The organism is Gordonia sp. IITR100 (assembly GCF_002009645.1).
Taxonomy (GTDB): domain Bacteria; phylum Actinomycetota; class Actinomycetes; order Mycobacteriales; family Mycobacteriaceae; genus Gordonia; species Gordonia hongkongensis.
Genome location: NZ_MVKV01000018.1, coordinates 1 through 57,671, shown reverse-complemented (window position 1 = coordinate 57,671; position 57,671 = coordinate 1). Strand labels below are relative to the sequence as shown.

Here is a 57,671-nt window from a genome sequence, read left to right as displayed (position 1 = left end):
CACGCGGTAGGCGACGCCGCGCAGCTTGAGGTCGAGCGGGCGCCCGCTCTCGTGCTGCACCTGCGGGCGGCCACCGGAGGCCGTCGACATCAGGCGCTGCCGTTCGACGAGTTCCTCTTCCTCGTAGGCGTCGATAGCGGCGGCGATGAGAGCGATGGCCGAGTGCCGGTTGGCGACGAGGCCGCCCTCGGCGCGCACGCGGTCGATCCAGCCGGTGTCCGCGCTGCCGTCGATCACCTGCGGCTGATCCAACAACTCGAGCACGAAGCTCTTGTTCGTCGCTCCGCCGGCGATGATGACGCGGGTCTCGCGGATCGCGCGGCGCAGACGGCCGAGCGCCTCGTCGCGATCGCGGCCGTAGGCGATGATCTTGGCGATCATCGAGTCGAAGTCGGCGGGGATGGTGTCGCCCTCGCTCACACCGGTGTCGACGCGGATACCCGGTCCCGCGGGCAGCTCGAGCAGGTCGATGCGGCCCGGTGCGGGCGCGAAGTCGCGGTCGGGATCCTCGGCGTTGAGGCGGGCTTCGATGGCGTGTCCGCGCTCGCTCGGCGCCGCACCCTCGAGCCGTCCGCCGGAGGCGACGTGCAGCTGCGCGCGCACCAGGTCGAAGCCGGTGGTCGCCTCGGTGATCGGGTGCTCCACCTGCAAACGGGTGTTGACCTCGAGGAACGCGAGGAGATTCTCGCCCGGGTGGTAGAGGAACTCGACGGTGGCCGCGCCCCGGTAACCCACGGCGACGGCGAGCCGCTCCGCCGAGGCCTTGAGCTCGGCGACCCGGTCCGCGGGGAGGACCGGCGACGCCGATTCCTCGATGATCTTCTGGTTGCGGCGCTGGACCGAGCAGTCACGCACGCCCAGGGCCCACGCGGTGCCCTGACCGTCGGCGATGACCTGGACCTCGACGTGACGCGCACCGGTCACGAGCCGTTCCAGGAACACCACGCCGCTGCCGAAGGCACGCTCGGCCTCCTCGCGGGTGCGGGTGTAGGCGTCGCGGAGATCGGCGTCGCTGGTGACCTTCCGGATGCCGCGGCCGCCACCGCCCGCGGTCGCCTTCAGCATCAACGGGTAGCCGATCTCGGCTGCCGCGGCCACCGCCTCGTCGAGGGTGTCCACACCGCCGCGGCTCCACGCCGCCACTGGGACGCCCACCTCTTCGGCGATCAGCTTGGCGCCGATCTTGTCGCCGAGCTTGCGCATCGCCTCGGCCGACGGCCCGACGAACGTGACGCCGATGCGGTCGCACAGTTCGGCGAACAGCGGGTCCTCGGCCACGAAGCCCCAGCCGACCCATGCCGCGTCGGCACCGGTCTCCAGCAGGGCGTGTTCGAGCACCTTCATGTTCAGGTACGGCCTCGATGCCGCCGGTCCGAGGTCGTAAGCGACGTCCGCTTCGCGCACGAACGTGGCGTTGCGATCCACATCGGTGTGCAGGGCGATGACCTCGATGGGCTGCCGGGTCTCTTCCGACAGGCCCCGAACGGCGTGGATGAGCCGCATCGCGGCCTCACCTCGGTTCACGATGGCGATACGAGAAAACAACACCGGCTCCATTCACGTCGTCGTCGTGCGGTTGAAGGTCCGCAGGTACGGTACAGCGCGCCGACCCAGCTCAGTGGCGATCCGGGACGCGCGGGGTGGTTCGACGGTGTGATTCTTACGAGTCAAATCGCTACGCGCGAGTACGGCGCGTCACGGGGGTGCGCGGAACCACGCGATTCGGACTGCGGACAAGTCCTCGCGCCGCGCTCGGTGCGATGTCGATGCGGCCCGTCTCGTGGCGGTCGTCGAGCGGCCCCGGTGGTTGATTCTCGTGACGTGGTCGGCCCGGAACAGCACCATCCGAGGTCGGCCGCCGGTCGTCGTTCAGATGTAGGCGGGTCCGCCTGTGGGTGTACCCGCCTACAGCGAGAAGACGACTTGACCTCGGCCCTCACCTAGATGATGATTTCGTCAGCTATGACGAACTTGGCCATAACGCAGGCCAGCCGGCCGCGGTTCTCGACTTAGGCGGGCAGATGACGGGACAGCGTGCTTCGTCGCCGACGGAAACTCATCGCGGGGCTCCGGTCGTTGATGTCGATCTGTACGGCGATGAGGCTGTCGACGATCCGCACGGGGTGTACCAGCGCGTCCGGGACGCTGGGCCGGTGGTGTGGCTTCCTCGCTATCGCGTGCTCGCGATCGGGCGGTTCGATGATGTTCGAATGGCGTTGCGCGACGACTCGTCGTTCCGCAGCGGGCGGGGTGTCGCGGCGAACCCCGTGGCCAACACTCTGGGGCACTACACGACGCTGGCCAGTGACGACGACACGCACATGACCCGTCGCATGATCCTGATGCAGTCGCTGACCTCGCGGGCCATTCGCCCGTCGCTACCTACGCTCGAGCGGGAGGCGGCTGCGGTCGTCGACAGGCTCCTGGCCCGCGAGAGCTTCGACGGGATAGCCGATTTCGCGACGCGCCTTCCTGTTCAGGCGGTGGCTGAATTGGTCGGGTGAAGGTGTCTCCGGAGCAGATGCTGACGTGGGGACGGGCCACGTTCGATGGCCTGGGTCCGACGAACCGGCGAGCACTCCGGTCTCTGCGTGGCTCGCTGGGCCTGTTTCTCTACACCGTGGCGATCGGACGTCGTCATGTGACACCCGATGGGTGGGCGGCGACCGTGCTCGATGCCGCCGACCGCGGCGAGATCAGCCGCATCGAGGCGAAGAACATGATCATCGACTTCGTCGCGCCGAGCCTGGACACCACGATCCTCTCGACCGGCCAGTTGCTGTGGAATCTGGGGACCAATCCCGAAGTCTGGCAACAGCTGCGGGCAGAACCGGAACTGATTCCGACCGCGGTGGTCGAAGCCGTACGGATGGCATCGCCGGTCCGGGTCTTCACCCGATCGGTGGCCGTTCCCACCCAGATCGGCGGAGTACGCCTGCGACCCCGGGACCGCGTCGCCGTGGTGTTCGCCGCAGCCAACAGCGACGAACGGCACTTCCATCACCCCGAGCGTTTCTCCCTGCTGCGGCGTGGCAGTAGCGTCGGATGGGGCCACGGTGTGCACACCTGTGTCGGTATGCAATTGGCCAAACTCGAGATGCAGACCTTGCTGCGGGCCATGGTCGAGCGAGTCGACACCATCGCCGTCAGGAACCCGGTGCCGTTGCGCAACAACTGTCTTCAGGGGTTCGAGAGCTTCCGCGCCTCTTTCGCCTGATGTTGTCTTCGTGCACGCGACCTGGCGTCCACGACGACCCGTCGACTGTCGCGATCAGTCCCAACTCGGTAGCGGTAGCGCGATGAGCGTGCGGACGTCGGCCTCGCGGACGCCCAGGGCCCGAAGGACGTGAGCCGCGACCGCGTCGGTTGCGACCGTGTCGTCACGCTCGGGTTGTTCGAGGAGGAGCAACGCCAGCGACAGAGTCGCCCCGGAGACCACGGTCAGCGCGAGGTCGACATCGGGGGCGACGAACCGTCCGCCGGCGACCGCGGCCTCGATGTCGCGTCGTGCCCGCGGAAGCAAACCGGCATCGGAGGCGGTCAGCATCGACAAGCCGTAGTTGACAACGACTTTGCTCAACTCCGGAAACCGGCGATGCAGACGTCCGGTCAGGCGAAAGCTCTGCGTGAAAGCCTCGGCCGGGTCGGCAATGCCGTCGGTGAAACCGTCGAGCAACTCGCCGTGATCGTCCACGATGGCCACCACCGCGGCCTCGAACAACTCGTCTTTGGTCGCGAAATGGTTGTAGAAGGACCCGTTGCCCACATCGGCGAGAGTGGTGATGTCGAGCACCGAGGCCGATGTCCGACCCTCGGCCAACAGCTGCTGGGCCGCGCGGATGAGTGACCGCCGCGTCTGCGCCTTACGTCGCTGGGCGCGTGTCGCCACGGCGGGGTCATCCTCGGCCATCGGCCACTCCTTTCCACAGGAGGCCCAATGGTCGCATACCCACCACTGACGAAAGCGTCAGAAGTACTTGACTGACGCATGCGTCGTATATGACGATATCGTCAATCAATGAGATCTGGAGTCGCGATGCCACTGCAGCACGACGTACACGAAGGTCTGCACGCCGACGAGGGGGCCCGGCCCGGCGAGCATCCCGGGCGACGCAGGCAACCGCTGGTGAAGGTCCGCGACATCGCCTGGCTGGAATTCGACAAGCCCGACCTGGCGCGTACCGCAGCCTTCGCCGTGGACTTCGGGTTCAGTCCGACGGTCCAGACGCCGCGCGAGCTTCACCTGCGTGGGGCGCTGGCGGGCTCTCCCTGCGTGATCGTGCGGCAGGCATCGCGAACGGCATTTACCGGTGTCGCGTTCCGCGCGAACGACGAGTCCGACCTCCACGTCCTCGCCGACGAGTGGGGACGTCCAGTGGAACCGCTCGGCGATCTCCTCGGAGGCTGTGCGGTGACGACGCGCGACCCGAGCGGATGTCGGGTGCGAGTGGTCGCCGGAGTCACCGAATGGCCGGCGATGCCACTGCAAACCGTGCGCGGATCCTTCAATTTCGAGCACGGCAAGACCCGCACCAACACCCCGCAACGTCCTCCGCGCGCTCCCGCGGTCGTCGAACGGCTCGGCCACGTGGTGTTGCAGTCCACGCGATATCTGGAGTCTCTCAACTGGTATCTGCACAACCTGGGCATGATCGTCAGCGACTTCCTCTACTACCCGGGACAGCGTGAACGCGGCCCGGTCATGAGTTTCATGCGTTGCGACCGGGGTCCGGAACCGGCAGACCATCACACGCTCGCCCTCACGCTGGGTCCGGCCGACCGGTATGTGCACTCGGCGTACCAGGTCTGTGACCTCGACGCCCTCGCAGCGGGCGGTGAGTACCTGACCGATCGCGGCTACGCCCACTCCTGGGGAGTCGGCCGCCACATTCAGGGCAGTCAGATCTTCGACTACTGGCGCGATCCCGACGGTTTCCTCGTCGAACACTTCACCGACGGCGACCACTTCGATCACACGGTCGCCACCGGTTGGGCACCGATGACCGCTTCGGGTCTCAACCAGTGGGGACCTCCGGCGACGGCCGACTTCCTCGGCGTGAAACCAGGTCGCGCGGCGCTACGCGAGTTCACCGCGATCCTGACGTCGCTGCGCGAGTCGGAGAACGAGTTCGATGTCCAACGCCTACTCGGCCTGATGAAAGTTGCACGCTCATGAGCTTTTCCGTCCTTCGTACCGACGAGGCGTGGTGGGTGAGGGTGCCCGCCGGCGCCCGTCGGATCGATACCTCCGCCACCACGACCGCCGAACTGATCGCCGACCGGTCGGCGGTTCCCAGGTCCGTGTCAGGTGACGGTCCGACAGTCGACCCGTCCGAACTCGAGCTGCTCTCACCGGTCACCGCGCCGTGCCGGGTGATCGCACAGATGACCAATTATGTTTCGCACGTTCGTGATTCCGGTATGGACCCCGGCAAGGTTCCGCTGACGTTCTTTCGCAAATCCTCGGGGTCGATCAGCGGCCCGACCGCTGACATCGTCAAACCCGGCCAGGTTTCGCTGCTGGACTACGAGGTCGAGATCGGCCTCGTCTTCGGTCAGACCCTCCCCGTGGGGTCGACGGTGGACAATGAATCGCTGGCCGAACTCGTCGCCGGTCTGGTCATCACCAACGACGTCTCTGCCCGCGATGTGCAACTGCCCAAAACTCAGTTCTACGAAGCGAAGTCCTACCCGTCGTTCACACCGGTCGGCCCGGTGCTGCTGCTCCTCGAACCCGGCGAGTGGGCGAAGTTCCCCACACTGACCCTGCAATTGCGGGTCAATGGGGTCACCCGTCAGAACAGCTCCGTCGCGGACATGATCTACAGCCCTCTCGAAGCGGTGCGCGCCCTCACCCGGTTCCAGCGGGTCGATGCCGGCGACTTGTTGCTCACCGGAACCCCGGGAGGAACCGCGCTCACCGCTCCGCCCAAACCCATCGAGATGATCGGCGCACTCCTGCCCCCACACGTGAAGTGGAAAGCGTTCTTCCGTCGGCAGGCCAACAACCCCAAGTACCTCAAACACGGGGACATCGTCGAAGCCGACATCCGTTCCGGAGATGGCACGCTCGACCTGGGCACCCAGCGCACCGTGGTGCGTGAGGCATGAGGGCGACCACGACCGGTGCAGAGGCCGCGCTCTGGCCCGTCTATGACGCCCCCGCCGATCTCGCCGACATCGAACTGACCCCTCTGTCCGAACGAGGACTTCCCGACACGACCTATCAGGCACTGCACCGGGCAGCGCAGCTGTGGCCGGAACGAACCGCCATCCGCGTCATGCCGGATGCCGCCGGCTGGCAGCAGACCACCGATCGAACCTACGCTCAACTCCTGGCGACGGTCGACCGGCACGCGGCGACGCTACGCGCCGCCGACGTGGGACCACAGGATCCCGTCACCCTCCTGGCGCCCAACTGTGCCGGACTGATCGAGGCGTTCCTCGCGGCCCAGCGCGCCGGAATCGCGGCGCCGATCAACCCTGCCATGGATGCCCGCCACGTCGGTGAGCTGATCCGCCGGTCCGGCTCGCGGGTCCTCATCGCCGCCGGCCCCGATCTCGATCCCGCGATGTTCGGTGGACTCGCCGACATCCTCGCGGCGACCGACGTCGACACCGTGTTCCTCCTGCCACCGACTGGTGCCGGTGCGCCTCCCGCGCCGCCGAACCTTGCGCATGCAATCGCGGTCGCCTACCTCGACGCCGACGACCACCCCCGGACCGAGGTCACCGACGATCACACCGCCGACGACGTGGCAGCCCTGTTCCACACCGGCGGCACCACCGGAGTGCCGAAACTCGCCGCTCACACCCACCGCAACGAGATCAGCAACGCGTGGATGATCGCGGCGAACACGGTGCTCGACGAGGACTCTGTCGTCTTCGCCGCGTTGCCGCTGTTCCACGTCAACGCACTGATCGTCACCGTGCTCGCGCCGATGCTCCGCGGACAGACCGTGGTGTGGGCGGGGCCGTTGGGTTACCGCGACGTGGCGCTGTATGGAGTGTTCTGGCAGCTCGTCCAGGCTCAGCGGATCGCCGGCATGAGCGCCGTCCCCACGGTGTATGCCGTCCTGGCGCAGTGTCCGGTGGATGCTGACATCTCCAGCCTCCGTGCATGTCTCGTCGGGGCATCGATGCTCCCGCCGGCGGTGCGTAGCGATTTCGAGTCGCACACCGGAGTCCCCCTGCTCGAGGGGTACGGGCTCACCGAGGCCACCTGCGCCAGTGTGCGTAGCTACTTGCAGGGCCAACCCGATGGGTCGGTCGGGCAGCGGATGCCGTACCAGCACATCCGAGCCGTCGACGACCAGTGGGATGACGTCCCGACTGGATCCACCGGGCGGTTGCTCGTCACCGGTCCCACTGTCTTCGCCGGCTACGTTCGTGGTCGCACCGCTGCGGGTTTTCACCTCGACGATGGAGGCGCCATCCGCGACGGCTGGCTGGACACCGGCGACCTCGGCTCGGTCGACGCCGACGGTTTCGTCACGCTCACCGGCCGGGCGAAAGATCTCATCATTCGTGGTGGGCACAACATCGATCCACGCGCGGTCGAGGATGTGCTGCTCGAACACCCGGAGGTGACCGGCGCAGGTGTGGTCGGGCGTCCCGACGTGCACTCGGGCGAGGTGCCCGTGGCGTTCGTGACCGTGCGTGCGGACGGCACGGTGACCGGCGACGGTCTCCGGGCCTGGGCAACCGAACGCGTCTCCGAAGCCGCCGCCGCACCCAAGGCGGTGACGATCGTGGATGCTTTGCCGGTCACCGATGTGGGCAAACCGTACAAGCTCGCGCTGCGCGCTCAGGCGACGCAGGCCACGTTGAGCGTCGCACTCGCCGGAGCCGGTATCGAGTCCGAGGTGCGGGCCCAGATCACCGACGGCGTGGTGGTGGCGAACGTCGATCGACCGCGTGAGGAATCCCTCGCCGCGCGGGTGCTCGACGCCTACGCCATCCAGTGGCAGTGGTCCGATCGCACCGAAACACCCAGAGCATGAACGACTTCCACATCCTGGCCGGTCGCGGCGCCGCTGCGTGCCTGACCCTCACCGGCGTCTCGAAAGTACTGGCTCTCGCGCCCATGATCGAGCGCGCACATCACCTGGGGTTCTCAGTGCCGGAGTTCCGGCTAATCGGTGTCGCCGAACTCGCCGGCGCGACCGGACTCGTTGCCGGCGAGCGGAATCCGCGTATCGGTGCGGCTGCCGCCGCGTCGCTGTGCGCGGTGATGATCGGGGCATGCACAGCGCACCTGCGCACCGGTGATCGTTGGCTGTCCGCGGCCCCGGCCGCCGTCGTCGGCGTCGCCACCGCGTTCACCGCGACCGGCTTTGTGGCCCGGGTACGAGCTCGATGAGTCCGTGCAGTGATCCCGTGGTGATCGTGGGCGCGGGGCCCACCGGCCTCACCGCCGCGGCGTTGCTCGCCGACCTGGGTGTGCGGTCGATCGTTGTCGAGCGCTGGGACGGGGTCTACCCGCAGCCGCGGGCGGTACACCTCGACGACGAGGTGTACCGGATCATCGCCCGCCTCGGCCTGGGCCCGGAATTCGCGGCAATTTCCCGGCCTGCGCTCGGACTCCGTCTCGTGACATCGTCGTTGCACGTCCTTGCCGAGTTCCCACGCGATCCCGGGTCTGGTCCGCACGGCTTCCCGGCCGCGTCGATGTTCGATCAACCGCGGTTGGAGGAGTTGCTCCGCGCCGCCGTCGCCCGGCGCTCGTCCATGATCACCGTGCGTTCGGGAGTCGAAGTCGAGGGAATCGACCAGTCCGACACGGGAGTGACACTCACTGGTCGCGATCGGCAGACCGGTGAACCGATCGTTCCCGTCTCGGGTGGCTACCTGCTCGGCTGCGACGGGGCCGCAAGCGTCACCCGTTCGGCGATCTCGGCCGAATGGCGGGATCTGGGATTCAGCCAGCGATGGCTCGTCGTCGACATCGAGACGTCTGCCGATCTGCGACAGTGGGAGGGGGTGACGCAGGTCTGCGATGCCCACCGCGCCGCCACGTACATGCGAATCGGTGACACCCGATATCGGTGGGAGTTCCAGCTCCTGTGGCACGAGAGTGCCGCCGACTACAGCACCATCGATGGCGTCAGGCCGCTACTGCAACCCTGGCTCAACGGTGTCGACGTCTCTGATCTGACTCTGATCCGCTCCGCGGAGTACACCTTTCGGGCGCGCATCGCCAGGCGCTGGCGGGATCGGCGGGTGTTCCTCCTCGGCGACGCTGCTCATCTGACGCCACCGTTCATCGGGCAGGGCATGGGCGCAGGCATCCGTGACGCGGCGAATCTCAGCTGGAAGCTGGCGGCTGTCCTGTCCGGCGGTGCTTCGTCGTCGACGTTGGATTCGTATGAGCAGGAACGCATTCCGCACGTCACCGGCCTCATCCGGATCGCCACGGCGACCGGCGCCGCGATGACCGGCGGCGGCCGCGCCGGCGACATGATCCGTCGTATCGTTGCGCCCGTGCTCGCTCGGGCACCGCGACTCACCAGGCGACTGACCGACAGTTCGACGGCGCCGCTCCGACATTCGTGGTACGTCCGTACCGGCGCGGCCGGAGGGTGTCTGCCTCGGTGGGCGCGCCTGGACACCGCCGCGAACCCGGCCGGAATGCTCATGCCCAATGCCATCACGACAGGCGACGGACGTCGTCTCGACGATCGTCGACCGGGCTTTGAGATCGTGGCTGTCGATGCCCCGACGCCGGAACAAGCCTTCGAAATCGAGCGCCGCGGTGGATCGACCCTCGTCGTCTCTGACGACCACCCTCTTCGACGATGGTTACTCGACCACCACGTCCACGCAGCGATCGTTCGTCCGGACGCCACGGTGATGGCCGCTGGCAAGTCGATCGCCGCCGTCTACACACTGCTTCCCGCACTCGCCGCACACGCAGACGCACCATGAGCCCCGACCCCAGCACTGACGTCCGTGGTTACGACCTCGTCGTCTCTACGACGAGGTCACCGCACGCATGCACATGGGTGTGACCGCACGCTTCATCGGCGTGGACGGACGGCAGATCCTGACACCGCCGACCGAGCCCAGCGAAGAATGCGGGGACCCGCTGGCCAATTTCTTCCACCAACCGTGGCTGAAGGCATCGTTGCGCGGGGGAGTGACACGCTTCGGCACCGTCGAGGTGCTGCTCGGTTGCGAGGGCCGGCACCTCGATCAGAACGACGACAGCGTCGGTCTTGAACTCCTGGCCGTGAATGAGTCCGAACCGCACCGTCGGGTACGCGCCTCCTATGTCCTGGTGGGATTTGCCGGTCATCTGTGGAGAGCGACGAATTCGGAGACCGTGCTGTCGAGTTCGGTCGGGGTCGCACCGTGCATGATCACGCCGTCGACCCCCAGGTCGAACTGGGCACGGACCTTCTCGGCGCAGTGCCGCGGCGTCCCCATGGCCGCGCAGTCGAGCCACTCGGCGGGGATCACGTCGCGAAGGCGCTCGAAGGTCGCGGTGTCCCCGACTGCATCGGCCCATCCCGGTAGCTCGCGCACCACCTCGGATTCCCGGAACCTGTTCAGCGCGGCCACATCCCACCTGTTGGTGGACACCAGAAGGTCCCCGTAGACCTGGAGGTAGGTGGCGATCCGGCCGACGGTCTTCTTCAGGATGACCTGTTCGTCGAGTTCATCGGTAACGGTGGCATAGCACGACCACACCTCGACCGAGTCGGGGTCGCGGCCCGCCGCAGCCGCGGCGTCCTTGACGGTGCGTACGACTCGGGCCGTCGTCTCATCGGAGAAGAAGGTGTGCAACACCACCAGGTCATAGGCTCGGCCGGCCATGGCGAGGGTCTCGGGCCCGAACGCCGTCGTGGCCAGCCTGATGTCCTCGTCGAAGGTGGGATCGAGCTTGATCGCCGGGAACCGGCCCAGCGCCCCGTCGTAGTCGGTCACGGTCTCGCCACGCCACAGTCGACGCATCAGATGAGCGAACTCTTCGAGTTGCGTGGTGGTCGTGTGCGAGAGGCCGAGACCCGCGATCTGGGGACGCAGGCCCCGACCGACGCCGAGGGTGAAGCGACCACGGGTGAGGCGATGCATGGTGGTCGCGAAGGCCGCAGTGATCGCCGGGTGGCGGGTGTTGATGTTGGTTGCCGCCGTGGCGATCCCGATGCGGTCGGTCGCGGCGCCGGCAGCCCCGGACAGGGCACACGCCTCTTTCACGTTGAGCCGCTCGGAGATGAATGCCTGCCCGAGACCGAGACGCTCGGCGTGCTCGAGTTCTCCCAGCATGTCCCGTGGGTCGGCGACGTGCCCGCCGAGCGTATAGAACCCCAGTCGTTCGGTACCGATTGCGGGTGTGCCGGTCGGCGGTCGATGCTCGTGCGTGACCGTGTCAGACATGCACTGCTCCTTGCTCGCTCAGCGCGATGATCCGCGCGAGCGCATCGTGGTCGCGGGCATGCGCCAGCGAGTTGGTCACCATGGCCGTGAAGAGGTCGTCACCCCGATCGGATCGCGCGACGAGCATGGCGGCGGCGACGCCGATCACCAGGTTCTGGAAGGTGCCGACCGGATAGTCCCGCATCAGTTCGGTCAGTGAGTAATCCGTGACGCCGTGTTCGACGAGGCATCGGTGGTAGTGCGCGAGCAACTCGCTTTCGGATTCCCGGCGGGTCGCCGGATCCAGCGCGCCGCCGATGAAGTAGGCGACATCGACGACGCCGGGCGCGAAGATCACCGTCTGCCAATCGAGAACCGCGAGGGGCACGTCGCCACCTGCCGCATCGAAGAGGACATTGTCCGGCCGGTAGTCACCGTGCTGAATCGTGAACGGCATCGTACGCAGTGCGGAGTAGTAATCGGCGATACGCTCGGTAAAGGCCGTTCCGAGTTCGATGTCGGCCGCGGACAACCGGTTTCGGTACCGGGCGACGAATCCGGCCCACCACTCGGGCATCATCTCGGTGAAGCGGGCCCAGTAGGTGTCGGAGATGTCGAGCCACGACGTGCCGGCGAGTTGCGCCGATCCCCAGTACGGTCCGTGGATGCCCGCAGCCTGCTCGACCGCGAGCCGCACCTCGCCGACGGTGCACCCGGCGAGCTGGTTCCCGGGCCGAGCCGGGGTCAGGTCTTCGAGTACGAGCGCGAATTCGGTGTTGTTGGAGTCGATCTCACCGTGAAAGCAGCGCGGGACGCGGACCTGCAGGTTCGGCGCGATCTCTTGATAGAAGCGCACCTCGCGCAGGTAGTTCAGTTCACTCCGGCCGGCCGCACGGCTCTGCTCCTTGTCGGAGGTGACCTTGATGACGAACGACGACGGGGCGGACGTGGGTGCGGCGTAGCTGACCGTCGTCCGGATGCTGTCGGCGACCTGGCCGGTACCGATGGGGCTGGTGGCGACGTCGGTGATCGCCACCGTGCCGTCTTTGGTACCGGTCGTGGTGAGCACGGTGTCGAGCCAGGTGGGACAGATGTCAGAGGCGTGCATCGCTCTCCTCGGGTGCGCACGGGTGGAGCGGCCGGCCCCGAGGGGATTGGCTCTCTCGGGGCCGGCCGAGTCGAAAAGCGAGATGGGACTTCAGATGAGGGTGACGGTGCCTGCGGTCCCGTCGACTTCGACGGTCGCGCCGTCGGTGATGCGCCGTGTTGCCTCGGTGGCCGACACGACGCACGGGATGCCGAGTTCGCGGCTCACGATCGCGGCATGCGAGAAGGGAGCGCCCACGTCCACGACGACCGCCGCCGCGGTGACGAACAGCGGCGTCCACGACGGATCGGTGATCGGCGCGATGAGAATGTCGCCGGGCTCGAGGGCCGACGGGTCGGCGGCCTCGGTCAGCACCCGCGCCCTTCCGCGCGCGACACCTCCACACGCGGGGACACCGGTGATGGTGTCGCCGGCGGAGGCTGCGGAAACGTTGGACTCCGACCGCAGCGGCCACTCCGAGACCGGCGGCGGGGTGCCGTCGACGACGAACGGCGGGGTGCGGTCGAACAGGTCCAGGTACCCCTTTTCGCGTTCGACGAGGGTGTCGCGGTACGACGCCGGGTCGTCGAGGAAACTCGCCAGCTCGTCGGCGAAGAGCATGAAGATCTGACGTGGCGCGTCAATCGCACCCCGGTCCGCGAAGCGACGGCCGAGTTCCAGTGCGGGCAGGCGCAATTCGTGAATCAGCATCGCCGCTGTCGTGCGACCACGTTCGCGGCCGCGCATCCACAGTGCCGACGCGTTCAGCACTGCCTCGAACTGGCCTGCGGTCTCGGCGTCGCCGGCGAGCATCTCCCGGATCGCCGCCGCGGCGGCGTCACGCTGCGCGGACCGCTGTACCGACTTGGCCTCTGGCGCTTCCTCATCCGGAACGTCGCGCATCGTCTCGATCGTCGCGAGGGCGAGGTCGGGGTCGACGCCCCATGTGATCGCGCGGATCTCCCACTCAGCAGGTCCACGGAAGTCCCAGTCGGCGAGGAACGCATCCAACTGCGCGGTGAAGGCGCCGACCGCCTGCGACTCCGAGGCCTTGAGCTTGGCGTAGAGCCCCTTGGTGCCGGCATCGAACAGGGCTGCGACATCGGGATGCTGAGCCTGACGGCTCAGTTCCCACATCCGCAGCGAGGGGCCTGCGGAGTCGACGTTGCCCAGGCCGGCCACCAGGGTGAGTGCCTGTTCCGGTTTGCCAACCGCCTCCGCCAGCTGCGCGATGGCACCGAGTCCGACACCGCACTTCAGGCTGGCCTCGATGTGGTGCTTGAAGAGCCGACGAAGCAGGGTCTCGAACGAGTTCATCCGCTCGACGAGTTCGCCGTCCGACAGCTGTGTCAGGTCCGGTCGCGTGCGGCGGATCTCGTCGACCTCGTCGCGATCGACGTCGTATGCGGCCAGGTCGGTCGCGCCGAGCACCTGCTCGTTGAGCCAGGCACCGGCTTTCGCCTCGTACTCGGCGTTCTCGTCGAAGTCGCGCTTCTCGCTCTCGTAACTCGGGATGCCGGGCATGTCCCCGAAGTACTGCAGATCGACGGCCTCGGCGCTCATACCGGGAACGCGCACGCCGAACAGCCGCATCAACGACATGTTGATGTAGAGGTAGCTGCCGAAGGCCGGGAGGATGTTGAAGGCCACTGCGTCGTCGTAGAGGTCGTCGTCCCAGACGCCGCACGCCACGAACGCGTCGCGCCATCCGGGTTCCAGCGTGTGCTGGAACCCGAGGGACGCGTTCAACGGGGTGATCGGGTCCGGGAAGATCTCGCCGACGTTGGCGCGGGAGTACAGGGGGAACAGTTTCGAGGTCTCATTCGAGATCGGCCAGGCGGTCATGTCCGGCGTCCTTCCAGTTGGTCATGAGCGAGCGGCCGAGTCCTCGGCCCGCTTCCGCATCTCGTAACCACAAGTTCGTGGTTAGCGAACGCTGCGTCACATTATTGTGTGACCCCACTCACGTTGTCAACCATTCGAGTCGCGAACACAAGGTTCTGTGCACGTCTTTTACCTCCAGTGCGCGACCGTGGCTGGACATATATGTGATGGGTGAGTCACTATTCATCAAGACGGCGCGGTACCGGACGGGCTGTCGGGAGGAGAGTTCAGATGCGTGTGCTGGTCACCAACGACGACGGCTACGACGCCGATGGGTTGATCGCGGTGGCCACGGCGCTGATCTCCGCCGGACACGACGTAGTCGTCGGCGCGCCGAGCTCCGAGCGGAGCGGTAGCGGGAGTTCCCTGGGCACGATCGAGGACGGCGCACTGATCGCCACGACCGAACACCGCCTCCCCGATCTCGGCGACACCCCGGTCTTCGCTCTCGACTGTCCGCCTGCGTTGACCGCGGTGGCTTTCTGCGCCGGCGCCTTCGGGCCGCCGCCCGAGCTCGTCGTCAGCGGGATCAACGAAGGCCACAACACCGGGCGGTCGATCCTGTTCTCGAGCACGGTGGGCGCCGTGCTGGCCGCGCGAGTGGCGGGTGTCAGCGGCGTCGCGGTCAGTTGCGGGTTCGCCCCACACCACCGCTATGACACCGCGGCAGCGGTGACCGAGCGCGTCGTCGGATGGATGGCCGAAACCCCTGCCGCCCCGATGACGTTGAACGTCAACGTTCCCGACGTCAACTTCACCGCACTGCGCGGCATCCGGGTGTCCGCACTGGCGAGCCGGAGCATGTTCACCTTGCGGCTGTCCCGCACCGAGAGCGGCCTGCTGATCAATCGCGAGGAGCGGCAGAGCGGGTTCCGCGACGGCACCGACAGCGCCGCAGTGGCGGACGGGTATGTCTCGGTGACCACTCTGCGCGGGGTCGTAGCGGACAACGACTCCCTGGGTGACGCGGAAACCGCACTGCGACAGGCGATCACGCGGGACGACGAGGTCGGGCTCGCGCAACTGCGCTGACCCACCGGCGACAGAAAGCCGACTCACCGCGAAAGACGTTCGAGCCGCCCGGCATCGGATGACGGGCGGCTCTGGCGTCGTGATGTTACGAAGAACCCTGCCAGGCCCTCACTCGTCACCCGCGCCACGCTGGTGACCCGAGGTCAGCAGCAGATCCTGGTGTAGTTCCATCCAGATGTCGTGGTAGCTGTCGTACATCGGGCGCGCGAATGCGGCGGTGTCCCCGCCGTGGACCTTCTCCAGCGCCGCCGACAGCCGACCCCGGTAGCGGCCGAGTCGCGGGATCTCGGCGCCGACCTCGTCGAGCGCCTGCGCGATCCGGTGATGAATCCGGTCCAGATCGGCGATGACGGATGCGTCGTAGTTGGCATCGGCGTGATCGTTGGGGGTCTCGTCCGGGCGGATCTGCCACGAGGCGCACACCTTCTTGAAATCGCCGTTGATCTGCCCGAAGCCCTCGTGAAAGGTGTCCACCGCAGCACGTTCGGATTCGTTCAACGGGAACTCCGCGGACAGGCGCCCGTGCTCGGCCTTCCCGGCCGGGGTGATCATGGTCCCCGAGATCCGGCCGCCCTCGCGACGCATCACGAATCCGGCGTCGGCGAGCTCCCCGACGATTGCGTCGCGCGTGTCCGCGTCGAGCCCGGTCAGCGCGGTCAGGGTGTCGTCGGTCGCGAGCCCCTTCACCTTGAGGGCATGCAGCACGTCGAAGTGGGCGGTGGAGGTCTCGGTCGTCATACTCTTTCTCCTTGCTGTGACGGATCTTCGGACATCGTCGAAGTTTCCGGTGCCGTGGGTGTTTCGGTTCGCGGATCGGCCGCGGCCCCGGGGGAGGCGAACCGATCAACGAGCCGCCTTTTGTCGAGCTTGCCAGTGGGTAGGCGCGGTAAGTCGGTGGTGAACTCGACGGACCGGGGCGCCTTGAAGTGCGCCAGGTGTTCGCGCGCATGGGCGATCAGGTCGTCTTCACTCACCGACGCGCCGGGGCGCACCTCGACGACCGCCTTGACCGACTCGCCGAACTCGGCGTCCGGCACCCCGACCACCGCCACGTCGGCGACCGCCGGGTGCGCCAGCAGTGCCGATTCGATCTCCTCGGGATAGATGTTGACCCCGCCGGAGATGATCATGAAACCTCGGCGGCCGACGAGGTAGAGGAATCCATCATCGTCGAGATACCCGATGTCGCCCATCTGCTTCAACGCCGGTCGTGAGGCCTCGGCCGGCCTGTCGTGGCCGTCGGCGGCCTCGAAACACACCGTGCCCTCGACGCCGGGCCCGACGTCGGCGCCCGTTGAGTCGGTGATGTGCACCCGTGCGGTACCCAAAGGCCGACCGACCGACCCCGGATGCGACCGGGCGTCCGTCGGCGAGATGTAGGTGTGCCCGTATCCCTCGGATGCGCCGTAGTACTCGTGGAGAACCGGACCCCACCAGTCGAAGATCGCTTCTTTGACATGCGGCGGACAAGGGGCGCCCGAGGTGAAGGCCACCCGATGCCGCGGGGAGAGTGCGATCGACTCCCGGTCGGGCAGGTTCAACAGGCGGATCAGCATGGTCGGCACCCATTGTGAGTGCGTCACACCGTATTCGGTGATCGCTCGCATCGCCACCGCGGCGTCGAACTTCTCCATGCACACGACGGTGCCGCCGGCCGCCAGCGTGATCAGCTGGAAGGTGAACGGCGCCGCGTGATAGTTCGGGGCGGGCGACAGTAGGACCGAGTCGGCTCCGACGCCGAGCTCGTCGACGAGGCCCGAGTGCCGGCGCGGGGCATCCGCGGGATGCACGCCGAGCAGCGGCTGAGCGAACCGCTTCGGCCGTCCGGTGGTTCCGCCGCTGTAGAGCACCCGCGCGCCGAGCAACTCCCGCTCCAAGGGCTCGGACGACTGGTCGGCGAGCGCGTCGGCCAACGCGACACACCCGTCCGCCGGGCCGTCGGCGCACACGATCACGGTCCGATCCAGGTTCTTGTCGCCGACCGCGGCAACGACCTGCGCCGCGAGCGCCGTGCTGGTGACGATGGCAGCCGGGCGGTCCTCCCGGATGAGGGCGGCAAGCTCGGCCGGCTTGAGATGCCAGTTCACCGGCGTCACGTACAGACCGCTGCGCATCCCGGCAGCGACTGCCACGGGCCAGGCCAGACTGTTCTCCAGGACAAGCACGACCGAGTCGCCCGGACGAACGCCGCGCGACCACCAGAATCGAGCGAGTCGGTTCGATCGGCGATCGAGTTCGGCGTAGGTGATGCGCTCCCCCGACCCCGCCATGACATAGGCGACGGCATCGGGGTACGCACGCGCAGTGGACGGTGGGTACACATCACTCCTGTTTGCGAATTAATAGTCGCATTGCCTTCTCGGGCCGCAACCGCCAGTTGCTGCAGGTAGGCAATCTTCGACTTTTGTATTGTTGTGGTTCACAACACACCATAGACTATGGTTTAGTGAAAGTGCAGTCACAAACGAGAGTCCATTGGAGAAGACATGACCATCGCTGACGACATCGACCTGATGGATCTCCGCCCGTTCGCGGCCGGTGTCGATCATGACGTGTTCGCGCGGCTGCGTACCCAGGACCCGTTGCACTGGAACACCGAACCCGACGGGCCGGGGTTCTGGTCGGTGACCCGCTACGAGGACGTCAAGGCCGTGGCCTCCAACGCCGAGGACTTCACCGTCACACAGGGCACGCAGATCGCCAGCCGACGCGCTGAGGGCGAGGGCGCTCGCAGCATCCACCACGTCGATCCGCCCGAGCACGGCAAACTGCGCGGGATCGTCACCCCGCACGTGCGGCCGGTCAAGCTCAAGTCGCTCGAAGGCGACATCGTCGCAGTCATCGACGAGCTGCTCGACGCTCACACCGGCGCAGGCGGCATCGACTTCGTCGCGTCCATAGCCGCGCAGCTCCCGTTGGTGATGATCGGGCGGCTGCTCGGCGCACCGCTCGAGGACTGCCCCAATCTGCTGCGATGGACCAACCAGATGGCCAGTGAGGACCCCGACTACTCCGAGGGCCCGGAGACCGCGGTGGCAGCACGGGACGAGGTCTTCGACTATTTCCGCGGACTGGAGAAGCTGCGTCGCGAATGCCCCGCCGACGATCTCATCAGTGTGCTGACCGCGGCCGAGCTCGACGGCGTACCCCTGTCCCGCGGTTACCTCGACGCCTACTACCTGATCCTGATGGTCGCCGGTAACGAAACAACCCGGAACCTGCTGTCCGGCGGCGTCAACGTCCTCGCCGAGAATCCGCAGTGGTGGGAGTTCATGCGCGAGAACCCCGCCAAGATCAGGGTGGTCGTCGAGGAGATGGTCCGCTGGGTCTCGCCGGTGCTGTCGATGCGCCGTACCGCCACCCGCGACATCGAGATGCACGGCAAGACAATCCGCGAGGGGGACAAGGTCGTGATGTGGTTCTGCTCGGCCAACCGCGACGAGCGCACCTTCGACGACCCGGAGACATTCATCGGCAACCGGTTCCCCAACGAGCACCTCGGCTTCGGATGGGGCGCGCACGCCTGCCTCGGCTCCAACCTCGCGCGCCTGGAGGCACGTCTGTTCTTCACCCGCCTCGTCGAGCGCGGACTCGGCATCACCGTCCTCGATGCGCCGAACCGGTTGCAGAGCAACTTCTTCCGTGGCATCAAGACTCTTCCGGTCCGAATCGAGGCCACTCGATGAGCGCGATCGGCGAACTGGCCGGGATCACCGGCCTCGGGACCGGGCCGGCCGCCCTGATCGGAGACCGGGATCTCGCCGACGGCGCCCCGATCCCGGTGATCAACCCGTTCACCGACCAGGAGATCGGTGCGACCCGTGAAGCCGGGAAGGACATCGTCGACGAGGCGGTGGCCGCCGCGGCGGACGCCCTGCCGGCGTGGGCACAGATGCCGCCGGCGCAGCGAGCCGCCGTCCTGCGGGCGACCGCCGATCTCATCGATCGACGCGGCGACCGGATCGCGGCACTGGTGACCGCCGAAATGGGTATGCCCACCACGCTTTCCACCGCGACACAGCAGGCGCTGCCGGCGACGGTGCTGCGGGCGACCGCGGACGCGGCCGAGAGCTTCCCCTGGGAGCAGGTCGCCGACGGGGCGATCGTGCGCCGCGTGGCCGGCGGTGTCGTGGCGGCGATCACCCCGTGGAACATGCCGGTGCATCAGATCATCGCGAAGGTCGCGGCCGCACTCGCCGCGGGCTGCACCGTCGTTCTCAAACCCGCCGAGGCAACCCCTTTCGACGCCGCCCTCGTCCGCGGGTGCTTCATCGACGCGGGCCTCCCCGCGGGTGCCTTCGCCATCGTCAACGGCACCGGACCGGTCACCGGCCAGGCTCTCGCCGCGCACCCGGACATCGCCCACGTGTCGTTCACCGGCAGCGTCCGCGGTGGCAAGGCTGTCGCCGCAGCGGCCGCGGAGTCGCTGGCACGCACCACACTCGAACTCGGCGGCAAATCCCCCGCCGTTGTCCTACCCGACGCCGACCTCGACGCCGTGGTGCCGCGCATTTTGGCGTCCGGGTTGGTCAATTCCGGCCAGGCGTGCAACGCCACCAGTAGGCTCGTGGTGCCCGCCGCACACGCCGACCGCATCGAGCCCCTGATCGACGCCGCACTCGGACGATTCGTGTTCGGCGACCCGACCGCGCTGGACACCACTCACGGTCCGCTCGCCTCCGCGGCGCACGCGCGACGAGTTCTCGACCGCATCGATGAGGCACGCCGGGTCGGCGCCCGGGTGATCGCCGGTACCGGACAGCGTCTCGGCATCGGCGACTCCCGTTCGTTCGTCTCCCCCATCGTCTTCGGCGATCTCGACCCCACCGCCGCCGCGGTCCGCGAGGAGATCTTCGGCCCCGTACTGGTGGTGCAGTACTACCGCGACGTCACCGAGGCGATCACGCTGGCCAACGACAGCCAGTACGGCCTGTCGGCCGAGGTGTGGTCCGCCGACCGAGATCATGCCCTGGAAGTCGCAACCCAGTTGGAAGTCGGCCAGGTCAAGGTCAACGGTGTACGCACCCGCGAACGGCCGGCCGTGCCCTTCGGGGGACTCAGAAACTCGGGCTACGGACGTGAGCTGGGCAGTGCGGGCATCGCCGAGTTCACCGAGATCCAGGCGGTGATGGCATGACACGTCCGACACCCGCCGCACGCACCGTGGCCGTCACCGGAGCCGCCTCGGGCATCGGCCTCGCGCTGGTACAACGACTTCTCGATCGGGCACCCGGCACGCGAGTAGTCGCCATCGACATCGCCCGCTGCCCGGACGCCCGCGCCCACTCGGTTCTCACAGACCTGTCCGACTTGGAAGCGGTTGCAGCACTTGAGCTGCCCGACCACATCGACGCGCTGGCCAATGTCGCCGGGGTCCCCGGCACCGCCCCGGCGGAGACGGTCCTGGCGGTCAACACCCTGGGTCTGCGGGCCCTGACGTTCCGTGCACTCGAGCGGATGTCCGCGGGCGGCGCCGTCGTCAACGTCGCCTCGATCGCGGCGCACCGGAACACGCTGACACACGACGACATCGTCGGCCTGCTCGCCGTACGGGATCGAGAAGAACTGCGCGCCTGGCTGTCCCGGGTGCAGATCGACGGCCCCGCGGCCTACGACACCTCCAAGCGCGCGGTCGTCGACTGGACGGTCGCACTGTCGGCGTCGTTGCAGTCCCGAGGGATTCGGGCACTGTCGGTCAGTCCCGGCCCGACCGACACCCCAATCCTGTCGGATTTCGAACAGTCGATGGGCGCGGAGGCCATCGCGCGATCGGCGTCGATGGTCGGCCGTCACGGCACGGCGGCCGAGTCGGCGTCGGTGATTGACTTCCTGCTCAGCCCGGATGCCGCCTGGGTCAACGGCATCGACGTGCCCGTCGAGGGCGGTCTCACCGCACTGCGCGCCGCAGCCATCCCCCTTCCCCTCTCTCGACCCCGCGCCCGGGTCGACATCGCCGAGTGAAAGGCCCACTGATGACCACACCCGCTGTCCTCGCACTGGACGGAACCGCGCCGGCCGATCGAGAGCTGCTCGGCGGCAAGGCCTACAGCGTGAACCGCATGCGGTCGCTGGGATTGCCGGTCCCGCCGGCCTTCGCCATCACCACGCCCGTCTGCGCCCAGTTCACCGAAGGAGGCGGTCAGCTTCCCATTCACGTCTGGGAGGGGGTACTCGGCCAGCTCCGCGTCTTGGAGCAGCAGACCGGAAAGCTATTCGGCGCCGGTCCGTTTCCGTTGCTCGTATCGGTGCGCTCGGGCGCTGCCCAGAGCATGCCCGGCATGATGGACACCGTGCTCAACCTCGGTCTCACCCGCGAGCTGACCGCCCAGCTCGCCGAGGCGACCGGCGACCCCGACTGGGCGCTCGACACCTGGGAGCGGTTCTGCGCCGGGTACGGCGAGATCGTGCTCGGCGACGCCACCGCGGCACCACCCGCCGATCCGTATGACCAGCTGCGCGAGGCGATCGGTGCCGTGTTCGGTTCGTGGAGCAACGAACGCGTCGCCGCCTACCGGCGTCACCACGGACTGGGTGAGGGTGGCGGCACCGCGGTGACCGTCCAGGCCATGGTGTTCGGCAACCGTGACGATCAGTCCGGGACCGGCGTGGTGTTCAGCCGCGACCCGGCCACCGGCGCACCCGAGCTGTTCGGCGAATGGCTCGCCCGGGCACAGGGCGAGGACGTCGTCTCCGGCGAGCGGACACCCGAGAGCATCGACTCCTTCCGGACCCACTCGCCCCACCTGCACGCCGAACTCGCCACCATCGCGAAAACGCTCGAGAACGAACACCGCGATCTCGTCGACATCGAGTTCACGGTCGAGAGCGGCACGTTGTACATGCTGCAGTGCCGCTCGGGGAAGCGCTCCGCGCGTGCCGCGGTCCGCATCGCCGTCGACCTCGTCCGCGAGGGACTCATCAGCCGGGACGACGCCATCGGGCGTATCAGCGCCGAGCAGGCGAAGTCGTTGTCGCAGAACAACTCGGCGGACATCTCCGCCGACGTGCTCGCCACCGGCACGGGCGCCGGGCCCGGCGCCGCGGTCGGTGTCGTGTACACCGACACCGACGACGCGTGTGCCGCCGCGACCCGCGGCGAGCGCGTCGTCCTCGTCCGTCCCTCCACGTCGCCGGCCGATGTGCCCGCGATGTTCGACTCCGTGGCGGTAGTCACCGAGGTCGGCGGCACCACGTCGCACGCAGCCCTGGTCTGCCGCGAGATCGGAGTGCCGTGCGTGGTCGGGTGCGGCACCGGGCTGACCGGCACCCTCGCCGGGCAGACTGTCACCGTCGACGGGTCGACCGGAAAGATCTACGCCGGTAACGCTCTCGGTGCCGAGCAGTCCGTCGACGAGCACGTCGAGGAGCTGCTGTCGTATCTGCCCGAGGCGCTCCCGGCCGAGCATCCACTGGCCCAGCTGATGACCGCACGATCTCTGCAGGGGGCCTGATGAGCACCGACACCGGACCGGACGCACACACGCACGACGGGATCGACGCGGCCTACTCGGCGGCCGGTTTGCTCGACCACACCGCGGCCCCGGCCAAACGGGCGAACAAGCGCGGTGAGCAGACGCGCGACAAACTGGTCAAGGCAGCCACCGAGTGCTTCACCGAGTACGGATACACCCGCACCCGGATCTCCGACATCACGCACCGCGCCGAGATCTCCCAGGGCAACTTCTATCGTCATTTCGTCAGCCTCGACGACATCTTCCTCGCCGCGCTCCGACCGTCCCTGCTGGAACTGGCGAACGCACGACTGCGTCCCGATCGCGCCCAGGGCGAATTGCAGTCGCTGATCGAGGTCAACACCACCTATCTGCAGGCCTATGCCCGCAGCCGACACATGCTGCGACTGCTCCGTGAGGCGGCGGCGGCCAGCGAGAACCGGGGATTCCAGCAGCTCTGGCTCAATCTGCGGGGCGACTTCGTGCGGCGCACCGAACGCTGGCTCGACCGGCTCGTCGCCAACGGCACCATCGAGGCCTGCGACACCGAGCTGCTCGCCGAGACCCTGGGTTGCGCCACCGAACAGATGGCCTACATCCACGTCGGCCTGCCGGCCAGCACACCGCGACGCGAACGCCTCGAGGCACTCGGCACCGCGCTCGGCGAACTCTGGTACCGCGTTCTCCCGCTCACCTCCAGGACCACGGCATGACCCGCTCCGTCACCTCGACCGTCGAGCGCACCCTCGGGGTCGACGTGACCGTCACCGCGGTGCGCGACGAGACGTCGGAGGCACGCACGATCGTGCTGGACTTCCCCGCGGGCACCGACTATCGGCCCGGACAGTTCGTCACCGTGCGCATCCCGAGCGAGCGCACCGGCTCCGTTGCGCGCAGCTATTCGCTGTCGACCGCGCCGGGGGTGGACGCCGCCCCGGCGATCACCGTCAAGCGAACCCGAGATGGCTATGGATCGAACTGGTTGTGCGACAACGCCGAACCCGGCCTGACCCTGCACGTCATCCCGCCATCGGGGGTTTTCACGCCGCACTCCTGGGCGCACCCGTTGTACCTGTTCGCGGCCGGCAGCGGCGTGACGCCGGTGATGTCGATCCTGCGCTCGGCCCTCGAATCCCACGACACGACGGTGACCCTGTTCTACGCCAACCGCGACCGCGAGTCGACGATCTTCGCCGAGGCGATCGACGGGCTGGCCGAGCGTCATCCCGGGCGGTTGAGGGTGCATCACTGGCTGGAGGCCGACCGGGGGTTACCCACCACGGACGCGATCGGCGACGTGGTCGCCGGCGTCGGTGACTGCGAGGCCTTCATCTGCGGTCCGGCGCCGTTCATGGACCTCGTCGAGCACACCCTCGGCGAGCGTGGACTGCAGCACGAGGCGATTCATGTCGAGAGGTACGTGTCGTTGACCGGCGACCCGTTCACCCTCACGACACACGACGACGAGCCCGACGCCCACGAGGTCACCGTGCACATCGACGGTGACGTCCGCGCGGTCCGCTGCGGTTCGGACACCGTGCTGCTCGACGCACTGCTCGCCGCCGACGTCGACGCGCCGTACTCCTGCCGGGAAGGTGACTGCGGGTCGTGTGTGGCCCGCCTGACCGCAGGCGACGTCGACCACGGCAACGGCATCGCGTTGGAACCCGAGGACATCGACGAGGGCTACCTGCTGACGTGTCAGGCGACCCCGAAGGGCCCGGTCGTCATCGAGTTCGACTGATCAGATCCCGAGATCCGGCGCCTGCGAGCACTCCTCGTCGGTGACCGGTTGCAGCCACTGCACGACATCGTGGTCGTCGTCGCCCTCGTTGATCGCGAGGTGGACCATCAGGCGGGTGGGGGCGGCTCCGTGCCAGTGCTCCTCGTCGGCTTCGAAGAGGACGCGATCGCCGGGGCGGATGACCTCGATGGGGCCACCGCGCCGCTGGCACAGGCCGATTCCCTCGGTGACGAAGACCGTCTGGCTGAGCGGGTGCCGGTGCCAGTGCGTCCGCGCCCCCGGCATGAAATGGACGAGGCTTGCCGACACCCGGGACGGCGGTGGCGAGGCGGCCGCCGCATCGATGTAGACGTCGCCGGTGAACCAGTCTGCGGGTCCTTTGACGGTGTCGATGGAACTGCGAGTGATCTTCATGCTGAACACCTTTCGTTTGCCGTGGGTACCGACCGAGGTCAGACGGTGAGCAGTACCTTGGTCGCGCGGCGCTCGTCCATGGCGCGGTATCCCTCGGCGGCGTCGTCGAGCGGGAGGGTGAGGTCGAAGACCTTGCCGGGATCGATCTCTCGTTTCCAGATCAGGTCGATCAGGTCGGGGAGGAAGCGTCGGACCGGGGCGGGCCCGCCGTGCAGGTGGACGCCGGAGAAGAACAGCTCCAGGCCGGGGAGTTCGACGTCGTGCGAGACACCGACGTAGCCCACATGGCCACCGGGCCGGGTCGACCGGATGGCCTGCATCATCGACTCCTGCGTGCCGACGGCTTCGATGACCGAATGCGCGCCGAGACCGTCGGTGAGTTCCTTGATCCGCGCCACGCCCTCGTCGCCACGTTCGGCCACGATGTCGGTCGCCCCGAAGTCGCGCGCGAGCGCCTGGCGGTCCGCGTGGCGACTCATCGCGATGATGCGGTCCGCGCCCAACTGCTTCGCGGCCAGCACACCGAGCAGCCCGACCGCGCCGTCGCCGACGACGGCCACGGTCTTTCCCGGCCCCACCTTGGCCGCAACGGCACCGAACCAGCCGGTCCCGAGCACGTCCGACGCCGCAAGTAGCGACGGGATGAGGTCGGCGTCGGGCTGACCGGGTGTTGCGACGAGAGTGCCGTCGGCGTGCGGGATCCGCGCGTACTCGGCCTGGGTGCCCAGAGCACCCATCGGCTCGGCGTGCACGCACCGGGACTGATAGCCGACGCGGCAGATCTCGCAGGTGTTGTCCGAGGCGAAGAACGACCCCACCACGAAGTCACCCACCTTGATCGACGACACCTGGTCCCCGACCTCGGTCACGGTGCCGACGTACTCGTGGCCCATCGGGGCGTGGTCGACGTCTTCGATGCCGCGGTACGGCCAGAGATCCGACCCGCAGACGCAGGTCGCGGCGACCTTGATGATCGCGTCGGTCGGCTCCTGGATGGTCGGGTTCTCGCGATCGTCCACCCGGATGGTGCCGGGGGCGTCCATGATCACTCCACGCATGTGTTCTCCTTCTCGGTCGGGTCCGCCGCCTGTGCGCCCCCAGGGGAGCGCACGACGGCAGCTGCGGTCACCCATCAAGGCAACCGCATGCGTCGCGTCCGTGACAGTTCCTGTCGGGAGGTGTACTGACAGGGCACCCCTGGAGGCCGCCGCCCGTCCTACGCTGGGCACATGGACAACCGTGCCGAGGTCCGCGATTTCCTGATGTCGCGGCGCGCGAAGATCTCGCCCGAGACCGCGGGGCTTCCGGCCGGCGGTAATCGCCGAGTACCCGGTCTTCGACGCAGCGAGGTGGCGACCCTCGCCGGGGTGAGCGTCGAGTACTACTCCCGCTTGGAACGGGGCACCATCGCCGGTGCGTCGTCGTCGGTTCTCGAATCGCTCGCACGAGCACTGCAGCTCGACGACACCGAGCGCGCCCACCTTCTCGACCTCGCTCGCGCGGCCGACGGCATTCCGGCGTCCGGGCGTACCCGTCGTCGCTCGTCGAAGGGCACCACGACGCGCAACAGTCTGCACTGGGCTCTGGGAGCGATCACCGACGCCGTCGCCTTCGTGCGCGACTCGCATCAGGACGTGCTGGCCACCAACCCTCTTGGCCGCGCCTTCTATTCGCCGGTCATCGGCGACGGTGGCCGCACCCCCAACCTGGCTCGGTTCCAGTTCCTCGATCCGGCAAGCCGCGACTTCTATCCGGACTGGGACCTGTTCGCCGAGATGTGCGTCGCGATCATGCGGGCAGAGGCGGGTCGCGATCCCCACGACAAGGCCTTACAGGATCTGGTAGGCGAGTTGTCCACGCGCAGTGACACTTTCCGTGCCCTGTGGGCCGCGCATGACGTCCGCACCCACGGCGCCGGGACCAAGCGCTTCCACCACCCGGTGGTCGGCGAACTGACCCTGGCCTATGAGGAACTCGCCGTCACCGCCGACCCCGGCACGATCCTGATGATCTACACCGCCGAGCCCGGCTCCCCCAGCGCCGAGCGCCTGCAACTGCTGGCCTCCTACGCCGCCAGTGAGGTCGCCGAGTTCTGATCGGCGGCGGTCCGCCCATTCAGCTGTGGAGCGCCACGCGCCGTGCTAGATGTTACAGAGATACAAAGTATGTGTCATTGCCACATTCAGCAGAACCGACGAGGTGCAGCCCCACCATGTTGAACCGAGAAGTGTTGCAAGACAGCCTGTCCCTGGTCGTCGACGACGAGCACAAGCTGATGCTCGACTTCTACGACCGATTGTTCGCCGAACATCCGGAGGTCCGGCCGATGTTCGGCGCCGACCTCCGACCACAGGCCACGATGCTGCAGCAGGCCATAGCCGCGGTCCTCGACCACCTCGACGACGCCGAGTGGCTCGGCCGCACACTCGGCGCGCTGGGGCGTCGGCACAACGACCTCGGTGTCACGCCCGAGATGTACGACTGGGTGGCCGGTGCGCTCATCGCGACGATGGCCGAACGCGGCGGCGCGGAGTGGACCGACGATATGACCGCCGCCTGGAACGACGCCCTCGGTGCGGTCGCCGGCCTGATGCTCGACGCGTATCCGGCCGTCGCCGACTGAACCGGGGCGGCCGGTCGCCGCCACCGAATGTCTACTTTTGCGGACTTATCTCGCTGTGTCCTGAGTCATAGCTTCTGATGTGTACCTCTCACGTCACACAGGAGTTCCGATGACCAGACTGAAGTTCGGCACGTTCCTCGCCCCGATCCACGAACCGGGACAGAACCCGACGCTGCTGCTGCAGCGGGATCTCGAATTCGTCCAGTACCTCGAGCAATTGGGATACGACGAGGCGTGGTTCGGAGAGCATCATTCCGCGGGCGCCGAGATCTACGCGTCGCCCGAGATCATGATCGCGGCCGCAGGGGAACGCACCAGCCGCATCAAACTCGGCACGGGCGTCACCTCGGTCTCGTACCACAACCCGCTCTGGGCGGCCGAACGCATGATCATGCTCGATCACCTGACCCGCGGCCGCGCCCTGTTCGGCCTCGGACCCGGATCGCTCCCGACCGACGCCGCGATGCTGGGCCTCTCCCAGATCGACACCCGGGAGTTGCTCGCGGAGAACACCGACATCATCATGCGCCTCCTCCGCGGCGAGACGGTGACGGCCAAGACCCGCACCCACGAACTGTTCGACGCGAAGATCCAGATGGCCCCCTACTCGGATCCGCTGTTCGACGTCGTGGTCGCCGCGATCGCGTCGCCGACCGGCGCGCGACTCGCCGGCAAGTACGGTATCGGCCTGCTGTCGATCGCTGCCACGCTGACCGCCGACGGTTTCAGTGCACTGCAACATCATTGGGGTCTGCTCGAGGAGTTCGCCGCCCAGGCGGGACGCAGCGACGAGGTGGACCGGTCGACCTGGCGACTGGTCGGGCCCTTCCACATCGCGGAGACCAAGGAGCAGGCCTACAAGGATGTCGAGCACGGCATCGAGTACTGGTTCAACTACCTCCAGCACGTGGCGGCCTTCCCGCAGATGGACGTCCGCGGCACCAACAAGCACGAGATGATCGACTTCATCAACACCTCCGGCATCGGCGTCATCGGCACCGCCGACGAGGCACGTGCACAGGTCCAGCGCCTGATCGACCAGTCCGGCGGTTTCGGCACGCTGCTGATCCAGGGTCACGACTGGGCGAACCCGCAGGCCACCCGACGCTCCTACGAATTGTTCGCCCAGGACGTCATGCCGTATTTCCAGGGGCAGGCGCAACCGATGATCGACGCCGCGGCGCGCGCCCAGGCGGTCCGCGAAGGCCAAGCGGCCGAACACGTCAAGGCCGTCGAGCACATGACCAAGAAGTACGAAGCCGAACTGGGACGGGTGTGACATGGCGAGCATCGAAGTGACCAAGGACTTCCCGCTGTCCGCCGGGGACGTGTGGTCGTGGATCGGTGACACCGGCGGTGTGGCGGCGTGGATTCCGGCCATCGACGCATCGCGGATGGACGGCGACGTCCGTCACGTGGTCTTCACCGACGGCGCACCGGCGCGCGAGCGCATCGTCGCCTTCGACGAGGAGGCGCGCACGTACTCCTACGAGTACATCGACGGCCCGCTCCCGCTCGAGCACTACCGCTCGACCATCTCGGTCACGGCAGTCGGCGACGACACCTGCTCGGTTCACTGGTCAGCGAAGTTCGGCGCCGAATCCGCAACGGTGGAAACCGAACTCGCCACCGCGATCGAAGGTATCTACGCGGCCGCCCTCGACGAGTTGGCCACCAAGGCCGTCCCGGCCTGATCCCGGTTGCCCGGCGGGTGCGTGCGTCCTTGACCCGCACCCGCCGCGGCCGCATCGGAAGGACTTCCATGAACACCAGTCACATCGCCGACGACGTCGCGTCCGTGCACGCCGATGACCAGGCGTCGGTCCGCGACCGATTCCGTGAAGTGCTCGCGCACTTCGGTTCCGGCGTCGTAATCATCACGTCGGCCGGCCCGGACGGTTCGCCCGTGGGCATGACCGTCGGCTCCTTCACCTCGATCTCGATGGAGCCGCCGCTGGTCGGCTTCTTCGCCGGCATCACCTCGACGACGCTGCCGTCGGTCGTGGCGAACGGCTCCTTCTGCGCGAATGTGCTGTCCGAGGATCAGCATGTCCTGGCGCGCACCTTCGCCCGGAGCGGCGCCGACAAGTTCGCGGGCGTGGAATGGACCCTGTCCGGCAACGGCTCCCCTCGGCTGGCGGGTGCACATGCGTGGATCGAATGCACCATCGACGAGCACCGCCCGATCGGCGATCACGAGCTCGTCGTGGGACGGGTCGACGCCCTCTCCGTTCCCGCTGCCAGCGAACCGTTGATCTTCCATCGCTCGCTGTTCCACGGATTGCGGGCACACCGATGAGCCACGAGGACCGTGTGCCCACGGACAGCTCCGCCGGCGTCGAACGGTGTCTCGACCAGCTCCGCCTCGGGCGTCCGGTCATCGTCGTCGACGACGCCGACCGCGAGAACGAGGCCGATCTCGTGATGCCGGCACAATTCGCCGACGTCGACGACATCGCCTTCTTCCTCGAGTTCACCTCCGGCTTCCTGTGCGTCGCGATGACCGCGGATCGTGTTGCCGCACTGGAACTACCTCCGATGGTCGACGACCCGACCGACCCCCTCGGCACCGCGTTCACCGTGAGCGTCGATGCCGCGGTCGGTGTCACGACCGGAATCAGCGCGGCCGACCGGGCGCGGACCATCCGCGCCCTTGCCGACCGCGAGGTCGGTCCGAAAGACCTCACCCGGCCGGGCCACGTGATGCCATTGCGTGCCAGGCCGGGCGGGGTCCTGGAGCGTCGCGGACACACCGAGGCAGCCGTGGACCTCTGCGCCGCAGCCGGTCTCGAACCTGCCGGTCTCATCTGCGAACTCGTCAGCCCCGACCGGCGCGCGATGCTCGGCGGGGCAGACGTCCGGGACTTCGCCGCGCGTCACGGACTCGCGGTGATCTCCATCGCCGATCTGGTGGCCCACCGCCGCGCAGGCCGCTCGGTGGAACGGGGCGCGACCTGCGCGCTGCCGACCGATCACGGCATCTTCCAGGCCACCGTGTACCGATCATCGAGTGGCGCGGAACATCTCGCACTCGTGCGCGGCGAGCCCACGCAGGGCGAACCGCTCGTGCGCATCCACAGCGAATGCCTCACCGGAGACACGCTCGGCTCGCGCCGATGCGACTGCGGTGCACAGCTGCGAGCCGCACTCCAGCACGTTGCGGACGCCGGAGCCGGGGTCGTGGTGTACGTCGGCGGACACGAGGGACGCGGCATCGGTCTGGCGGCCAAGATCGCCGCCTACCGACTCCAGGACCTCGACGGCGTCGACACCGTCGACGCGAACCTGCGTCTCGGTCAGCCCGTCGACAGCCGGGACTATCGGGACGCGGCGGCGGTGCTGGACGATCTCGGCATCCGACGAGTCCGGTTGCTGACCAACAATCCGGCCAAGGTCGACGGGCTGTCCTCTCACGGCATCGAGGTCATCGAGACGGTCGGACTCGAGATCGAGGCCACCGCGGACAACGCCGGATATCTCGCCACCAAGCGTGACCGGCTCGGCCACCGGCTGACGCCGTCCGTGGCAGCGACATCGACGGCGGTGGTCTGAATGACAGACGAGAAGAACACGGAGAGAGCCGGATTCGGCTCGCTGTTCGAGCGGGTGACGGTGATGCACGCGACCGACCGGTGGGCCGGCGTCGCCGGTGACGTCGAAGCCGTGTTGGGAGCACCCAGGTTCTCCGACGGGTCGGCCTGGGCGGCCTGGGATGCGCTGAGCGTCTCAGACGAGACCGACGGGCCGGCCTGGTCACTCCTCGCGCGGACCGCCGATCTGGCAGCCACGATCGACGTCGCGCGATCACTGGGCTGGCATGTCGGCGAGAGGTCGGTGGGCGGCCACGAGACGCGGGTGCCCCTGCGTTCACCGAACGGGCTGACCGTCGTCGCGTACACACCGACGCCTGCCCCGTGACCGCGCCGGGAGTCACCGCTGCGCCGGGCCGCTCAGCGAGCCCGCCGGCGCGAACGCAGCACCGCGGTCGCGAGCTCGGCCCGGTTGCGCAACCCGGCGGCGTCGAAGATGCGGCTCACGTACTTCTTGACCGACAGCTCCGACAGCGACAGGCGCTGGGCGATCTCGGCGTTGCTCAGGCCGTCGCTGACGAGTTCGGCGACCTCGAGCTGTCGCGGCGTGAGTGCTGCCAGCGGATCGACGGGCTCGTGCGCCGCGGACACCGTCGTGGATCGAGCCCGCAGCTGCCGCGCGAGGATGCGCATCGCGAGCAGGTCCGATTCGTCCCACTTCCGGACGCGGTCGAACATGCCGACGAGGGCCTCACCGTCGGAGAGCGGCAGGTGCAGGGCCGACGCGGTCTCCATGTCGTTGGGGTGCAGATAGTCCACGACATAGGAGCGCTGCGGGACCGGCAGGCGCGACAGTTCTTCGAGGGTCGCGAATCCCTCGGCCGTGAGGACCCGCCGAGCGCGCGGCAGCGCGAAGATGTCCTTGTCGCGCCATCGTTCGCGGTAGTCCCGCAACAGCGGGGCCGCGGCGCCGGTCAGCAGCGGTGCCGGGTCGTCGAAGATCTCGCTGTAGGTGCGGCCGTGGAAGAACGTCACGTCACGAACCCCGAAGTACGTGGAGATGGCCTCGACCAGGCCCTCTTTGAAGTCCTGACCGCCGGCCGCGTGTTCGCACTGCTCGAGAACCGCCAGGACCCCGAGCATCTGCCGACGCGACAGCAGGTCCTGCCATCCCCCGCGAGGCGACATCGGATCGGCGCCGGGCCTGCGTCGGGCGCCCGGCTCAGAACTACCGCGCATAGCTACGAACAGTACCCATCGACCCGTGACCAGCGGTCCGGGTCGCCCAATCCCACCGGATCGAGAGGCACCCGCCCATGACGACGACTCCTCCCCTCGGCACCGACCTGATCGGCGCGGCGCGGTCGCACTCGCTCGGCGACATCCCGCGCAGGTCGGCCGCTCGGACGCCCGACAAGCCCGCCGTCATCCACCGTGACACCCGCCTGACCTTCCGGGAGTTCGACGACGCGGTCGACCGGTTCGCCGCCGCGTTGCACGCCGCCGGCCTGCGGCAGGGGCAGACCCTCGGCATCCTGTCGCACAACTGCTGGCAGTTTCCCGTGGTCATCTTCGCCGCCGCGCGGATCGGGGTCATCTCGGTCCCGATCAACTTCATGCTCACCGCGGCGGAGATCGCGTACATCCTCGAGGACTGCGGCGCGTCCGGCCTGATCGTCGAAGACGCGCTCGTGCCCACCGCCGACGAGGCGATCGCCGCATCCACCGCACCGGTGACCGTGCGTCGGTCGATCCCGCTCGGTCCCGGCCTTTCCGACTCCCGATGGCCGTCCGTCGACGACTGGGTGCGCGAACCGGCCGGGCCGCTGCCCGATGTCCGCGTCGCCGACGACGACGTCATCCGCATCATGTACACCTCCGGCACCGAATCCCGACCGAAGGGCGCCATGCACACGAGCCGGACGCTCATGTGGCAGTACATGAGTTGCGTGGTCTCGGGCGGGATGAGCGACGACGACATAGAGGTTCACTCGCTTCCGCTCTACCACTGCGCGCAACTGGACAACTTTCTGATCACCGACATCATGCTGGGCGCGACCAGCATCATCCTCGACCGTCCCGACACCGCAACGCTCCTCCGGACGGTGGCGCAGGAGGGTGCGACCAAACTCTTCTGCCCGCCGACCGTGTGGATCTCGTTGCTGAGTTCCCCCGACTTCGACCCGGATGCGCTGTCGTCGCTGCGCAAGGGCTACTACGGGGCCTCCGCGCTCCCCGTCGAGGTGCTGGGCGAACTGACCGCCGCCCTCCCCGCCCTCCGCCTGCGAAACTTCTACGGCCAGACCGAGATGGGCTCGCTCGCCACGGTTCTGGCGCCCGACGATCAGACCACGCGCGGCGGTTCCGCCGGCCGCCCCGCCCTGAACGTCGAGACGCGGGTCGTCGACTCCGACGGCCGGACCGTCCCTGCGGGTACCGTCGGCGAGATCGTGCATCGCAGCCCGCAGGTGACCGTCGGCTACCTCAATCTGCCCGAGAAGACGGCCGAGTCGTTCCGCGGGGGCTGGTTCCACAGCGGCGATCTCGGTTACTTCGACGGCGACGGATACCTGTGGGTGGTCGATCGGCAGAAGGACATGATCAAGACCGGCGGCGAGAACGTGTCGAGCCGCGAGGTCGAGGAAGTGTTGTTCGAACACCCTGCCGTGCAGGAAGCAGCGGTCATCGGCGTTCCGCATCCCTACTGGGTGGAAGCCGTTGCGGCGGTGGTGGTACCGGCCCCCGGGTACACGATCGACCCGGGATCGATCACCCAGCACTGCCAAGACCGGCTCGCGCCATACAAGATCCCGAAGATCGTGATCGCGAGCGAGTCCCTGCCCAAGAACCCCAGCGGCAAGATCCTCAAGCGCGACCTCCGTGACCACTACGCCGACGTCGCCTCAGGTGATGGCTGAACCCGCTGGTTCTCAACCGGTTCAGCTCGCCTCGAGCCGTTCGACTATCCCGCGATCTCCATCGACCCGCACGCGGTCTCCCGTCCGCAACACCTGGGTGCCCACCAGGGTGTTCACGACGCACGGCAGTCCGTACTCGCGGGCGACCACCGCGCCGTGCGAGACCGAACTGCCGATGTCGGTGACCAGCGCACCGATGACGGTGAAGTACGGCGTCCAGCCGACGTCGGTGACGGGTGCCACGAGGATCTCGCCGCGCTGGACATCACGCGCCTCCACGATCGACTTCGCCACGCGCACCACGCCTTCGACGGTTCCCCGGCCCGCCGGTCGACCCACGATCCGGCCATCGCCGACATTCCGCTCGGCAGCCACGACGCGCGGGGACGGGCGGCCGACCGACACATCGTCGAACTCGAGCCGATCCTGGTACGACAACGCTTCTCGACGCTTCCGCGCGCTCTCGACGAGGTCGGTGACGTCGCCGGCGCCGACGACCCGGTGCAGCTCCGCCCGATCGAAGAAGAAGACGAGGTCGGCGTCGGGAAGCCGTCCGGTCTCGGCCAGCACCTCGCCGAGGTGCCGGTACCCTCGCTTGAGCCGATGGGCCATCAGCGCCATCCGCGACTTCGTCTCCTCGCGTCCTCGCGCACCCCCCTGCGCCAGGCGGGCGAGAAGCCTGATCGCGGCGGGCGGCGTTTCGTCGCCAGCCGCCGGGGCCGAATTCCGAACGGCGGGGTCGAGCGCAGACCGCAGCATCACCTGCATCATCGCCCCCAGACCACCGGGGTCGTCGGCCCAGGACGGGTCGCGCATACACAGTTCGCGGTACCCGCGGTGACCGTGCCGCTCGAGGAAACACTGCAACGCGCGACCGGCGTCACCGGAGGCCGACCGCAGCCCGGCGACCGCCACGTCCGGTGCGGCGGAGAGGAACTCCTCGGCCACCGCGGAATCGGCGGCGATCGTCCGTACGACGGCATCGAGTTCGGCGAGCATCAGTGCGCTCTCGACGTCGGAAGCGCCGGCCATGAGCCGGGCGGCCTCGGCCTTGCCGTCGCCCTCGGTGCGGCCGTCCTTCTCCGCGCGCCGGACCAGCACGCTCTCGAGCACATTCGCCGCGACGGCAGCGCGTGAGGACGACCGCACATGGATGAGGGTGACGTCACAGTACTGGGCGACCCCAGCTTCCAGCTCCTGCCATACGATCCGGGGGTCGCGGCTCGTCGGCACCGCGAACCCGGCGATCTCACCGGGCAGTCGACGGATGGCGGGACCGACCGACAGCGCATGCGAGGTCAGCCGGACGGTGTTCCCGAGCTTGCGCCGGAACGGTTGTGGCGGCTTGGGTTCGAGTTCGTCGATGACCCGCCCGCAGATCGAGGTCGAGAACTGTTCCAGCGAGTTCCCGAGGATGCCGGAACTCAGCGCCGTGCCCTCGGTCAGGTTCAGGAACATGTGCCCGTAGAAGTAACCCACCTGCAGCCAGGGCTTCTCGTATCGCTCCTGTGCCCGGGCGACCACCTGCACCATCTGCATCGCGTAGTCGATCGCGAACCCGGAGACCGATGCGGTCAGCGGACAGAACGCGCCCGGCATCATCTCGCCGATGTTGCATCGTGTGTAGACATGGTCGGCGCCGGCCACCGACGAGTCCATCTCGTTGAGGTCACCGGGCAGCGTGGTGATCGGCCGGGCCTGCAACCACCAGATTTCACCGGATTTGTCGATGGCCCATTCGAGGTCCATCGGCCGGCCCCACTCCTGCTCGGCCCGGCGGGCGCCGGACTGGATCGCCGCGATCTCGACCGGCGACAGAACCGGCGCCGCAACGGTTTCGTTGACGACCGCGGTTCCGTCGGCATCGAGCACGACGTGATCGGGAGCAACCGTCCCGTCAACGAGCGCCTCGCCGAGTCCGGAAACGACGTCGATCACCGTCAGGTCCCGCCGACCTGAGACCGGGTCCGCGGTGAACACCACGCCCGCGGCGCGCGCATCGACCATCCGCTGGACCACCACATTCATGGTGGCCGAGGCATTCCCGCTGTACGACGACGCGCGGAGCGAGTGCACCGAGTCGGCACAGGCGCGAACCGCGTCGACGAAGCGGTCGACGGTGTCGACCCCCAGCACGGTGTCGTACTGACCGGCGAAGGACTGGTCGTCCCCGTCCTCCCCCACGGCCGAGGACCGGACCGCGACCGGTGTCCATCCGGCGGCGGCCATCTCGTCGAATCGTGCTGTCGCAGCGTCGGACACCCCGGACGCGCCGGCGATGACGTACCCGGGCGGAACCGGGAGACCCAGGCGCCGCAGACGTGCGAGTCCGGCCGCCTTGCCGCCGTACCGGTCGTCGGTGATCTCCTCGAATTCGACCGTTTGCGAACTCATCTCGCCTCACCACTCAGGGAGTCGACGATCTCGGCCAGCGGTTCCACACCGATGGGTCCCGGTTGATAGAGGCAGATGCGGTCCGACACACCGTCGACGCGGTCGCGGATGTGTGCGGCGATCTCGGCCGGAGTGCCGCAGGCGGCGATGGTGTGGAGGATCTCGTCGTCGATGAGTCCGGCCATCTCCTGCCAGCGTCCCTGTTTGGACATCGTGTTGAGTTCCGGCTGCAGGTCGCCCCATCCGTGCGCATCGAGCACGGGCCGGTATGCGGGAGTGGAACCGTAGAACGCCAACAGCATTCGCGTCGAGGCATGGTCGTCCGTCACATTCGGCCCGCTCGCTCCGCTCCCGGCGCCGGACGCGTCCGAACCGACCGAGACGATGATCTCGGGCACCACCTCGAAGTCGTCCTCGCTCCGACCGGCTGCCGCGAGACCGTCGCGGACCGCGGGCAGCGTCGTGCCGTGCAGGAACCGCTTCGACCCGAACGGCATCACCAGCAGGCCGTCCGCGACCTCCGCGGTGGCACGGGTCAGGCGGGGCCCCAGCGCGCCCAGGTAGATCGGTGGCGGCCCGTACGGGTTGGGGCCGGGCACGAAGGTCGGCGTCATCAGGGTGTGCCGGTGGTACTGACCCCGGAAGTCCAGACGCTCACCGTCGTTCCACGTCGCGAAGATCGCGCGCAGGGCACCGACCATCTCCTTCATCCGCTCCACCGGACGATCGAACTCGGTGCCGTATCGCTTCTCGATCTGCGCGCGCACCTGGGTGCCCAGTCCGAGAATGAACCGTCCCTCGCTGAGCAGCTGCAGGTCGTTCGCCTGATGAGCCAGTTGAATCGGGTTGCGCGGGAGCGCGATCGCCACATTCGACATGATGTCGAGCCCGTCGACCGCTGTCGCGAGCGCGAGCGGCGTGAACACGTCGTGCGGACCTTCGAAGGTGAACACCCCCGACGCGCCGGCCTCCTGCAACGCCCGCGCGCGATCGACTGCTCCGACCGGATCGAACAATGCCGTCATGATCTTCATGTCGATGTCCTAGCCGATCACATCGGTCCAGTCGGAGAATCCCGACGGGTGATGAGGACCGATGACGCCGTGCTCGAACAGACCGGCACCATGCCGGACGGTGCCGTCCGGTTCGGTACAGACGGCCGACCCGACGTGGTCGATCAGACTGAAGGGCGCCCGCGCCATCACCTCCGGGTCGGTGAGGTCGAAGCTGACGCGTTCGGCGAACGGTCCGTCTCTCCATGTGCCGTGTCCCCACGACGAGTCGCCGCCGTACCCCGATCCGAACGCGATGGGAGCGAACAGTTTCGACTCCACGTCGAGGACGACCCGGTCACCGGCACGGGTCAGGAACTCGACGTGCGCGCCCCGGGGAATCCGTGTGCCCGGCGTGTAATCGATGGCGACGCGCACACCGTCGAGTTGCTCGACGCGACCGTCCCGCCAGCGCCGCGTGCAGTCGTAGAGACTGCGATGACCGTCCGGATCCTCCTGCAGGATCAGGAACAACTGGAAGTCGTCGAAGGCCAACGGCAGGTACAGCCACCACATGCCGCGGAAGGCGGCGTCGGGCCGGCCCGCGGGTTCGGACTCACCGACGGGGCGGATGCCCCACGACCGGTCCCGGCTCGCCACGCTGGTGTCGTACTCGACCGTCAACCGCTCCCCGTCGACATCGATCCATCCCTGCCAGCTGCCCACTTGCGCAAACCGGCACGCCTGCAGGGTGACCCGCCGTTCGGTGAGCATGTCGTGCGGCTTCTCCAGCGCCGCGGGGAAGAGACCGCGGAAGGTCAGATCGGCGGAGATTCCCTCGGTCTCGGCCAGCGTCAGATGTAGCTCCTGCAACGGCTCCAGCACATCCAGGCGGTAGCCGTTGACGTTCTGCCGCAGGCGGTCGTCGTCGATGGCGTCGCTCAGGTGCACCGCGGTCTGAGTATCCCCGCGCCGGACGACGAAGTAGGCGTCCTTGACCCCGAGCCGCGGGTAGTATCCGATGCCGGTCAGCGCCATGAACCGGCCCTCGCGGTCGAGGACGTTGAAGTACGAACGGTCGTAGAAGTTCCGGTCGGAGGTCGCCGGCCAGGTGATCGGCGCCGGTGCCTGATGAATCGGATATTCGTCGAGTGGACTGAGTTCCACGGACCCTCCCATAATACGATGCACACCGTATTGCATCTATGCTGGGTCCCATGACAGCAGATGGCCGGAGGGAACACAAGAGGTCGAACCCTGCGTCGCCCGGACGGCCCCGCGACGGGCGGATCGATGCCGCGATCATCGCGGCCACCCGCGAACTCATCCTGGAGACGGGCTACCCGGCGCTGTCCCTCTCGGCGATCGCGGCCCGCGCGGGCACCACCACCGCGGCCATCTACCGGCGCTGGTCCGGCAAGGCCCAGCTCGTCCACGAAGCAGTTCTGGCCGCCGAAACCCTGGAACCGCCAACGGGTTCGGGCGACGCCCGACAGGACATCCGGGCGCTCGTCGAGATCGTGCGGGCGATGTTCAACCGGCCTGAGGTGCGCGTGGCGCTTCCGGGTCTCATCGCCGACACCGTGGCCTCACCCGAGCTGCACAGTAAGATGATCGCCCGGCTCGCCGGCGACCTCACCGCCTTCGAATCCCGGTTCGGTCAGGAACGCCGGGGCGACGACCGGTTGCCCATGCTCGCGGAGGTCGTCGCCGGCACCGCGATCTTCCGCATCCTCATCCGCAGCGACGCCGCACTCGACGACGCGTGGGTCGAGGAGATGGTCGAGCTGATCACCGAGCGGTGGCCGTCGTCATGACGTCGTACTGACGACACGCGCCGAGGGCCGTGCAGCCTCACCCCGGTCAGCGGACCGATCGCGGTGTCCGTAAGGTCGAAATTCGGACACTTCATCGACTGCCGCCATCATCGAGCGCACAAATCTGGGACCAAGGGAGTCACATGTTCCGCAACGCCTGGCGTGAACTGCACAAACCGGTATTCCTGACCGCGTCCGCCCTCATCTTCGGCCTGATCATGTTCGCGGTGATCTACGCGGGGACCGCCGCGGACGCTTTCGAGAATCTCAACAAGTGGATCACCGACGGCGTGGGCTGGTGGTACGTCCTGATCGCCACCGGCTTCGTCCTGTTCGCGGTGTACTGCGCGATCAGCCGGATCGGCACCATCAAGCTCGGTGAGGACGACGAGGACCCCGAGTTCGGGGTGCTCTCCTGGTTCGCCATGCTCTTCGCTGCCGGGATGGGCATCGGACTCGTGTTCTACGGCGTGGCCGAGCCTCTCTCGCACTACGTGAACCCGCCCGAGGCCGGCGGCATCCCGGGTGGCACCGACGCCGCGGCCAATCAGGCGATGGAACTGACGCTCTATCACTGGGGTCTGCACGCCTGGGCGATCTACGTCGTCGTCGGACTCGGCCTGGCCTACATGACCTTCCGCAAGGGACGGCCGTTGTCCGTCCGGTGGCTGCTCGAGCCGCTCCTCGGCCGCGAACGCGTCGAGGGCTGGCTGGGTCACGCGGTCGACATCGTCGCCATCGTCGGCACTCTGTTCGGCGTCGCGACCTCGCTTGGCTTCGGCATCCAGCAGATCAGCGCCGGTCTCGATTACCTCGGATGGGTCGACGTCAACAACTGGATCATCGTCGCGCTGATCATCGGTATCACCGGCCTGGCCATCTTCTCGGTGGTCACCGGGGTGACCAAGGGCCTGCGGTGGCTGTCCAACCTCAACATGGCCGTCGCGGCGGCACTGACCGTCTTCGTCCTGCTCCTCGGTTCGACGCTCTTTCTCATCCAGTCGTGGGTGCAGAACATCGGCAACTACATCCAGGCCTTCCCAGATCTGATGCTGCGCACGGCGCCGTTCACCGACGACGGCTGGGAGGGCGCGTGGACGATCTTCTACTGGGGCTGGTGGATCAGCTGGGCGCCGTTCGTCGGTATGTTCATCGCGCGGATCTCGCGGGGCCGGACGATCCGGCAGTTCATCGGTGGCGTGCTCATCATGCCGACCCTGGTCAGCACCATATGGTTCACCGTGTTCGGCGACTCGGGCATCCTGCGGCAGATGGAGTTCGGCGACATGCTCGTCGACGGCGAGGTCGACACGAACACGTCGTTGTTCCAGCTCCTCGACACCTTGCCGATGTCGGCCATCAGCAGCGTCGTCGCAATCGTCATCGTCGTGCTGTTCTTCGTCACGTCTTCGGACTCGGGGTCGTTGGTCATCGACATGCTGGCTACCGGCGGCAAGATCGACACCCCGAAACTCACCCGCGTCTACTGGGCGTCGCTGCAGGGCGTGGCGGCCGCGGTCCTGCTGCTGGTCGGCGGCACCAGTTCGCTGACCGCGCTCCAGACGATGTCGATCGCCACGGCGGTGCCGTTCTCCATCGTCATGGTGCTGGCGTGCATCTCGCTGCTCCGTGCGTTCCACTACGACGTCGCGGTCCGTCCGCGGTATGTGCAACTGAGCACAACCGAACCCGTCGAGGGGTCCGCGGATACTGCGGACATGTCGGCGGCGCAGCACCATCGTCACCGCAGGGCACGCCAGCCGGTGTCGGCGACCTTCGCGGGCCTGCCCGGCGAGGGAGCGGTCCGCAATCGCGACGGATCGCCCATGGTGCTCGCAGTCCGTGAGGTGCCGCATCATGCGGTGACGGTCAATCCAGAGACCGGCTCGTTCGCGGTGTCCGAAGGGCACGAACCGGAGAACCCCCTCGGGGACGACCCGACCGAGAAGAGCTGAACAGCGTCGGTCCATGATCGTCGCGCGGGGTCGGGTCAGAGCGAGTTCTCGGCCGCGGCGAGGATCTGTCGCCGAAGGGTCGACGAGGTGTTGGGCAACCACATCGCGCGGACGGGTGCGAACGGCGGATCGGTGAACTCGACGATCCGGATGCGGTTGACGTAGATCCAGCCGGGTTCATTGGTGACGAATGCGCACGCGTCGGGGTGTGCGATCACCGCCGTGTGCGGGGGCGTCCCCAGCAGCGTCGACAGGATGATCTTCGGTTCGAACCCGGCACGCCGACACATGCCGACGAGGATGTCGGTGTACTCGTACTCGTGCTCGGGACCCCAGACGACGATCTCGTAGCCGGCGAGGTCGGCCATGTCGACCCGGTCGTGCGCGGCCAGCGGGTGATCGGCACGCACCGCCAGACGCAGTTCGTGTTGTGTCGCGATGGTGGTGGCCATGTCCGGCGGGGCCGCCACGCCTCGTCCGAGAGCCATGTCGATGGCTCCCGACAGCAACTCGTCGCGGATGAGTTCGGCGAAGACCGGTCGTACCGTGATCGGCACCGACGAGTCGGCGAGCACCACCGGTTCGATGATCCGGAAGACCTCGGAGGAGGCGAGGTCCGGGGCGTGACCGATCACGAACGGCGCAGGCGAGCCGGCGTCCACCCGCCGTACCTGCGTCGCGAGCTGTTCGCCACCGGCCAGCAACGGCACTGCACCACGGTAGAGCGCCTCACCGGCAGGCGTCGGCGTGAGGCTTCGGCGCGACCGCGAGAAGAGCTCCACCCCCAGGTGTCGCTCGAGTTCGCGGATCGCCGAGGAGAGCGCTTGCTGGCTGATGAACAGGTCATCCGCGGCGACACGAAGGCTGGGCGCCTCCATCACCACGACGAACATCCGCAGTCGTCGGAGGTCGATATCACGTAGTCCGGGCTCCCCGGGACCATTCATCAACGATCTCCTGTCAGTTATCCCGATTGATGTGATTGTAGGTTGACCATCGAGCCAATATGCTGGATTCCGCGAGGCCAGGTTCGCGCCGGCCACATCGCATTCGGACTACCTGCTGGGGTCCCTCCCGCGGAGGGGACGGGAGGACCCCAGCAGGCGGCGGCTGATCGGGCCCGATCGGCACGACCGTCTCAGCGCGCATCAGATCGACGGCGATTCTGCCGATTCTTACATCTTTCGCTCCGTTGGGTCATATCGCGGATTTCGAGAAGAAACGATCTTTAATCGTCCTCTAAACTCCGTAACGTGTGTTCGACGATTCTTCGTCGCGACATGCATGCGCGTCACGCGCATCACGAGTGAAAGAGGACGTGGCCATCGAGCACCGACAACGCGGAGACCACGAGGAACGGCCCGCCGCACGTTTCCGGGCTCTTCGCCACGGGCCGGCCACCGATGAGATATCCGGACACCCCCACCTTTTCTACGACAACGCAGATCACGTCCTCAAACAGGTCCGGATGCGCGAATGGCATGTCCGCGTCACCATCGCCGTATTGGTCGCGGTCTGCGGAGCGCTCGGTACGATCGCGCTCTTCACGCCGAGTGGCACACAGGGATCCGTCCCGCGCTCGATCGCCCTCGGCATCGTCGCCGCCACCACGATCCCGATGGCTTTCGTGGTCAGCCGGGTCCACCTCGGCGTGATCTGGTGGACCAAGCAGTCGTCGATAAGGGGGTTCAACACCCTGTTCGTCCTATGGGCCGACGCTGTGCTGACCGTTGCGATCCTCGCCATCTCCGACATCATCCTGGCCCAGTTCTGCGCCGTGATCTTCGCTGTCATCGGGTCATATGTGGCGCATTTCGTCCGGTCCCCGGTCGCGTACGCCCACATGATCTACTCGAGCATCGCGGTCTGCGCGATGGGCCTCATGTCGTGGGCAGATGGCACTCCGGTGTTGAACGTCCTGTTCACCACCCTCGCATTGTTGGTCGTCACCAATGGCACAACGGCCCTTCATCGCAGTTACACATCCGATTTCCAGCGATCGCTGAAACATCAGCTCACCATGGCAAATACCGATTCGCTCACCGGATTGCTGAATCGTCGCGGCTTCATCTACGCGACGACGACAATGCTCCGTCGGAGCCCCGCTCAACCGTTCGCCTTAATCACCGCGGATGTCGACCGGTTCAAGGCCATCAACGACGAACACGGTCACGCGACGGGTGACGACGTCCTGGAGCGGGTCGCGGCGATTCTGCAGGGGGCCACCGACGAGCAGGCCATCGTCGCGCGACTCGGCGGTGACGAGTTCGCGATCGCGACGCTTGCCGACGAGACCTCGGTGCGCGCGCTCGCCGAACGCATCCGCGCGCGGCGCATCACGATCCCCGGTGGTGCGACCGCGACGATGAGCCTGGGGATCGCCGTGGGTGCCACACCAGGCGGCCACATGTCCGCCGACGACGCCGACGCCTTCATCCGGCACGAGTTCGACGTCGCCGACCACGCGCTCTTCGACGCCAAGGCCGCAGGCCGCGACACCTATGTGGTGGCGGGGCGCACCGCGGCCTCCCGGTCCACCGGAGGACGCCCGGCTACAACAGCACGCCCGGGTTCAGCAGACCGTCGGGGTCGAGAGCCTGCTTGATCCGAGCCGTCAGTTCCATGACGTCGGGCCCCACCTGGTCGGGCAGCCAGCCCTTCTTCAGTCGCCCCACCCCGTGCTCGCCGGTGATGGTGCCGCCCAACTCGATCGCGAGGTCCATGATCTGACCGAAGGCGACCTGCGCGCGCTTCGCCTCGTCCACATCGGCGGGGTCGAAGACGATCAGCGGGTGCGTGTTGCCGTCGCCGGCGTGGGCGATCACCGAGATCATCACCCGGTTGCCGGCCGCGATCTCGGCGACACCGTCGATGAGGTCGGGCAACGAGGGCAGCGGTACGCCGACGTCCTCGAGCAGCAACGATCCCAGCTTCTCCACCGCCGGGATCGCCGCGCGGCGGGCCGCGGTGAACGCCTCGCCCTCGACGGGGTCGTCGGTCGCGAAGACCTCGCCGACGCCATTGGACTCGAACGCCTTCCGGATGAACTCGACCTCGGCCGCGCCGGCCGCACCCGGGGCGTCGGACTGGGCGACGAGCAGCGCCCCGGCCTCTCGGTCGAGGCCCATCCGCAACAGGTCCTCGACGGCGTTGATGGCCACCGAGTCCATGAACTCGAGCATCGCGGGACGCATTTCCCCGGTCACCGCCAGCACCGCTCGGCTGGCGTCGTGCACCGAACCGAACACACCGACGACGGTGCTCGCGGGGCCTTGCGGTGGCAACAGCCGCAGGGTGACCTCGGTGATGATCCCGAGCAGCCCCTCGCTGCCCACGAACAGCTTGGTCAGCGGCAGGCCCGCGGAGTCTTTGAGCTGCTTGCCGCCGACGCGTACCGCCCGGCCGTCGGCCAGCACCACCTCCAGGCCCAGGACGTAGTCCGTGGTGACGCCGTACTTGACGCAGCACAGTCCGCCCGCGTTGGTGGCGACATTCCCGCCGATCGAGCAGATCTCGAACGACGACGGGTCCGGCGGATACCACAGCCCCGACGCGGCGGCCGCGGCCTTCACCTCCGAGTTGAACAGTCCGGGTTGGACGACGGCGGTGCGCGTCGCCGGGTCGACGTCGATGTCCCGCATCTTCTCGGTGGACAGCATGATCGCGCCGTCGACCGCCGTCGACCCGCCCGACAGACTGGTACCCGCACCCCGCGTGATGACCGGGACACCGTTGGCGGCACACCAGCGAACGGTGTCCTGCACTTCGGCGGTGGTGGTCGGCCGAACCAGCGCGAGCGGGGTGCCGGCCGTCGGATCGGCGGCACGGTCCTGCCGGTAGCCGGCGAGGATGTCGGCGTCGGTGACCACCATGCCGTCGGGAAGGGAAGCGGCCAGCGAACTCGGGTCGGCACTCATCTGTTCAGAGTATTCGCAGACCGAACGACCACGGTTTCAGATTGATACATGGCCGGAAACGCCGGGCACCGCGACAATGAGCGACGTGAACGATTTCAACGCGACCGTCATCAACGAGTTCCGCTCCAACAACGGGCATGTGGACACCGCCGGCTTTGGCAAGAACCTGGTGCTCCTGCACACGCTGGGCGCCAAGTCCGGCGAGCCGCGGATCAGTCCCCTGTTCGCCCTGCCCGACGCCGACAGCTGGCTGGTGATCGGCTCGTACGCCGGTTCGCCGAAGGCCCCGGCGTGGGTGCACAACCTGCGGGCACATCCCGGATCGGTCGCCGTGGAGGCGCCGGCGGAGAACGGCGTCGAACGGCTCGACACCGCGGTGACCGAAGTCGAGGGTGACGACTGGGAACCCGCGTGGCAGAAGTTCATCTCGGCATCCGAGCAGTTCCTGAAATACACCGAGACCGCGCAGGGCCGGCGGTTCCCGATCTTCCGGCTGACACCGGCTCGCTGACCCCGGCTCGCGGACAACGCAGTTACCGCCGGCCGCCCGCGAACGCCACTACCCTGGCAGGGTGTTCGAGGTTGGCGAGAGCGTGGCCGGCTTCACCATCGACGACTTCCTCGGTGGCGGGGCGAGCGCCGATGTGTTCCGGGTCCATCGCACCGGCGACGACGGGGCCCCGTCGTGCGATGGACCGCTGGCCCTGAAGGTTTTGCACCCGAACGCGTCCGACCACGCGCGGGTCCGGGAGCGCTTCGAGCGGGAATTCGGGATCGCGTCGCTGCTCGATCATCCGCACATCGTGCGCATGATCGAGCACGGCGAGATCGCCTCGCCGCGCGGGTCGCTCGGGCCGCGGCACCTGCCGTCGATGTGGCTGACCATGCAGTACATCGGCGGCCCCGCGGCGACCGCACTCGTCCCCGAGCGCGGCGACGAGCCGGACATGGACACCATCCTGCGGGTGGCGATGCAGATCGCCGATGCGCTGGATCATGCGCATTCGCAGGACATCCTGCATCGCGACGTCAAACCCGCGAACATCCTCCTCTCCCGCACCCCGCGATCTGTGGGTACACCCCTCGACGCCTACCTCTCGGACTTCGGGATCGCCCAGTTCCTCGACGACACCCGTCCACTGGCGCGCAACGGTCGTGTGCAGGGTTCCATCGGCTATGCCTCGCCCGAACTACTGCAGGCCCAGAAGCTCACCCCCGCAACCGATTTCTACGCATTCGCGTGCACGCTCGTCGAACTCATCACGGGCACACCGCCGTATCCGCGGAACACCGCTTTCGCGATCACCTATGCCCACCTCAACGACGACCCGCCGAAACTCACCCGACGCCGCCCCTGGCTGCCGTCGGCGATGAACTCGATCTTCGCCAAGGCGCTGGCGAAGTCACCGGAGGACCGGTATCCCTCGTGCACCGCCCTCGTCGAGATCCTGACCCGGCTCATGCGGGACGTGCCCGTGCCGGAGTCGCCGCAACGCTCGACCTGGTGGCCCCGCGGCCGGTGAGCGGTCAACCCGCCGCGTCATCGATCGTATAGACACGAACAGCGGTGTCGCGGAAGATCTTCCGCAGAGCCTCCGAACCCCACTGGGACAAACAGTCGACGAGCGCGCCGACCAGCACGTCGACCGCGGCGTTGGGCCGGTCGATCGGATAGTTGGACCCGAACATGATGCGGTCCGACCCGAAATGGGTGACGATGTGCTCGACGAAGGGACCGATCATCTCGGCGAGCGTGGCCTGACCGCCGATGTTGCCCCACCGTTCGTGACCGTAACCCAGTATCGGCATCGCCAGACCCGACAGCTTGACGACGACGTTGCGGTGGTTCGCGAGGGTCGTCATCCGTTCTCGCCACAATCGCCAGATGTCCGCGCGCGCAGCGGCTGTCGCGCCGGTGCGGACACCGACGGGACCGAAGACCCCCGCCGGGATGCCGAAGTGGTCGAGGACGATCGTCGTGTCCGGGTACTCCCGGGCCAGCAGGATGACGTCGTACAGCTGATGGGAGTACACCGACGCCTCGAAGACCAGATCGCGGCTCGCGAGTTCGGCGAACCCCTCGAGGAACGCCGTCGAGGACAGCAGGTTGTCGGTGTCCCCGCCGTCGCGGACTCGCGGATCAGGATGTCGGGACGCGACGATGCGGATGCCGCGGAACCGCGGGGAGGCCGCGAACTGTTCGTCGAGCATGGTCGCGAACGTGCGGGTCCGCGGATCGCCGTGCGAGATGACGGCGCCGAGGCGGGGGGTACCGGCCTGGCCGAACGGCAGGCTCTCGAGATATCGGGTCTCCTCGACGGCGGTGCTGTCCACCGGGGGCTCCGCGGCGTCGGCGACCTCGCGGCGCCAATGCGACTCGACGTGCACCACCGTGTCGATCGGTACCCCCACCACGGTCGGCACCAGCGCCGCATCGGTGGCGTACTGGCGCGGCTCGTAGGCCCGGGCCACGGTGCGCGGGGTCAGGATGTACTCGCGGTCGGCGCGCGAGACCACGAGCGGAAACACCCGGTCGCCCAAGGTGGGGACGAACCCGTACAGCCGCGACGCCCGCGTCGCCGCCCACGGGGTGCGCCGCGGGTTCCAGTGCTGCACATGGGCATCAACGATGCCCGTGAGGACCCCTTCGAGGGACGTCATCCCCGTACCTTGCCATACCTCATCACTGTCCGACATGGGATGCCGGATCCTGAATTGTGACGTGTTGAAGGACTAGTGTGGGTCTCTTGAACCGGGTGGGGAGACGAGCCGCGACGGAGGTGTGATCTTTTCGAGATGGCGACACATACGCGCCACGCGCTGCATCAGCTGCGGACGGCTGTCAATCGACAGCCCGACCGGTTCGTCACCAACGTCTACACCCGGATGTTTGCGATCGATCCCGACCTGCGTGACCTGTTCGGGGTGTCGATGGCGGCCCAGCGAGTGGCCTTCCATCGGGTCATCGACCATGTGCTGGAAGCGATCCCGGCCGAGTCGGGTCACGCCGAACTCGTGGAGTTCCTCGCGCAGCTCGGACGCGACCATCGCAAGTTCGGGGTCGAGCCCGAGCATTACCACGTGATGTACGCCGCCCTGATGGGCGAGTTCGGCAGCCTCATGGCCGGTTACTGGGACGCCGAGACCGAACAGACCGTCTCGCAGGCGATGATGCTGGTCACCGGGGTCATGCGGGGCGCGGCCGAGAGCGCGACCCATCCTGCGCGCTGGACCGCCGAGGTCGTCGAGAAGTACCGGATCACCCGGGACCTCGCGGTCGTCCGACTCCTCGCCCACTCGCCGCTCACGTTCAACACGGGCCAGTACCTCGAGGTGCACACCCCGCAATGGCCCAAGCAGTGGCGCAATCTGTCCCCCGCCATCCCGCCCAACCCGGCCGGTGAACTGGAGTTCCACGTGCGTGCGATCCCCCGTGGAACGGTCAGCACCGCGATCGTGAGCGAGACCAGCATCGGCGATGTGTGGACCCTCGCCCAGGGGCACGGGACGCTTCACGTCGACCGCGACAGCAAGGTCCTCATGGTGGCGGGCGGGACCGGGCTCGCACCGCTGCGGGCGTTGTTGATCGAGATGTCCATGCGCGCGGATTCGCCGGAGACGCACATCTTCTACGGCATGCGCTACCCGGGCGAGCTCTACGACCTGACCGTCCTGCGCCGCATCGCGTCGACCAATCCCTGGCTGCGGGTCACCGCCGTGTCCCAGGAGGAGAGCGATCCGTGGTGGATCAACGCGGTGGCGACACCCGCCGAGCTCGGCATCGACCACGAGATCGGCACCCTCGCCGACGTCGTGGCCCGGTCCGGTGACTGGCAGGACCGTCAGGTGCTCATCGCGGGATCACCGCAGATGATCGAGAACACCCGACGCACGCTGATCATCGCGGGCGTCCGGGCCAGCCGCATCCAGCACGACCCGGTGTTCTGAGCCGGCACAAGAGTTGACTTCCCCGAACCGGTTGCAGCTCAGGGGACTTCGAGGCTCGGCTCGCCGCCGGCCGGAGCCGTGACCGTTTCGGTCTCGGTCACGGTGTACGTCTCGGGAGCCGACTCGGTCACCGTCTCCGTTCGAGTGACCGGACGCGGGGTGCTGGTGACCGTCGTCGTGCGGACGGAGGTCTCAGTCTCGGTCTCGGTGACCGTCGCCTCCTGGGTCGAGGTGACCGCTGCCGGTGTCTCGGTCACGGTGACGGGCGCGGGTTCGGCGACCGTCGACTCGGCGGTGACGATCAGCGTCATCCCGACGGCGGCCAGGAACACGGCCGCGCCGATGGCGGCGCCGACGAACCACCAGCGACGTCCCGTCGACGTCCGCGGGGCGACGGGGGGTGCTGCCGCGGCTACCACCGCGGCGTCGGCCGCACCGAGGGCCGAGGCCAGCGCCGGGTTGTCCGCGACGGTGACGGGGCGTTGCGCCGCGTACTCGAAGGCCGGCGCGATGCCGGGGAGTTGCGCGCCGGGGCCGACCACGATGACCGACGTGATGTCACGCCCGCGCGGCAGGCGGGTGACCGCCGTCGCGAGCCGGGTCGCCGCGTCGGGGTCGGTGACCGAGGCGATCTCGCCCGGCGCGAAGTCGGTCGTGCCGAGGACGGCGCCGGAAGACGTGTCGACAGTGGCGAGGGTCGTGCCGGCGGCCGGCGCGGCATCGCGATCCAGGTCGACGACGGCCACCACCCCACCGCGCGTCGCATGCGTGCATGCGATCTCGGCGAGTGCGGCGGCATAGCCGGTGACGACGACCTTCTCCGTCCACGACGGCCCGGTGCCGGCGCCCGGCGCGAAGGCCCGTGCCAGGTGGTCGCGGACGTCTGCGCGGGACGCCGAGATGCCGATGCGGTCGACCTCCACAGGGACGGAATCGACGAGTTCGAGGATCGCGGCCTCGGCACCGGCCGCCGACGCGTCCGGGAGGTCGACGAGATTGCTCGCCAGGACATGGCCGTCGGCGTCGCGGACCACCGAGCTGATCTGGTCGTCGACGACGGAGATACCCAGGACCACGAACCCTGGCATCGGACCGTTTGCCGGTACCTCGGACATGGTTCACCTCCCGTCGCCGACCTTGCTGTGGCGTTCTGACCCGCAAGCCTAGCGGCTGACGCGAGGACCGGGGCATCCGGCTGTGTCCGGCGGCCGGCTCAGATCGACTCGGCAGCGTGCTGGGTGTACGCGGCATCGCGGACCGCCTCGTCGGTTTCCAGGCCGGCGCCCAGGGCACCGCCGACGGTCGCGAGGGAGCACGTCAGCCAGGCGACCTCCAGATAGTCGGTGAAACCGGCCGGGTGGCCGAGCGTCGCACCGAAGACCTGCGGCACCACCAGGCACAGTGCGCCGAGGGCGGACAATACGAACAGCGCCGCGTAGAAGGCGCCGACGCCGAGGACCACCGTGATCACGGTGACGATGTTGAACAGCGCCACCTGTTCGCGCGTCTGACGGGAGGTGCCACGTTCCCACAGGTCGGCGCCGATGATCAGCGTCGCGGTGATTGCGATGATCGAGCCGAGCGCCACCCCGGTCAGGCGAATCCCACCGAAAGTGTCTGCGAGAAGCCAGATGTCGGCGGTGACGAGTGCGAAGACCCCGGCCGCTATCGCCCCGGTGAGGGCGCGGGTGAGCCCGAGTGCGAGCCGCCACGGCCGATTGGCCCGCACCATGCCCGTGAGCAGACGCAGATTGCCCGTCAGCACGCGGGCGGTGAACGCGGTGCCCTCGTCCTCGACGTCGGTCCCGAGTTGACGGACACGGTGGCGCAGCGCCGATCGCGTCGGCGACTTCTGGTGTTCGCGGAGGTCGTCGGCGTCGGCACCGAGGAGCTGGCCGACCAGCCCGGTGATGATCCCGCGCGTCCGCTGCCGCACCCCGGTCGCGCCGAGGGCGGGCACCGAGAGCACCGCCACTCCGTGGACCGCGTTGGCGTGCGCCACCACCGGGCGTTTGCCGACGTGCAGCGGCAGGTCGGTCAGACAGACCACCAGATCCCACTCGCGTTCGAGCAGTAGGTCTCTCGTTGCATCCACGATCTCGGCATCACCCGCGGGCGGTTGCACGAGTCCGGCCTCGACGAGTTCGACCTGCCAGCGTGCGCCCGGGAAGTTCGTCTGGACATGGTCGGAGAGGTTGTCGTCGACGAGTTTGCGCGCCAGGCCGATCGCCTGGCCCGGCGCGGCGACGACACCGAGGACGACGACGGGTTCATCCGAGGCGTCGGACTCGGTCGACGTACCGGTGGCGGAGTCCATCGGCGGTCCGGCTCAGGCGAACCGGGCCGCGAGGGCCCGCAGGGTGCCCTCGATCCCCTTGCCGTTCTTCTTGTCGTAGCCGATGAGTTCCATGATCTTCGGTACCCGGAGCGTCGAGTAGTCGAAGGTCTCGGTGACCGCGGTCGTGGTCGGTGACGTCGACTCGAGTTCCCACCGCCAGCGGTGCCCCATCGGGTGCTGCCATTCGACGACCCGACCGGGTTCGAAGTCGGTGACGGTCGAGGTGATCTTGTACGGCACGCCGTACTGCTTCATCCCGACGCTGAAACGCGCCCCACGGGTCAGCGTCTCGGGCCCGTCCACAGGGGTGTCGCGGACCGTGCCGGAACCGTCGAGCTCCGGATGCCGATGCGGATTCGACACGAGCGCGAACACATCGGCGGCCGGGGCGTTCACGACGACCCGGCGCGAGACCTTGTGCGGGCCGGAGTCGACGGTGGTGACGGGTTCAGAAGCCATACGCTCAACGTTACGCACGTCCGTGGGCTCGCGTCGAAACCACGTCAGTCGGTGGTGCGTTTGCGTCGCGGCTGCCAGACGACCAGGGCGTTGGTGCGCGGCACCGGGACGAGTTCGCCGCCGCGGCGGGTCCGCGACGCTTGCACCTCGTCGGTCAGCTCGCGCACGCGGTGCTGGAGCGCCTCGACCTGATTGCTCAGGTCGATGATGCGTTTGATGCCCGCGAGGTTGACGCCTTCCTCCTGCGAGAGACGCTGGATCTCGCGCAGGAGTTCGACGTCGCGGGACGAGTAGCGGCGACCACCGCCACTCGTCCGTTGCGGGGTGACCAGACCCAGGCGGTCATAGGTCCGCAGGGTCTGGGCGTGCATGCCGGCGAGTTCGGCGGCCACCGAGATCAGGAAGGTCGCGCCATCACCGTCGAAGTTGCTCGCACCGGCCATCACTCATCGCCCCCAGTCCGCCCGCGGGTCGAAACCGCTTGCCCGCTCGGCCTGGTCGTAGGCGCGCATCGCCTCGACCGCGGCCTCGTCGAGCTTGTTCGGAACCGCGACCTTGACGGTGACGAGCAGGTCGCCCGCCCCGCCGGAGCGCTTGGGCACCCCACGACCGCGCACGCGCAGCGTGCGGCCGTCGGTGGTGTTCGGCGGGATCTTCACCCCGACCGAACCCTCCAGGGTCGGAACCGAGACCGTCGCTCCGAGAACGAGTTCGGAAATCCGCACCGGCAGCTGCACTCGAAGGTCGTTGCCGCTGCGGGTGAACTGCTTGTGCGGGGTCACGTGCACGACGACGTAGAGGTCACCCGACGGGGCGCCACGACGACCGGCCTCGCCCTGCCCGGCGAGCCGGATGCGTTGACCGTCCTCGACGCCGGCGGGGATCCGGACGTTGATGGTGCGCGCCCGGACCTTCACGCCGCTGCCGTCGCAATCGGTGCACGGGTCGTCGATCCGCGACCCGGTGCCCTGGCAGTCCTGGCAGGGCTCGCTGAATCCGAACGCGCCCTGGTTGCGGCTCACGAACCCGGAACCGTTGCAGTTCGCGCACACCCGCGGACTGGTCCCGGGCTTGGCGCCTGAGCCGTGGCAGGTGGTGCAGGGCGACGGACTGGTCACCCGCAGGGGGACGGTCGTGCCGAGCGCGGCGTCGGAGAACGAGAGCGTCGTCTCGGTCTCGAGGTCCTTGCCACGACGCGGCCGGCTCGCCGTCGAAGTACGTTGCGTTCCGCCGCCGCGGTTGAACAGGCCGTCGAAGATGTCGCCAAAACCGCCACCGCCGCCCCCGGTCTGCGCCCCGCCGAACAGATCGCCGAGGTCGAAGTCGCCACCGCCGCCGGTGGTGTAGGTGGTTCCGCCGCCGGGGAAGCCACCCGGGAAGCCGTTGCCGCCGCCGCGGAATCGTCCGCCGGCGAACATGGCGCGTGTCTCGTCGTATTCCTTGCGCTTCTCGGCATCGCCGAGGACGCTGTGGGCTTCGGACACCCGCTTGAAGCGCTCTTCGGCCGCGCTGTCACCCGGATTCGCATCAGGATGCAGCTCGCGCGCGAGCTTGCGGTAGGCCTTCTTGATCTCTTCAGCCGAAGCGTCAGAAGCAACGCCCAGGTCCTTGTAGAAGTCGTGTTCTAACCACTCACGTTGTGGTGCCACCAGACGTCACCTCCTTGAGTTCTGTTGTCTGGATTGATGTTTCAGTTGGGGCCACCCTCTCCCTGGGGTGCGAGCCGACCACCTGCTCCTGAGGTGCGAGCCGACCACCTGCTCCCTGAGGTGCGAGCCGACCACCTGCTCCCTGAGGTGCGAGCGAAGCGAGCCACGAAGGGTTCGTCGCCCTTCGTGGCTCGTCGCTTGCGCTCCTCGCACCTCAGGGATCAGTGGTGAGTTCGCCCACTCAGGATCGAGCGACGGTCGTTCTATTGTGCACCGGGCGCGTCGCCCGCGGGAGCGGGATCGGTGACCGTCACCATCGCGGTGCGGATCACCTTCTCGCCCAGGCGGTAGCCGCATCGGTACACCGATCCGATCACCGGATGTGCCCCGGTGCCGTCGTGCTGCACGGCTTCGTGGAGTTCGGGATCGAACTCGTCACCCGCCGCACCGAAGGCCACGAGACCTTCGGCGGCCAGCACACCGGTCAGCTTGTCGGCGACCGAACGCAGCGGACCGCTGTCGAGGTCGCCGTGTTCACGGGCACGGTCGAGATCGTCGATGATCGGCAGCAGCTTGTCGATCAGGATCTGCTTGCCGTAGGCGACCGAACCCTGCTTCTCCTCGGCGGCACGCCGCCGGAAGTTGGCGAACTGGGCGCGTTCTCGCTGCAGGTCGGCCGTCAGCTCGGCGACGCGGGCATCCGGTTCGTCGGCTGCGGCGTCCGGCTGCTCCTCGGTGGCCTGTGACATGTCGGTCTGCTCGTCGACGACCGGTCCGGCATCGGCCGGGCCGGGTCCGGCGGCCGGCTCGTCGCGCACCTCACCCGTCTCCGGGTCGATACGACGACGGTCGGTCACCGTCACCGGCTCCTCGCCGGACCCATTCGACGAATGGGCTCCTGCGGTCACTTGTTCTCCTTCGAGTCGGCATCGTCGACGACCTCGGCGTCGACGACGTCGGGATCGCTGTCGGCCGCGGCGGACTCACCGTTGGGGGACTCGGCAGCGGCGTTGGCGTAGATCGCCTGGCCGAGGGCCTGCGACTCCTCCGACAGCTTCTCGATCGCGGACTTGATCGCCGCGGTGTCGTTGCCCTTGAGCGCTTCCTGCGCCCCGGCGACGGCCGCCTCGACCTTCTCCTTCAGCTCCGCCGGGACCTTGTCCTCGTTCTCCTTGAGGAACTTCTCGGTCTGGTGGACCAGCGACTCCGCCTGGTTGCGGGTCTCGGCCTCCTCGCGGCGCTTGCGGTCCTCGTCGGCGTGCGCCTCCGCGTCCTTGATCATGCGGTCGATCTCGTCCTTGCTCAGGCCCGAACCGTCCTGGATGCGGATCGAGTTCTCCTTGCCGGTGCCCTTGTCCTTCGCGGTGACGTGCACGATGCCGTTGGCGTCGATGTCGAAGGTCACCTCGATCTGCGGGACACCCTGCGGGGCCGGAGCGATGCCGCCGAGCTCGAAGCTGCCGAGCAGCTTGTTGTGCGAGGCGATCTCGCGCTCACCCTGATAGACCTGGATCTGCACCGACGGCTGGTTGTCCTCAGCGGTCGTGTAGGTCTCCGACCGCTTGGTCGGGATCGTGGTGTTGCGCTCGATCAGCTTGTGCATCACGCCGCCCTTGGTCTCGATACCGAGGGAGAGCGGGGTGACGTCGAGCAGCAGCACGTCCTTGACCTCACCGCGGAGCACACCGGCCTGCAGTGCGGCGCCGACGGCGACGACCTCGTCCGGGTTGACGCCCTTGTTGGGCTCGCGGCCACCGGTCAGTTCCTTCACCAGGTCGGTGACGGCCGGCATACGGGTCGAACCACCGACGAGCACGACGTGGTCGATGTCGCCGACGGAGATGCCCGCATCCTTGATGACGGCCTGGAACGGTGCGCGGGTGCGCTCCAGCAGATCAGAGGTGATCTTCTGGAACTCGCTGCGCGAGAGCTGCTCGTCGAGGAACAGCGGGTTCTTGTCGGCGTCGACGGTGATGTAGGGCAGGTTGATCGAGGTGCTCTGCGAGCTCGAGAGTTCGATCTTCGCCTTCTCGGCGGCCTCACGGAGACGCTGCAGGGCCATCTTGTCCTTGGTCAGATCGATGCCGTTCTGGCTCTTGAACTTCTCGACGAGCCAGTCGACGACGCGCTGATCCCAGTCGTCACCACCGAGGTGGTTGTCACCGGAGGTCGCACGGACCTCGACCACGCCGTCGCCGATCTCGAGCAGCGAGACGTCGAAGGTACCGCCACCGAGGTCGAAGACCAGGATGGTCTGTTCCTTCTCACCCTTGTCGAGCCCGTAGGCCAGGGCGGCCGCGGTCGGCTCGTTGACGATGCGGAGCACGTTGAGGCCGGCGATCTGGCCGGCTTCCTTGGTGGCCTGACGCTGCGCGTCGTTGAAGTACGCCGGGACGGTGATGACCGCGTCGGTCACGTCCTCACCCAGGTACGACTCGGCGTCGCGCTTGAGCTTCATGAGCGTGCGCGCGCTGATCTCCTGCGGGGTGTACTTCTTGTCGTCGATCTCGACGGTCCAGTCGCCCTCGCCCATGTGGCGCTTGACGGAGCGGATGGTGCGGTCGACGTTGGTGACCGCCTGGTTCTTGGCGGGCTGACCGACCAGCACCTCGCCGTTACGCGCGAACGCGACCACCGACGGTGTGGTCCGCGCGCCTTCGGCGTTGGCGATGACAGCGGCTTCGCCGCCTTCGAGCACGGCCACCACCGAGTTGGTGGTACCGAGGTCGATTCCAACAGCACGAGACATGTTTGGCTTCCTCCTAGTTTGCGGGTGTGCACCCGAGTCCTTGTCCCGAGGTCTCGCGACCGCGGGGATGTCGTGGCGAAACTCTGCGGGACCGGACTTCAGTGCGTCCGACTCATGTCCTACTGAAAAAGTAGATCCGAGTCAAACCGACTTGAGTCTTCGTCGCTCAGGTTTCTCGAAGTGTGTAACGGGGGTGGTCGACGGATTGTTCCCTGGTCGGCCAAAAAAGTTGAGCGGAGTTCGCTCAATGTCGGCCGGGGCCTCAAACGCGTATGACGTTGCGCCCGGTTTCCGGGCACAACGTCATACGGATGCGTGGCTTCTTCGACCTCGCCATCGCCGGGGCCCCGGCCCCGCAACTTCCACGGTGGTCAGTACGCCACCACCCCCAACACGCTGCGCCTCCGTTACCCATCGGTCCCGGTCGCGTGGGGGCTACGGTCGATACATCCCCTCGACGCGGAGGCGGCGATGACCAAGACCACACCGAACGATCCGCGATGGGTGCCGTGGCGGGTCGCGCCGACGTCGGGCTTCGAGGTCGACGACCCGACCGGGCGTGGCGAGGTCGAGATCGCGCAGATCGACGAGCGACAGTTTCTCGTGCGCAACGCCTTCCGGTTCTCCGATCCCGCGGTCGAGGAGTACCTGGTAACACAACTGGTCGAGCGAGGACAGACGGAAGCCGATGCGCGGGGCGCCGTCGACGCGGCCCGCGCGTTTGTGCCCGGCGACGACAACCCCACCGACCTCGCCTCGATCCCCCGATTCCTGCGCTGGTTCGAGAACCCTTACGGCAGACACTCACTCGCGGCGCTCATCCACGACGAGCTCATCACGGGCACCGTCAACTCCGGCGCGCTCGGGAGTGACACCCTGTCCGACCGGTTCTTCCGCGAGATGATGCGGGCGTCCGGCGTCCCCTGGCTCAAGCGGTGGATCATGTGGTCGGCCGTGGCACTTCGCACGCGATGGGTCGCCGGCGGATGGCGACGTCTCAGTGTGGTCGGGTGGCTGGTGCTGAGCCTCGTCGGCATCTGCGCGGCGGTCGGTTCGAGCGGGGCGCTGCTGTTCGATTGGTCGTGGCCGACATCATCGCCGGCGGTCTCTCTCCTGCTCTCCCTGCTGATGATCTTCGTCGCCGCGCCGCTGTGGGGGCGCCAGTGGGCGGCGAGTCTCGTTGCGGCCGTGGCCGCCTTGTGGGTCCTGCCCGCCGCGATCGTGGCCTACTTCGCCTATGCGCTGTATCTGTTGTCGGAGAGGATCGCTCGCACCGTCGGGCTCACGTAGCGGCTCGGCCGAGCATTCTTGTCGGTGGTCGGGTCTACCTTGGACGTATCAGTTGAACCGGTCAACCAGGCCGGGTGGCAACGACTTCGGGGGGAGTCACTGTGGGGGCATGGACGGATCTG

Annotated in this window: 51 protein-coding genes and 1 pseudogene (1 of these 52 running past the window's edge); 29 read left to right on the top strand and 23 right to left on the bottom strand. The window is 67.8% G+C overall.

Annotated elements, in window-relative coordinates; genetic code table 11:
* On the bottom strand, positions 1-1,557 hold the 5' end (the start) of the coding sequence (locus B1818_RS19890) for a carboxyl transferase domain-containing protein (protein ID WP_078113752.1). The gene continues 3,939 nt to the left of window position 1, outside the view; only the first 1,557 of its 5,496 coding nucleotides appear in the window; it begins with the start codon at positions 1,555-1,557; the stop codon falls past the left edge of the window.
* Between the two features lie 566 nt (positions 1,558-2,123).
* On the opposite strand from B1818_RS19890, the gene B1818_RS24520 reads away from it, so the two are divergent.
* Both B1818_RS24520 and B1818_RS24515 read left to right on the top strand, forming a co-directional pair.
* Entirely contained in the window at positions 2,124-2,504 is a 381-nt protein-coding gene (locus B1818_RS24520) for a hypothetical protein (RefSeq protein ID WP_242697040.1), read from the top strand.
* The gene (locus B1818_RS24515; RefSeq protein ID WP_242697039.1) at positions 2,501-3,217 is read left to right on the top strand and encodes a cytochrome P450; all 717 of its coding nucleotides are present in this window, start codon (positions 2,501-2,503) and stop codon (positions 3,215-3,217) included. The genes B1818_RS24520 and B1818_RS24515 overlap by 4 nt, the downstream gene beginning before the upstream one ends.
* A 54-nt stretch (positions 3,218-3,271) precedes the next feature.
* On the opposite strand, the gene B1818_RS19880 is transcribed toward B1818_RS24515, so the two are convergent.
* Positions 3,272-3,910: a TetR/AcrR family transcriptional regulator gene (locus B1818_RS19880; protein ID WP_078113751.1), complete on the bottom strand. Its 639-nt coding sequence runs from the start codon at positions 3,908-3,910 to the stop codon at positions 3,272-3,274.
* A gap of 126 nt (positions 3,911-4,036) precedes the next feature.
* Here B1818_RS19880 and B1818_RS19875 point away from each other — a divergent pair, with 126 nt between their 5' ends.
* The 5 genes from B1818_RS19875 to B1818_RS19855 are packed head-to-tail and all read left to right on the top strand — an operon-like array spanning position 4,037 to position 9,927.
* Positions 4,037-5,176 carry a VOC family protein gene (locus tag B1818_RS19875; RefSeq protein ID WP_078113750.1) on the top strand — a complete coding sequence of 380 codons (1,140 nt, stop codon included), beginning with the start codon at positions 4,037-4,039 and terminating at the stop codon, positions 5,174-5,176.
* On the top strand, positions 5,173-6,111 hold the full coding sequence (locus B1818_RS19870) for a fumarylacetoacetate hydrolase family protein (RefSeq protein ID WP_078113749.1): 939 nt from the start codon (positions 5,173-5,175) through the stop codon (positions 6,109-6,111). Before B1818_RS19875 ends, B1818_RS19870 begins: the two co-directional genes overlap by 4 nt.
* Positions 6,108-8,003: an acyl-CoA synthetase gene (locus tag B1818_RS19865; protein WP_078113748.1), complete on the top strand. Its 1,896-nt coding sequence runs from the start codon at positions 6,108-6,110 to the stop codon at positions 8,001-8,003. Before B1818_RS19870 ends, B1818_RS19865 begins: the two co-directional genes overlap by 4 nt.
* Positions 8,000-8,362: a DoxX family protein gene (locus B1818_RS19860; RefSeq protein ID WP_078113747.1), complete on the top strand. Its 363-nt coding sequence runs from the start codon at positions 8,000-8,002 to the stop codon at positions 8,360-8,362. The genes B1818_RS19865 and B1818_RS19860 overlap by 4 nt, the downstream gene beginning before the upstream one ends.
* Positions 8,359-9,927 (top strand): bifunctional 3-(3-hydroxy-phenyl)propionate/3-hydroxycinnamic acid hydroxylase, encoded by a 1,569-nt coding sequence (locus B1818_RS19855; protein WP_078113746.1) that lies wholly within the window; start codon positions 8,359-8,361, stop codon positions 9,925-9,927. The genes B1818_RS19860 and B1818_RS19855 overlap by 4 nt, the downstream gene beginning before the upstream one ends.
* Positions 9,928-10,293: 366 nt before the next feature.
* On the opposite strand, the gene B1818_RS19845 is transcribed toward B1818_RS19855, so the two are convergent.
* The 3 genes from B1818_RS19845 to B1818_RS19835 all read right to left on the bottom strand — a co-directional run bounded on the left by B1818_RS19845 (position 10,294) and on the right by B1818_RS19835 (position 14,290).
* Positions 10,294-11,379: a TIGR03857 family LLM class F420-dependent oxidoreductase gene (locus B1818_RS19845; protein ID WP_078113744.1), complete on the bottom strand. Its 1,086-nt coding sequence runs from the start codon at positions 11,377-11,379 to the stop codon at positions 10,294-10,296.
* Complete coding sequence (locus tag B1818_RS19840) at positions 11,372-12,466, bottom strand: phosphotransferase (RefSeq protein ID WP_058249696.1); 1,095 nt, start codon at positions 12,464-12,466, stop codon at positions 11,372-11,374. Before B1818_RS19840 ends, B1818_RS19845 begins: the two co-directional genes overlap by 8 nt.
* 90 nt (positions 12,467-12,556) lie before the next feature.
* Entirely contained in the window at positions 12,557-14,290 is a 1,734-nt protein-coding gene (locus B1818_RS19835) for a PEP-utilizing enzyme (protein ID WP_078113743.1), read from the bottom strand.
* 270 nt (positions 14,291-14,560) lie between these two features.
* Here B1818_RS19835 and surE point away from each other — a divergent pair, with 270 nt between their 5' ends.
* Positions 14,561-15,361: a 5'/3'-nucleotidase SurE gene (gene surE, locus B1818_RS19830; RefSeq protein ID WP_058249694.1), complete on the top strand. Its 801-nt coding sequence runs from the start codon at positions 14,561-14,563 to the stop codon at positions 15,359-15,361.
* A 108-nt stretch (positions 15,362-15,469) separates the two neighbouring features.
* Here the strand turns inward: surE and B1818_RS19825 are convergent, their stop codons facing one another.
* Complete coding sequence (locus B1818_RS19825; RefSeq protein ID WP_058249693.1) at positions 15,470-16,099, bottom strand: hypothetical protein; 630 nt, start codon at positions 16,097-16,099, stop codon at positions 15,470-15,472.
* Complete coding sequence (locus B1818_RS19820) at positions 16,096-17,682, bottom strand: AMP-binding protein (protein ID WP_078113742.1); 1,587 nt, start codon at positions 17,680-17,682, stop codon at positions 16,096-16,098. The genes B1818_RS19825 and B1818_RS19820 overlap by 4 nt, the downstream gene beginning before the upstream one ends.
* A 165-nt stretch (positions 17,683-17,847) precedes the next feature.
* Here B1818_RS19820 and B1818_RS19815 point away from each other — a divergent pair, with 165 nt between their 5' ends.
* The 6 genes from B1818_RS19815 to B1818_RS19790 are packed head-to-tail and all read left to right on the top strand — an operon-like array spanning position 17,848 to position 24,556.
* Complete coding sequence (locus tag B1818_RS19815) at positions 17,848-19,047, top strand: cytochrome P450 (RefSeq protein WP_058249691.1); 1,200 nt, start codon at positions 17,848-17,850, stop codon at positions 19,045-19,047.
* Positions 19,044-20,498: an aldehyde dehydrogenase family protein gene (locus B1818_RS19810; protein WP_058249690.1), complete on the top strand. Its 1,455-nt coding sequence runs from the start codon at positions 19,044-19,046 to the stop codon at positions 20,496-20,498. Before B1818_RS19815 ends, B1818_RS19810 begins: the two co-directional genes overlap by 4 nt.
* Positions 20,495-21,322, top strand: a complete 828-nt coding sequence (locus tag B1818_RS19805; protein WP_078113741.1) for an SDR family oxidoreductase — start codon at positions 20,495-20,497, stop codon at positions 21,320-21,322. Before B1818_RS19810 ends, B1818_RS19805 begins: the two co-directional genes overlap by 4 nt.
* A gap of 11 nt (positions 21,323-21,333) precedes the next feature.
* Complete coding sequence (locus B1818_RS19800; protein ID WP_058249688.1) at positions 21,334-22,812, top strand: pyruvate, phosphate dikinase; 1,479 nt, start codon at positions 21,334-21,336, stop codon at positions 22,810-22,812.
* Positions 22,812-23,525, top strand: coding sequence for a TetR/AcrR family transcriptional regulator (locus tag B1818_RS19795; protein ID WP_058249687.1), 714 nt, complete (start codon positions 22,812-22,814; stop codon positions 23,523-23,525). Before B1818_RS19800 ends, B1818_RS19795 begins: the two co-directional genes overlap by 1 nt.
* On the top strand, positions 23,522-24,556 hold the full coding sequence (locus B1818_RS19790; protein ID WP_058249686.1) for a ferredoxin--NADP reductase: 1,035 nt from the start codon (positions 23,522-23,524) through the stop codon (positions 24,554-24,556). Before B1818_RS19795 ends, B1818_RS19790 begins: the two co-directional genes overlap by 4 nt.
* On the opposite strand, the gene B1818_RS19785 is transcribed toward B1818_RS19790, so the two are convergent.
* Positions 24,557-24,970 (bottom strand): cupin domain-containing protein, encoded by a 414-nt coding sequence (locus B1818_RS19785; RefSeq protein WP_078113791.1) that lies wholly within the window; start codon positions 24,968-24,970, stop codon positions 24,557-24,559. It lies immediately after the preceding gene.
* Between the two features lie 38 nt (positions 24,971-25,008).
* Positions 25,009-26,028, bottom strand: coding sequence for a zinc-dependent alcohol dehydrogenase family protein (locus B1818_RS19780; RefSeq protein ID WP_078113740.1), 1,020 nt, complete (start codon positions 26,026-26,028; stop codon positions 25,009-25,011).
* A 171-nt stretch (positions 26,029-26,199) separates the two neighbouring features.
* On the opposite strand from B1818_RS19780, the gene B1818_RS19775 reads away from it, so the two are divergent.
* The 7 genes from B1818_RS19775 (at position 26,200) to B1818_RS19745 (ending at position 31,511) form a co-directional block, all read left to right on the top strand.
* Positions 26,200-27,066, top strand: coding sequence for a helix-turn-helix transcriptional regulator (locus tag B1818_RS19775; RefSeq protein WP_078113739.1), 867 nt, complete (start codon positions 26,200-26,202; stop codon positions 27,064-27,066).
* A 116-nt stretch (positions 27,067-27,182) separates the two neighbouring features.
* On the top strand, positions 27,183-27,593 hold the full coding sequence (locus B1818_RS19770) for a globin domain-containing protein (protein WP_078113738.1): 411 nt from the start codon (positions 27,183-27,185) through the stop codon (positions 27,591-27,593).
* A gap of 109 nt (positions 27,594-27,702) precedes the next feature.
* Complete coding sequence (locus B1818_RS19765; protein ID WP_058249683.1) at positions 27,703-28,872, top strand: LLM class flavin-dependent oxidoreductase; 1,170 nt, start codon at positions 27,703-27,705, stop codon at positions 28,870-28,872.
* A gap of 1 nt (position 28,873) precedes the next feature.
* Complete coding sequence (locus B1818_RS19760) at positions 28,874-29,287, top strand: SRPBCC family protein (protein ID WP_058249682.1); 414 nt, start codon at positions 28,874-28,876, stop codon at positions 29,285-29,287.
* A gap of 68 nt (positions 29,288-29,355) precedes the next feature.
* Positions 29,356-29,892 carry a flavin reductase family protein gene (locus tag B1818_RS19755; RefSeq protein ID WP_078113737.1) on the top strand — a complete coding sequence of 179 codons (537 nt, stop codon included), beginning with the start codon at positions 29,356-29,358 and terminating at the stop codon, positions 29,890-29,892.
* The gene (gene ribB / locus B1818_RS19750; protein ID WP_078113736.1) at positions 29,889-31,145 is read left to right on the top strand and encodes a 3,4-dihydroxy-2-butanone-4-phosphate synthase; all 1,257 of its coding nucleotides are present in this window, start codon (positions 29,889-29,891) and stop codon (positions 31,143-31,145) included. Before B1818_RS19755 ends, ribB begins: the two co-directional genes overlap by 4 nt.
* Positions 31,146-31,511, top strand: a complete 366-nt coding sequence (locus B1818_RS19745; RefSeq protein WP_058249680.1) for a hypothetical protein — start codon at positions 31,146-31,148, stop codon at positions 31,509-31,511.
* Positions 31,512-31,543: 32 nt separating this feature from the next.
* Here the strand turns inward: B1818_RS19745 and B1818_RS19740 are convergent, their stop codons facing one another.
* Positions 31,544-32,362, bottom strand: coding sequence for a LuxR C-terminal-related transcriptional regulator (locus B1818_RS19740; protein ID WP_242697038.1), 819 nt, complete (start codon positions 32,360-32,362; stop codon positions 31,544-31,546).
* Between the two features lie 77 nt (positions 32,363-32,439).
* Between B1818_RS19740 and B1818_RS19735 the strand changes: the two genes are divergently transcribed.
* The gene (locus B1818_RS19735) at positions 32,440-34,041 is read left to right on the top strand and encodes a fatty acyl-CoA synthetase (RefSeq protein ID WP_078113734.1); all 1,602 of its coding nucleotides are present in this window, start codon (positions 32,440-32,442) and stop codon (positions 34,039-34,041) included.
* A 21-nt stretch (positions 34,042-34,062) separates the two neighbouring features.
* Here B1818_RS19735 and B1818_RS19730 read toward each other — a convergent pair whose 3' ends face one another.
* The 3 genes from B1818_RS19730 to B1818_RS19720 are packed head-to-tail and all read right to left on the bottom strand — an operon-like array spanning position 34,063 to position 38,594.
* Complete coding sequence (locus B1818_RS19730; protein ID WP_078113733.1) at positions 34,063-36,435, bottom strand: PEP/pyruvate-binding domain-containing protein; 2,373 nt, start codon at positions 36,433-36,435, stop codon at positions 34,063-34,065.
* Entirely contained in the window at positions 36,432-37,469 is a 1,038-nt protein-coding gene (locus tag B1818_RS19725) for a TIGR03617 family F420-dependent LLM class oxidoreductase (RefSeq protein WP_058249677.1), read from the bottom strand. The genes B1818_RS19730 and B1818_RS19725 overlap by 4 nt, the downstream gene beginning before the upstream one ends.
* A gap of 9 nt (positions 37,470-37,478) precedes the next feature.
* Entirely contained in the window at positions 37,479-38,594 is a 1,116-nt protein-coding gene (locus B1818_RS19720) for a hypothetical protein (RefSeq protein ID WP_058249676.1), read from the bottom strand.
* Between the two features lie 50 nt (positions 38,595-38,644).
* On the opposite strand from B1818_RS19720, the gene B1818_RS19715 reads away from it, so the two are divergent.
* Complete coding sequence (locus B1818_RS19715) at positions 38,645-39,244, top strand: TetR-like C-terminal domain-containing protein (RefSeq protein WP_078113790.1); 600 nt, start codon at positions 38,645-38,647, stop codon at positions 39,242-39,244.
* A 143-nt stretch (positions 39,245-39,387) separates the two neighbouring features.
* Positions 39,388-41,199 (top strand): BCCT family transporter, encoded by a 1,812-nt coding sequence (locus tag B1818_RS19710; RefSeq protein ID WP_078113732.1) that lies wholly within the window; start codon positions 39,388-39,390, stop codon positions 41,197-41,199.
* 35 nt (positions 41,200-41,234) lie between these two features.
* On the opposite strand, the gene B1818_RS19705 is transcribed toward B1818_RS19710, so the two are convergent.
* On the bottom strand, positions 41,235-42,146 hold the full coding sequence (locus B1818_RS19705; protein ID WP_065632460.1) for a LysR family transcriptional regulator: 912 nt from the start codon (positions 42,144-42,146) through the stop codon (positions 41,235-41,237).
* 371 nt (positions 42,147-42,517) lie between these two features.
* Here B1818_RS19705 and B1818_RS19700 point away from each other — a divergent pair, with 371 nt between their 5' ends.
* A complete protein-coding gene (locus B1818_RS19700; protein WP_242697037.1) occupies positions 42,518-43,804 on the top strand; it encodes a diguanylate cyclase in 1,287 nt (428 codons plus the stop codon).
* Here B1818_RS19700 and B1818_RS19695 read toward each other — a convergent pair.
* Entirely contained in the window at positions 43,752-45,116 is a 1,365-nt protein-coding gene (locus B1818_RS19695; RefSeq protein ID WP_078113730.1) for an FAD-binding oxidoreductase, read from the bottom strand. The genes B1818_RS19700 and B1818_RS19695 overlap by 53 nt on opposite strands.
* Positions 45,117-45,201: 85 nt before the next feature.
* Between B1818_RS19695 and B1818_RS19690 the strand changes: the two genes are divergently transcribed.
* Positions 45,202-45,627: a nitroreductase/quinone reductase family protein gene (locus B1818_RS19690; RefSeq protein ID WP_078113789.1), complete on the top strand. Its 426-nt coding sequence runs from the start codon at positions 45,202-45,204 to the stop codon at positions 45,625-45,627.
* 61 nt (positions 45,628-45,688) lie between these two features.
* Positions 45,689-46,639, top strand: coding sequence for a serine/threonine-protein kinase (locus B1818_RS19685; protein ID WP_058249672.1), 951 nt, complete (start codon positions 45,689-45,691; stop codon positions 46,637-46,639).
* A gap of 4 nt (positions 46,640-46,643) precedes the next feature.
* On the opposite strand, the gene B1818_RS19680 is transcribed toward B1818_RS19685, so the two are convergent.
* Positions 46,644-47,777 carry an amidohydrolase gene (locus B1818_RS19680; RefSeq protein ID WP_078113729.1) on the bottom strand — a complete coding sequence of 378 codons (1,134 nt, stop codon included), beginning with the start codon at positions 47,775-47,777 and terminating at the stop codon, positions 46,644-46,646.
* A gap of 123 nt (positions 47,778-47,900) precedes the next feature.
* Here B1818_RS19680 and B1818_RS19675 point away from each other — a divergent pair.
* A pseudogene (locus tag B1818_RS19675) lies at positions 47,901-49,064 on the top strand (FAD-binding oxidoreductase); the annotation flags it as partial.
* Between the two features lie 38 nt (positions 49,065-49,102).
* Here B1818_RS19675 and B1818_RS19670 read toward each other — a convergent pair.
* The 7 genes from B1818_RS19670 to dnaK all read right to left on the bottom strand — a co-directional run bounded on the left by B1818_RS19670 (position 49,103) and on the right by dnaK (position 56,259).
* On the bottom strand, positions 49,103-50,179 hold the full coding sequence (locus B1818_RS19670) for a hypothetical protein (RefSeq protein ID WP_078113728.1): 1,077 nt from the start codon (positions 50,177-50,179) through the stop codon (positions 49,103-49,105).
* Positions 50,180-50,277: 98 nt separating this feature from the next.
* Positions 50,278-51,381 carry a hypothetical protein gene (locus B1818_RS19665; RefSeq protein WP_078113727.1) on the bottom strand — a complete coding sequence of 368 codons (1,104 nt, stop codon included), beginning with the start codon at positions 51,379-51,381 and terminating at the stop codon, positions 50,278-50,280.
* Positions 51,382-51,393: 12 nt separating this feature from the next.
* The gene (locus B1818_RS19660) at positions 51,394-51,861 is read right to left on the bottom strand and encodes an SRPBCC family protein (RefSeq protein WP_058249667.1); all 468 of its coding nucleotides are present in this window, start codon (positions 51,859-51,861) and stop codon (positions 51,394-51,396) included.
* A gap of 44 nt (positions 51,862-51,905) precedes the next feature.
* A complete protein-coding gene (locus B1818_RS19655; RefSeq protein ID WP_058249934.1) occupies positions 51,906-52,304 on the bottom strand; it encodes a heat shock protein transcriptional repressor HspR in 399 nt (132 codons plus the stop codon).
* A gap of 3 nt (positions 52,305-52,307) precedes the next feature.
* Entirely contained in the window at positions 52,308-53,510 is a 1,203-nt protein-coding gene (gene dnaJ / locus B1818_RS19650) for a molecular chaperone DnaJ (RefSeq protein ID WP_058249666.1), read from the bottom strand.
* Positions 53,511-53,773: 263 nt separating this feature from the next.
* Positions 53,774-54,418, bottom strand: a complete 645-nt coding sequence (grpE, locus tag B1818_RS19645; RefSeq protein WP_058249665.1) for a nucleotide exchange factor GrpE — start codon at positions 54,416-54,418, stop codon at positions 53,774-53,776.
* Positions 54,415-56,259 carry a molecular chaperone DnaK gene (dnaK, locus tag B1818_RS19640; RefSeq protein WP_058249664.1) on the bottom strand — a complete coding sequence of 615 codons (1,845 nt, stop codon included), beginning with the start codon at positions 56,257-56,259 and terminating at the stop codon, positions 54,415-54,417. Before dnaK ends, grpE begins: the two co-directional genes overlap by 4 nt.
* 471 nt (positions 56,260-56,730) lie before the next feature.
* Between dnaK and B1818_RS19635 the strand changes: the two genes are divergently transcribed.
* Positions 56,731-57,549, top strand: coding sequence for a DUF1353 domain-containing protein (locus B1818_RS19635; RefSeq protein ID WP_078113726.1), 819 nt, complete (start codon positions 56,731-56,733; stop codon positions 57,547-57,549).
* The last annotated feature ends 122 nt before the right edge of the window (positions 57,550-57,671 follow it).

Excerpts from the sequence above, each read along its gene's own strand:
- B1818_RS19880 (WP_078113751.1), bottom strand. The coding sequence starts at position 3,910 with ATGGCCGAGGATGACCCCGCCGTGGCGACACGCGCCCAGCGACGTAAG.
- B1818_RS19875 (WP_078113750.1), top strand. The coding sequence starts at position 4,037 with ATGCCACTGCAGCACGACGTACACGAAGGTCTGCACGCCGACGAGGGG.
- B1818_RS19870 (WP_078113749.1), top strand. The coding sequence starts at position 5,173 with ATGAGCTTTTCCGTCCTTCGTACCGACGAGGCGTGGTGGGTGAGGGTG.
- B1818_RS19865 (WP_078113748.1), top strand. The coding sequence starts at position 6,108 with ATGAGGGCGACCACGACCGGTGCAGAGGCCGCGCTCTGGCCCGTCTAT.
- B1818_RS19860 (WP_078113747.1), top strand. The coding sequence starts at position 8,000 with ATGAACGACTTCCACATCCTGGCCGGTCGCGGCGCCGCTGCGTGCCTG.
- B1818_RS19855 (WP_078113746.1), top strand. The coding sequence starts at position 8,359 with ATGAGTCCGTGCAGTGATCCCGTGGTGATCGTGGGCGCGGGGCCCACC.
- B1818_RS19845 (WP_078113744.1), bottom strand. The coding sequence starts at position 11,379 with ATGTCTGACACGGTCACGCACGAGCATCGACCGCCGACCGGCACACCC.
- B1818_RS19840 (WP_058249696.1), bottom strand. The coding sequence starts at position 12,466 with ATGCACGCCTCTGACATCTGTCCCACCTGGCTCGACACCGTGCTCACC.
- B1818_RS19835 (WP_078113743.1), bottom strand. The coding sequence starts at position 14,290 with ATGACCGCCTGGCCGATCTCGAATGAGACCTCGAAACTGTTCCCCCTG.
- surE (WP_058249694.1), top strand. The coding sequence starts at position 14,561 with ATGCGTGTGCTGGTCACCAACGACGACGGCTACGACGCCGATGGGTTG.
- B1818_RS19825 (WP_058249693.1), bottom strand. The coding sequence starts at position 16,099 with ATGACGACCGAGACCTCCACCGCCCACTTCGACGTGCTGCATGCCCTC.
- B1818_RS19815 (WP_058249691.1), top strand. The coding sequence starts at position 17,848 with ATGACCATCGCTGACGACATCGACCTGATGGATCTCCGCCCGTTCGCG.
- B1818_RS19810 (WP_058249690.1), top strand. The coding sequence starts at position 19,044 with ATGAGCGCGATCGGCGAACTGGCCGGGATCACCGGCCTCGGGACCGGG.
- B1818_RS19805 (WP_078113741.1), top strand. The coding sequence starts at position 20,495 with ATGACACGTCCGACACCCGCCGCACGCACCGTGGCCGTCACCGGAGCC.
- B1818_RS19800 (WP_058249688.1), top strand. The coding sequence starts at position 21,334 with ATGACCACACCCGCTGTCCTCGCACTGGACGGAACCGCGCCGGCCGAT.
- B1818_RS19795 (WP_058249687.1), top strand. The coding sequence starts at position 22,812 with ATGAGCACCGACACCGGACCGGACGCACACACGCACGACGGGATCGAC.
- B1818_RS19790 (WP_058249686.1), top strand. The coding sequence starts at position 23,522 with ATGACCCGCTCCGTCACCTCGACCGTCGAGCGCACCCTCGGGGTCGAC.
- B1818_RS19785 (WP_078113791.1), bottom strand. The coding sequence starts at position 24,970 with ATGAAGATCACTCGCAGTTCCATCGACACCGTCAAAGGACCCGCAGAC.
- B1818_RS19780 (WP_078113740.1), bottom strand. The coding sequence starts at position 26,028 with ATGCGTGGAGTGATCATGGACGCCCCCGGCACCATCCGGGTGGACGAT.
- B1818_RS19775 (WP_078113739.1), top strand. The coding sequence starts at position 26,200 with ATGGACAACCGTGCCGAGGTCCGCGATTTCCTGATGTCGCGGCGCGCG.
- B1818_RS19770 (WP_078113738.1), top strand. The coding sequence starts at position 27,183 with ATGTTGAACCGAGAAGTGTTGCAAGACAGCCTGTCCCTGGTCGTCGAC.
- B1818_RS19765 (WP_058249683.1), top strand. The coding sequence starts at position 27,703 with ATGACCAGACTGAAGTTCGGCACGTTCCTCGCCCCGATCCACGAACCG.
- B1818_RS19760 (WP_058249682.1), top strand. The coding sequence starts at position 28,874 with ATGGCGAGCATCGAAGTGACCAAGGACTTCCCGCTGTCCGCCGGGGAC.
- B1818_RS19755 (WP_078113737.1), top strand. The coding sequence starts at position 29,356 with ATGAACACCAGTCACATCGCCGACGACGTCGCGTCCGTGCACGCCGAT.
- ribB (WP_078113736.1), top strand. The coding sequence starts at position 29,889 with ATGAGCCACGAGGACCGTGTGCCCACGGACAGCTCCGCCGGCGTCGAA.
- B1818_RS19745 (WP_058249680.1), top strand. The coding sequence starts at position 31,146 with ATGACAGACGAGAAGAACACGGAGAGAGCCGGATTCGGCTCGCTGTTC.
- B1818_RS19740 (WP_242697038.1), bottom strand. The coding sequence starts at position 32,362 with ATGCGCGGTAGTTCTGAGCCGGGCGCCCGACGCAGGCCCGGCGCCGAT.
- B1818_RS19735 (WP_078113734.1), top strand. The coding sequence starts at position 32,440 with ATGACGACGACTCCTCCCCTCGGCACCGACCTGATCGGCGCGGCGCGG.
- B1818_RS19730 (WP_078113733.1), bottom strand. The coding sequence starts at position 36,435 with ATGAGTTCGCAAACGGTCGAATTCGAGGAGATCACCGACGACCGGTAC.
- B1818_RS19725 (WP_058249677.1), bottom strand. The coding sequence starts at position 37,469 with ATGAAGATCATGACGGCATTGTTCGATCCGGTCGGAGCAGTCGATCGC.
- B1818_RS19715 (WP_078113790.1), top strand. The coding sequence starts at position 38,645 with ATGACAGCAGATGGCCGGAGGGAACACAAGAGGTCGAACCCTGCGTCG.
- B1818_RS19710 (WP_078113732.1), top strand. The coding sequence starts at position 39,388 with ATGTTCCGCAACGCCTGGCGTGAACTGCACAAACCGGTATTCCTGACC.
- B1818_RS19705 (WP_065632460.1), bottom strand. The coding sequence starts at position 42,146 with ATGAATGGTCCCGGGGAGCCCGGACTACGTGATATCGACCTCCGACGA.
- B1818_RS19695 (WP_078113730.1), bottom strand. The coding sequence starts at position 45,116 with ATGAGTGCCGACCCGAGTTCGCTGGCCGCTTCCCTTCCCGACGGCATG.
- B1818_RS19680 (WP_078113729.1), bottom strand. The coding sequence starts at position 47,777 with ATGACGTCCCTCGAAGGGGTCCTCACGGGCATCGTTGATGCCCATGTG.
- B1818_RS19670 (WP_078113728.1), bottom strand. The coding sequence starts at position 50,179 with ATGTCCGAGGTACCGGCAAACGGTCCGATGCCAGGGTTCGTGGTCCTG.
- B1818_RS19665 (WP_078113727.1), bottom strand. The coding sequence starts at position 51,381 with ATGGACTCCGCCACCGGTACGTCGACCGAGTCCGACGCCTCGGATGAA.
- B1818_RS19660 (WP_058249667.1), bottom strand. The coding sequence starts at position 51,861 with ATGGCTTCTGAACCCGTCACCACCGTCGACTCCGGCCCGCACAAGGTC.
- B1818_RS19655 (WP_058249934.1), bottom strand. The coding sequence starts at position 52,304 with ATGGCCGGTGCGAGCAACTTCGACGGTGATGGCGCGACCTTCCTGATC.
- dnaK (WP_058249664.1), bottom strand. The coding sequence starts at position 56,259 with ATGTCTCGTGCTGTTGGAATCGACCTCGGTACCACCAACTCGGTGGTG.
- B1818_RS19635 (WP_078113726.1), top strand. The coding sequence starts at position 56,731 with ATGACCAAGACCACACCGAACGATCCGCGATGGGTGCCGTGGCGGGTC.